51 protein-coding genes (2 of these 51 running past the window's edge) are annotated in these 57,134 nt (G+C 59.7%); 19 read left to right on the top strand and 32 right to left on the bottom strand.

What is annotated here, in order from left to right; translation table 11 throughout:
* The 3 genes from RRF64_RS06335 to RRF64_RS06325 form a co-directional block, all read right to left on the bottom strand.
* A protein-coding gene (locus RRF64_RS06335) for an MBL fold metallo-hydrolase (protein WP_323844985.1) crosses the window boundary here: on the bottom strand, nt 1-813 show its 5' portion. The gene continues 159 nt to the left of window position 1, outside the view; the window shows 813 of its 972 coding nt (coding positions 1-813); the start codon lies at nt 811-813; the stop codon falls past the left edge of the window.
* A gap of 364 nt (nt 814-1,177) precedes the next feature.
* Nucleotides 1,178-2,344: a DUF4785 domain-containing protein gene (locus RRF64_RS06330; protein ID WP_323844984.1), complete on the bottom strand. Its 1,167-nt coding sequence runs from the start codon at nt 2,342-2,344 to the stop codon at nt 1,178-1,180.
* 9 nt (nt 2,345-2,353) lie between these two features.
* Nucleotides 2,354-3,214, bottom strand: coding sequence for a hypothetical protein (locus RRF64_RS06325; protein ID WP_323844983.1), 861 nt, complete (start codon nt 3,212-3,214; stop codon nt 2,354-2,356).
* A 609-nt stretch (nt 3,215-3,823) separates the two neighbouring features.
* Between RRF64_RS06325 and RRF64_RS06320 the strand changes: the two genes are divergently transcribed.
* Nucleotides 3,824-4,576 (top strand): SDR family oxidoreductase, encoded by a 753-nt coding sequence (locus RRF64_RS06320; RefSeq protein WP_323844982.1) that lies wholly within the window; start codon nt 3,824-3,826, stop codon nt 4,574-4,576.
* Nucleotides 4,577-4,648: 72 nt separating this feature from the next.
* Here RRF64_RS06320 and RRF64_RS06315 read toward each other — a convergent pair whose 3' ends face one another.
* The 3 genes from RRF64_RS06315 to RRF64_RS06305 all read right to left on the bottom strand — a co-directional run bounded on the left by RRF64_RS06315 (nt 4,649) and on the right by RRF64_RS06305 (nt 7,255).
* A complete protein-coding gene (locus RRF64_RS06315; RefSeq protein ID WP_323844981.1) occupies nt 4,649-5,176 on the bottom strand; it encodes a GNAT family N-acetyltransferase in 528 nt (175 codons plus the stop codon).
* A gap of 157 nt (nt 5,177-5,333) precedes the next feature.
* Nucleotides 5,334-6,248, bottom strand: a complete 915-nt coding sequence (locus RRF64_RS06310; RefSeq protein ID WP_323844980.1) for an alpha/beta hydrolase — start codon at nt 6,246-6,248, stop codon at nt 5,334-5,336.
* 59 nt (nt 6,249-6,307) lie between these two features.
* Nucleotides 6,308-7,255 (bottom strand): polysaccharide deacetylase family protein, encoded by a 948-nt coding sequence (locus RRF64_RS06305; protein ID WP_323844979.1) that lies wholly within the window; start codon nt 7,253-7,255, stop codon nt 6,308-6,310.
* Nucleotides 7,256-7,541: 286 nt separating this feature from the next.
* Between RRF64_RS06305 and RRF64_RS06300 the strand changes: the two genes are divergently transcribed.
* A complete protein-coding gene (locus tag RRF64_RS06300; RefSeq protein WP_323844978.1) occupies nt 7,542-8,504 on the top strand; it encodes a DUF4862 family protein in 963 nt (320 codons plus the stop codon).
* A 78-nt stretch (nt 8,505-8,582) separates the two neighbouring features.
* Here the strand turns inward: RRF64_RS06300 and RRF64_RS06295 are convergent, their stop codons facing one another.
* Nucleotides 8,583-10,613 carry a tetratricopeptide repeat-containing sulfotransferase family protein gene (locus RRF64_RS06295; protein WP_323844977.1) on the bottom strand — a complete coding sequence of 677 codons (2,031 nt, stop codon included), beginning with the start codon at nt 10,611-10,613 and terminating at the stop codon, nt 8,583-8,585.
* A gap of 100 nt (nt 10,614-10,713) precedes the next feature.
* Nucleotides 10,714-13,017, bottom strand: a complete 2,304-nt coding sequence (locus RRF64_RS06290; protein ID WP_323844975.1) for a TonB-dependent receptor — start codon at nt 13,015-13,017, stop codon at nt 10,714-10,716.
* Nucleotides 13,018-13,647: 630 nt separating this feature from the next.
* Between RRF64_RS06290 and RRF64_RS06285 the strand changes: the two genes are divergently transcribed.
* Nucleotides 13,648-14,922: an ATP-grasp domain-containing protein gene (locus RRF64_RS06285; protein WP_323844974.1), complete on the top strand. Its 1,275-nt coding sequence runs from the start codon at nt 13,648-13,650 to the stop codon at nt 14,920-14,922.
* 74 nt (nt 14,923-14,996) lie between these two features.
* Here RRF64_RS06285 and RRF64_RS06280 read toward each other — a convergent pair whose 3' ends face one another.
* Nucleotides 14,997-16,976 carry an acyltransferase family protein gene (locus RRF64_RS06280; RefSeq protein ID WP_323844973.1) on the bottom strand — a complete coding sequence of 660 codons (1,980 nt, stop codon included), beginning with the start codon at nt 16,974-16,976 and terminating at the stop codon, nt 14,997-14,999.
* Between the two features lie 235 nt (nt 16,977-17,211).
* Here RRF64_RS06280 and RRF64_RS06275 point away from each other — a divergent pair, with 235 nt between their 5' ends.
* A complete protein-coding gene (locus RRF64_RS06275; protein ID WP_323844972.1) occupies nt 17,212-17,454 on the top strand; it encodes a hypothetical protein in 243 nt (80 codons plus the stop codon).
* Between the two features lie 8 nt (nt 17,455-17,462).
* Entirely contained in the window at nt 17,463-17,612 is a 150-nt protein-coding gene (locus RRF64_RS06270) for a hypothetical protein (protein ID WP_323844971.1), read from the top strand.
* A 32-nt stretch (nt 17,613-17,644) separates the two neighbouring features.
* Here RRF64_RS06270 and RRF64_RS06265 read toward each other — a convergent pair whose 3' ends face one another.
* Nucleotides 17,645-18,133 carry a tRNA-uridine aminocarboxypropyltransferase gene (locus RRF64_RS06265; RefSeq protein WP_323844970.1) on the bottom strand — a complete coding sequence of 163 codons (489 nt, stop codon included), beginning with the start codon at nt 18,131-18,133 and terminating at the stop codon, nt 17,645-17,647.
* Nucleotides 18,134-18,143: 10 nt separating this feature from the next.
* Entirely contained in the window at nt 18,144-19,055 is a 912-nt protein-coding gene (locus RRF64_RS06260) for a LytR/AlgR family response regulator transcription factor (protein WP_323844969.1), read from the bottom strand.
* Nucleotides 19,056-19,206: 151 nt separating this feature from the next.
* On the opposite strand from RRF64_RS06260, the gene RRF64_RS06255 reads away from it, so the two are divergent.
* The gene (locus tag RRF64_RS06255) at nt 19,207-20,418 is read left to right on the top strand and encodes an acyltransferase family protein (RefSeq protein ID WP_323844968.1); all 1,212 of its coding nucleotides are present in this window, start codon (nt 19,207-19,209) and stop codon (nt 20,416-20,418) included.
* Between the two features lie 76 nt (nt 20,419-20,494).
* Here RRF64_RS06255 and RRF64_RS06250 read toward each other — a convergent pair whose 3' ends face one another.
* From RRF64_RS06250 to RRF64_RS06220, 7 genes are all read right to left on the bottom strand, one after another.
* Nucleotides 20,495-21,250 (bottom strand): NYN domain-containing protein, encoded by a 756-nt coding sequence (locus RRF64_RS06250; RefSeq protein ID WP_323844967.1) that lies wholly within the window; start codon nt 21,248-21,250, stop codon nt 20,495-20,497.
* A 38-nt stretch (nt 21,251-21,288) separates the two neighbouring features.
* Nucleotides 21,289-21,672, bottom strand: a complete 384-nt coding sequence (locus RRF64_RS06245; RefSeq protein WP_323844966.1) for a DUF2750 domain-containing protein — start codon at nt 21,670-21,672, stop codon at nt 21,289-21,291.
* Nucleotides 21,673-21,745: 73 nt separating this feature from the next.
* A complete protein-coding gene (locus tag RRF64_RS06240; RefSeq protein WP_323844965.1) occupies nt 21,746-22,279 on the bottom strand; it encodes an NlpC/P60 family protein in 534 nt (177 codons plus the stop codon).
* Between the two features lie 239 nt (nt 22,280-22,518).
* Nucleotides 22,519-22,965 carry a beta-eliminating lyase-related protein gene (locus tag RRF64_RS06235; protein WP_323844964.1) on the bottom strand — a complete coding sequence of 149 codons (447 nt, stop codon included), beginning with the start codon at nt 22,963-22,965 and terminating at the stop codon, nt 22,519-22,521.
* A 42-nt stretch (nt 22,966-23,007) separates the two neighbouring features.
* Entirely contained in the window at nt 23,008-24,486 is a 1,479-nt protein-coding gene (locus tag RRF64_RS06230) for an amidohydrolase family protein (protein WP_323844963.1), read from the bottom strand.
* A gap of 234 nt (nt 24,487-24,720) precedes the next feature.
* The gene (locus tag RRF64_RS06225; protein WP_323844962.1) at nt 24,721-26,109 is read right to left on the bottom strand and encodes a glutamine synthetase family protein; all 1,389 of its coding nucleotides are present in this window, start codon (nt 26,107-26,109) and stop codon (nt 24,721-24,723) included.
* Between the two features lie 162 nt (nt 26,110-26,271).
* Nucleotides 26,272-27,069, bottom strand: coding sequence for an alpha/beta fold hydrolase (locus RRF64_RS06220; RefSeq protein WP_323844961.1), 798 nt, complete (start codon nt 27,067-27,069; stop codon nt 26,272-26,274).
* 154 nt (nt 27,070-27,223) lie between these two features.
* On the opposite strand from RRF64_RS06220, the gene RRF64_RS06215 reads away from it, so the two are divergent.
* Nucleotides 27,224-29,080 (top strand): cation:proton antiporter, encoded by a 1,857-nt coding sequence (locus RRF64_RS06215; RefSeq protein ID WP_323844960.1) that lies wholly within the window; start codon nt 27,224-27,226, stop codon nt 29,078-29,080.
* Between the two features lie 29 nt (nt 29,081-29,109).
* Here RRF64_RS06215 and RRF64_RS06210 read toward each other — a convergent pair whose 3' ends face one another.
* A complete protein-coding gene (locus tag RRF64_RS06210) occupies nt 29,110-29,676 on the bottom strand; it encodes an SOUL family heme-binding protein (protein WP_323844959.1) in 567 nt (188 codons plus the stop codon).
* Nucleotides 29,677-29,920: 244 nt separating this feature from the next.
* Between RRF64_RS06210 and RRF64_RS06205 the strand changes: the two genes are divergently transcribed.
* Nucleotides 29,921-30,439 (top strand): BLUF domain-containing protein, encoded by a 519-nt coding sequence (locus RRF64_RS06205; protein ID WP_323844958.1) that lies wholly within the window; start codon nt 29,921-29,923, stop codon nt 30,437-30,439.
* 120 nt (nt 30,440-30,559) lie between these two features.
* On the opposite strand, the gene RRF64_RS06200 is transcribed toward RRF64_RS06205, so the two are convergent.
* A complete protein-coding gene (locus RRF64_RS06200) occupies nt 30,560-30,736 on the bottom strand; it encodes a PLDc N-terminal domain-containing protein (RefSeq protein ID WP_323844956.1) in 177 nt (58 codons plus the stop codon).
* Between the two features lie 323 nt (nt 30,737-31,059).
* Between RRF64_RS06200 and RRF64_RS06195 the strand changes: the two genes are divergently transcribed.
* Nucleotides 31,060-31,743, top strand: coding sequence for a spermine/spermidine synthase domain-containing protein (locus RRF64_RS06195; protein ID WP_323844955.1), 684 nt, complete (start codon nt 31,060-31,062; stop codon nt 31,741-31,743).
* Between the two features lie 82 nt (nt 31,744-31,825).
* On the opposite strand, the gene RRF64_RS06190 is transcribed toward RRF64_RS06195, so the two are convergent.
* From RRF64_RS06190 to RRF64_RS06160, 7 genes are all read right to left on the bottom strand, one after another.
* A complete protein-coding gene (locus tag RRF64_RS06190; RefSeq protein WP_323844954.1) occupies nt 31,826-32,320 on the bottom strand; it encodes a TIR domain-containing protein in 495 nt (164 codons plus the stop codon).
* An 11-nt stretch (nt 32,321-32,331) separates the two neighbouring features.
* Nucleotides 32,332-33,777 carry an SIR2 family protein gene (locus RRF64_RS06185; RefSeq protein WP_323844953.1) on the bottom strand — a complete coding sequence of 482 codons (1,446 nt, stop codon included), beginning with the start codon at nt 33,775-33,777 and terminating at the stop codon, nt 32,332-32,334.
* A gap of 35 nt (nt 33,778-33,812) precedes the next feature.
* Nucleotides 33,813-34,346: a toll/interleukin-1 receptor domain-containing protein gene (locus RRF64_RS06180; protein WP_323844952.1), complete on the bottom strand. Its 534-nt coding sequence runs from the start codon at nt 34,344-34,346 to the stop codon at nt 33,813-33,815.
* A 202-nt stretch (nt 34,347-34,548) separates the two neighbouring features.
* Complete coding sequence (locus tag RRF64_RS06175) at nt 34,549-35,817, bottom strand: ribonucleotide-diphosphate reductase subunit beta (RefSeq protein ID WP_323844951.1); 1,269 nt, start codon at nt 35,815-35,817, stop codon at nt 34,549-34,551.
* A gap of 587 nt (nt 35,818-36,404) precedes the next feature.
* On the bottom strand, nt 36,405-39,350 hold the full coding sequence (locus RRF64_RS06170; protein ID WP_323844950.1) for a ribonucleoside-diphosphate reductase subunit alpha: 2,946 nt from the start codon (nt 39,348-39,350) through the stop codon (nt 36,405-36,407).
* An 891-nt stretch (nt 39,351-40,241) separates the two neighbouring features.
* Nucleotides 40,242-41,156 carry an ornithine carbamoyltransferase gene (gene argF, locus RRF64_RS06165; protein WP_323844949.1) on the bottom strand — a complete coding sequence of 305 codons (915 nt, stop codon included), beginning with the start codon at nt 41,154-41,156 and terminating at the stop codon, nt 40,242-40,244.
* A gap of 20 nt (nt 41,157-41,176) precedes the next feature.
* Entirely contained in the window at nt 41,177-42,364 is a 1,188-nt protein-coding gene (locus RRF64_RS06160) for an aspartate aminotransferase family protein (RefSeq protein ID WP_323844948.1), read from the bottom strand.
* A gap of 477 nt (nt 42,365-42,841) precedes the next feature.
* Here RRF64_RS06160 and grxD point away from each other — a divergent pair, with 477 nt between their 5' ends.
* Nucleotides 42,842-43,174 (top strand): Grx4 family monothiol glutaredoxin, encoded by a 333-nt coding sequence (gene grxD / locus RRF64_RS06155; RefSeq protein ID WP_323844947.1) that lies wholly within the window; start codon nt 42,842-42,844, stop codon nt 43,172-43,174.
* Nucleotides 43,175-43,395: 221 nt separating this feature from the next.
* On the opposite strand, the gene bfr is transcribed toward grxD, so the two are convergent.
* From bfr to RRF64_RS06140, 3 genes are all read right to left on the bottom strand, one after another.
* A complete protein-coding gene (gene bfr / locus RRF64_RS06150; RefSeq protein WP_323844946.1) occupies nt 43,396-43,875 on the bottom strand; it encodes a bacterioferritin in 480 nt (159 codons plus the stop codon).
* 256 nt (nt 43,876-44,131) lie between these two features.
* Entirely contained in the window at nt 44,132-45,445 is a 1,314-nt protein-coding gene (locus RRF64_RS06145) for a DUF2254 domain-containing protein (RefSeq protein ID WP_323844945.1), read from the bottom strand.
* Nucleotides 45,446-45,582: 137 nt separating this feature from the next.
* Nucleotides 45,583-45,795 carry a bacterioferritin-associated ferredoxin gene (locus tag RRF64_RS06140; protein WP_323844944.1) on the bottom strand — a complete coding sequence of 71 codons (213 nt, stop codon included), beginning with the start codon at nt 45,793-45,795 and terminating at the stop codon, nt 45,583-45,585.
* 339 nt (nt 45,796-46,134) lie between these two features.
* Here RRF64_RS06140 and RRF64_RS06135 point away from each other — a divergent pair, with 339 nt between their 5' ends.
* From RRF64_RS06135 to RRF64_RS06105, 7 genes are all read left to right on the top strand, one after another.
* Entirely contained in the window at nt 46,135-46,737 is a 603-nt protein-coding gene (locus RRF64_RS06135; RefSeq protein WP_323844943.1) for a peroxiredoxin, read from the top strand.
* A gap of 303 nt (nt 46,738-47,040) precedes the next feature.
* On the top strand, nt 47,041-48,240 hold the full coding sequence (locus tag RRF64_RS06130; protein ID WP_323844942.1) for a serine hydrolase domain-containing protein: 1,200 nt from the start codon (nt 47,041-47,043) through the stop codon (nt 48,238-48,240).
* Nucleotides 48,241-48,633: 393 nt separating this feature from the next.
* Nucleotides 48,634-50,541 (top strand): molecular chaperone HtpG, encoded by a 1,908-nt coding sequence (gene htpG, locus RRF64_RS06125; RefSeq protein WP_323844941.1) that lies wholly within the window; start codon nt 48,634-48,636, stop codon nt 50,539-50,541.
* A gap of 198 nt (nt 50,542-50,739) precedes the next feature.
* Nucleotides 50,740-51,792: an NAD(P)H-dependent glycerol-3-phosphate dehydrogenase gene (locus RRF64_RS06120; protein ID WP_323844940.1), complete on the top strand. Its 1,053-nt coding sequence runs from the start codon at nt 50,740-50,742 to the stop codon at nt 51,790-51,792.
* Between the two features lie 66 nt (nt 51,793-51,858).
* Entirely contained in the window at nt 51,859-52,410 is a 552-nt protein-coding gene (locus tag RRF64_RS06115; protein ID WP_323844939.1) for a DUF4389 domain-containing protein, read from the top strand.
* Between the two features lie 27 nt (nt 52,411-52,437).
* Nucleotides 52,438-52,899: a phosphohistidine phosphatase SixA gene (sixA, locus tag RRF64_RS06110; protein ID WP_323844938.1), complete on the top strand. Its 462-nt coding sequence runs from the start codon at nt 52,438-52,440 to the stop codon at nt 52,897-52,899.
* A 327-nt stretch (nt 52,900-53,226) separates the two neighbouring features.
* The gene (locus tag RRF64_RS06105; RefSeq protein ID WP_323844936.1) at nt 53,227-54,114 is read left to right on the top strand and encodes an alpha/beta fold hydrolase; all 888 of its coding nucleotides are present in this window, start codon (nt 53,227-53,229) and stop codon (nt 54,112-54,114) included.
* Between the two features lie 126 nt (nt 54,115-54,240).
* Here the strand turns inward: RRF64_RS06105 and RRF64_RS06100 are convergent, their stop codons facing one another.
* A complete protein-coding gene (locus tag RRF64_RS06100) occupies nt 54,241-54,597 on the bottom strand; it encodes a 5-carboxymethyl-2-hydroxymuconate Delta-isomerase (protein WP_323844935.1) in 357 nt (118 codons plus the stop codon).
* A gap of 47 nt (nt 54,598-54,644) precedes the next feature.
* On the bottom strand, nt 54,645-55,184 hold the full coding sequence (gene folE, locus RRF64_RS06095) for a GTP cyclohydrolase I FolE (protein ID WP_323844934.1): 540 nt from the start codon (nt 55,182-55,184) through the stop codon (nt 54,645-54,647).
* Nucleotides 55,185-55,308: 124 nt separating this feature from the next.
* Between folE and prmB the strand changes: the two genes are divergently transcribed.
* Nucleotides 55,309-56,253, top strand: coding sequence for a 50S ribosomal protein L3 N(5)-glutamine methyltransferase (prmB, locus tag RRF64_RS06090; RefSeq protein WP_323844933.1), 945 nt, complete (start codon nt 55,309-55,311; stop codon nt 56,251-56,253).
* A gap of 285 nt (nt 56,254-56,538) precedes the next feature.
* A protein-coding gene (gene aroC, locus RRF64_RS06085) for a chorismate synthase (RefSeq protein ID WP_323844932.1) crosses the window boundary here: on the top strand, nt 56,539-57,134 show its 5' portion. Its footprint extends 496 nt past the window's final position; only the first 596 of its 1,092 coding nucleotides appear in the window; its start codon is at nt 56,539-56,541; its stop codon lies off the right edge, out of view.

Raw genomic sequence — 57,134 nt, 5'->3', positions numbered from 1 at the left:
GGATTTTTTCAATTCGATTGCGGTCCATCTGAGCTGATCATCATCGGAGTTCAGGAGGTGAAACCCGCCGATCGCAGCTCTGAGTTTTTTGTCCTTCGTAACTGTCTCAGAGTGACTGGCAATGTTGATCAGTCCGGCGTGACCACAACCGGAAATCACAACGGTACCTTTATCGGTCTCGATAAATAGAGATAGACTGTCGGGCACTGTATCTGCGACCCACTCGTTATCCACCTTTACCTTTAGCTGGCCGTCACCGGACCAGTTTTTCTCGCTGGTTACTCTCGGAACCGGTCCACTTATCCATACTCCCGGGAAGATCTCACTGGCCGAATCGTGGATCAATATCTTTGCACCTGTCTTCTCATATAGTGAGCGCTCTGCGATCATTGGATTGAGTTCTTCTGTTCCATTTTTATGGCGTCGTTGGCCAAAAAAGCCCTTATTGACGTGCAATCTCGAAAGCGCATGGGGGTTACTTGCGGTAAGATTTTGCCGAAGCGTTAACAGGCCGCCAGTGTGGTCGCCGTGAAAATGGCTTAGGATGACATCTTCGACTTGTGATAAGTCGATTCCGAGTGCTGTGGCATTCTTCAAAACGACGTCTTTTGTCCTTCCCGTATCGAATAACAGCTTTCTACCGTCAACTTCTACTAAAGCCGAGAACCCCCACTCCCCAAGCGTGGCATGTTCGCTGGTGCCATAGTCGGTAATCATGGTCGAAAGAATGGTAATTTTTACATCGTCAACGCTTCCCGCTTTGGCGATTGTGGAAAAACATAGAGTTGCGACTAGTGCTAACCATCGTTTCATTATGATTTCCTTAAAAATGGCCCAGATTCGTGGATGGGCATATGGTCGACGATGGGGCCAAGACTAACATTTCAGTGTTATATGTCTGATGAATTTTGCGCCTGAATGTCGATCTGAAGTTCTATATTATTTTACTGCATGATTGCAGTAGTTAGAGGAATCTGCCAGCGGCATAATCTGTGCTTTGAAACCTTATTGTTATGTCGATGGCGTTCGATAATTACGCTGTAGCCGCATGAGAAGTGACCGCGCTTGGCGATCTTTCAGGAGTTTGCGCTCCCGGGAGGGGAAAGGGTGAAAATTTGCTGCGGTTATTGCTGTAAATGAGAACCAAATATTCACCCTGTCTGCAGCGGTTGATGGGTTACTGCAGTATCCAGCTCCCGTCCAGATATTCCAGCACAGACATGCGCCCCTGGTCCAGAAACTGGATATTGCGCACCTGGTAGGGGCCCCGCAGGCCGGATGCCGCGAGTCTGGCCTGGTCGATCGGTATCTGCATTTCGCGCAGGCCGGCGTCCAGCCAATCGGCCTGATAGGCCAGCAATACCGGCTTGTACGCGCCGGCAGTGTCCCGGCCAAATACCAGGACCCGGGCTTCGTAGCGCCCCGCCTGCTGCACGTCTACCGAGAGCTTCAGGTCCTGGGCGCTGCTGCCAATCTGCGAGACCTGGGCCGTCTTCGCAAAGATATCCGCAGCAATGACGGCGACACGCTCGATCGGTTCCTTGCGCGCATTGCGCAGGGTAGAGCGCACCTCGACTCGCCACAGTTCGCCGGGCACGGAAGGGGAGGCGACTTTGATGGGCCAGTTCACCCTGTAGCCGTTAGTGGTCATCTGGCCAGCGACCGCGTAGCGCTTGCCGTCGGGGGCGATCAGCGTGGTCGAGACGGATTCCAGGCTGACGGCGGCGTTGCCGCGGGGCCTGGCATCCAGCACCAGATTGCCGGAGCGGGCGAAGCGTCTGGCGGGCGTCTGGACTTCCAGGGCGATATCGCTGTGTTTATCCAGCACATAGACGATATATTCGGCATCCGCCTTTGCGTTGCCACTGGCCTGCAGTGTGAACTTGCCGCGCCCCATATTCTCCGGAACCCGCATCACGTGCGCACGGCCGTAAAGGTCGGGAAAGTTCTCTCTGAGGCCCTGGGACTTCCGATGCAGCGCGATGCTGTCGTCGTCCACGCGGCGGCGCTCGATGCCGTTGGACAGCGTCATGCCGCGCGGGATCTCGGCATTGACCAGGCGCCTGCCGTTCTCGCTGCGGTCGAGTGGTGATATCTGGATCACGGCTTTTTCCGCGTCGATTACCAGCTCGGCGCCGCGATTCAGTTCGGCACCGCTGACTTTGCGGAAGAATACCCGGCTCTGCTCGTTGCTGCCGGTGTCCTTGAGGTGCTGGTCGGCGTCCGGTGCTACGTACTGGGAGAAGTACATCTGCTCGCGGCTTTTGTTGAGTATCTCCTGGGCAAGCGCGGAGTTGGTGAGGGCACAGAGGACCAGCAGGAATTTCAGGATTATGGATTTCATGGTCTCACCTTATATGTCGTTTCTCAGGATGACGTCGAGATTGAAGCACTTGCGCCGGCTCTGGTTGTGGCTCAACGGCTCGCTGCCATTTGTGCGGTTATGGTCATAGAACCAGAGGCTGCCGGCGGCGTTCTGTGACGAGCAGTTCAGGAAGCCGTCGGAGCAGCCGTCCAGCCACTCCTGGGTGATCTCCAGGCCGAGGTTTTCGGCATATCCGCCGCAGTAGCTGTCGGAGTCCCAGACCGCGGTCTCCACGTCGGTGCCGACAATATTCCAGAAGCCCACCGGCAATGACGGACGCCCGGAGGTGCCCAGCAGCCAGTTATCGTTGTAGTAGGTCATCCAGCTGGTCTGCTGCATGCGTACCGCATCATTCTGGTAGCCGAGCAGCCATCCCACCGAGGCCTCAAAGACATTGCCCGCCATCACCGCATCCGCCAGTGGCGTGCCGGCGCTGGAGGCGGCGACGACATTCACCCAGCGGGTACTGTCGATGATGGTCGGGTAGCGGTTGTCCCAGGTGGGATTGGACAGTATCCAGCGCATGACATTGCCGCCGTTGGAATGGGTGATGACAACCAGGTCGTCGATATTCATCGATGTCACGAAGTTGTACAGCTGCGTCGCCAGGCAGCCGGCGGCAGCGTCGTCCCACATGTATTTCTCAAAGTTGCAGTTGACGACCAGCAGGTTGCTGCTCGCGGGCAATCCCTGGCGAATGGATTCAACCATCTCCGATGTCCAGTAGTCGTTATAGGCGTTCGATTGCTGGCCGGTACCGTGCACCAGTGCGACGCCGGTGGCGGCCATTGCGGGCAAGGGGGCGCTCAGTAGCAGCATCACAATCAAGGTAAATGCTCTCGTTTTCATCACTTGTTGACCTGTTTGTTAATATTATTTTTGAAATAGAAATGAAATAAGAAGAAGTGCTTAAATGGACTGTCCTTATTTTTTTTTCGACCATGGATAGGCACTGCGGTACAGATTTGTCTGACGCCTTTCCAATTGCGGTATTGAAACATCCCGGCTGCGTATCCTTCGCATTCACCCTCGATTCTATAGAGTCCTTATTTGTGGAACAGCGGTCTGATGGCGATGGAACCAGATTGATCCGAAATTTGTGCGGCAGCGCAAATAAAGGAATGATAAAAAATCCGGCATGGCCAAAACGGTGGTGCGGTGCAAAGCGACCGATTAGTTTTGACTGGTGCGTCCGAACCCACTCGCAACGCGGGAGTGAATCACGATCTGACTGGGTTTTCCGCCCTGGCGCTCTAAGTGGCGGCGCAACCGCGGGTACTTGGCGGCCCTTACCACTGCGTCAGCTGGCAAAAGTTTTTCATTTGTCCATATATACCTCGCGAATCTCTGCTATGAATGGGACTGGCCATGGAGCGGCACCCTTCGATCGCGAGCGGATCAATTGAGAGCGGGGCAACTCCAAACAGGTCAACGGCAAACAGGCGTGGAGTTATTCTTATGGGCAAGGGATACGACATAACGGGCAAGGTCGCGCTGGTAACGGGGGCCAATCGGGGTATTGGCAGGCAGATCGTCGAGACCTTTATCGACAAAGGCGCCGCAAAAGTCTACGCGGCCGTGCGCGCGCCGGCATCGGCCGACGCTTTGACGCAGGCATACGGCGATAAGGTGGTGCCGGTTCATATCGACCTGGTTGATACGGAATCCATCTGGGAGGCGGCGCAGTCAGCGAGTGATGTACAGGTGGTGGTTAACAATGCCGGGGTGCTGAAAATGTCGCGGCCGCTGGATCCGCAGGCGATAGACTCCATCAAATACGAGATGAAAATCAATGTTTACGGCCTCATCTATATGGCGCAGGCATTTGCCGGGTTGCTGGCCCGCAATGGCGGCGGTGCCTTCGTGCAGCTCAATTCCGTGGCTTCGCTGAAGTGCTTTGAGGATTTTTCCACCTACTCGGCTTCCAAGGCGGCAGCCTATTCCATCACCCAGGCGCTGCGCGAGTTGCTGCGTGAGCAGGGCACCGCCGTGTTGAGCGTGCATCCCGGCCCCATCGACACGGATATGGGCGAGGCAGCGGGGACGACCGAGGTTGCCGAATCGCCGGTGCTGGTGGCGGAGGGCATAGTCTCCGCCCTCAAGGCCGGCGACTTCCACCTGTTCCCGGACAGCTTCGCCAAACAGATAGGCGCCGCCTACCGGGATTTTGCGCAGCAGGTGGTAGAGGCGGAACTGATGGGTGGCGGGTAAATCGGACTAAATATCCCGCGGCGCGAACATTGAGAGGGCACAAGCAATTCAGCGGCGGCGGTGCGTCGCCGGTCAGAGTTCTGTCACCTGCAGCGACACCAGCTTGGCCCCGCCGGCAACCCGCTGCCGGCCCTGCTCGCGGAAGCCGAGTCGGTTGTGAAACGCCGCGGAGGCGGGGTTGGGCGGTTCGAGGTTGTACTCGCAGGCGACGATGTGCACGCCCTGATCGCGGGCGCAGCGGAACAGGTCCCGGTAGAGCGCGCGGCCAATGCCCCGGCCCGCGCAATCGGCATCGACCACTATGCGGTCGATATACAGGAAACGCGGGTAGCGCGCGGCAAACCAGCGGTAATTGTCGCTCGTGTAGGGCCGGCCCTCGCGGAGCGCGATGATAAATGCCGCTACTTTTTCCCCAGCTGTATCCTCAACGGTCGCCACGCGACTGTAACTGGCCATGTCGAGCAACTGCTCTAGCTGCGGCCGGTCCAGCGGACTGGTGTTCTGCACCTCGGCATCATTGAGTTCGAGGATGCGCACCAGGTCCGCGCCGGTGGCTGTGCGGAGCCCGATTTTGCCGTTGTTCGGATCCAGACTGGTCATTGTGATTCACTGCTTCTGCGCAGCCGTTGCCTTTATCAGGCTGCTACTGACTGTTCGAGGAGCCGGCAGGAGTTGGCTCCGCCGAGGCATGGTTGCAAAATCTTACGCTGACTCCGGTATTTCTGTCTCTAAAGTACTTGTGCGAAGTTTCGTACCGCTAGTGTGTGGCCGCCGAACGCGCTTCTGCCAGTTTTTGCCGCATCGCCCGGATCTCCCGCTCGAATATCCGGTTCATGCCAAAGCGGTAACTGTCCACGCTGCTGGCCGCATGGGTGCCACCGGGAATGGAGCTGAACGCGATTGACCAGGGCGCGTCGCCGCGCTCCTTCCAGCGCTCGTGCCAGGCCAGGGCATCTTCGCGCAACTGCGGGTAGTGGTCGTCGGAACCACTGGTCACTACCAGTGTCAGGTCCTCCCGATCTGTGCGGGCCGGCGCCGCGTGAAACTGTTCTTTGTTCGGCAGGAAGGTCGGGTTACTGGCGATGCGTCCCCGGAACAGGTCGGGCTGTGCGAATGCCGAATAGAGCACCAGATGACCGCCGCGGCTTTGGCCGAAGAGGATGCGCTGTTGCGAATCCGCCAGATAGCTGCTCTCAACCCTCGGCAGCAGTTCCCGCTCGAGGAAGGCGAGGAAATCCGCCGCCCCTCCTTGCTCCGGGTCGCCGTCGGCGGCCGCGGTCGAGAAGTCGTAACTGCGCATGTTCACGCCGGGCTCGAAGGAACCGTAGGCAATGCCGACCACAATGGCCTCGGGGATCTGGTCGTCGTAGTGCAGGAACAGGTGATTGGCGGCGAGTATCGGGAACAGCGAATCCCCGTCGAGCAGGTAGACCACCGGGTAGCGCCGGTCCGCGGTCTCGTCATAGCCTTCGGGAAAGCGGACATAGATATGGTAGGGGCGGCCGACGATCTCGGAATCCAGTTTAAAGTAGTCCCCGTACAATGCCGGCAGAAAGTCCAGTGGAATCCGCGCGGCGGTGTCCGTTGTGGAATTCTTTTCGCTCTTCTGGCAGCCAGCCAGGTTGCCGGCGAGGAGCAGCGTGAAGATCAATAGCCAGACGTGGTTTTTCAATGGTGGCCTCGCTCGGAATTTCTAATGATGTTCGATCATGAAGCAAAATAAATTGGCAACTAATTCTGCTCCGCCCCCAATGAACTAACAGATTCGGCGGTTTTAGGCCCCAAGACCTGGGTCGCAAACTGCTCTCTTAGGTAGGTCTCATTCAGGGTCCTGTGCCAGAGATCGGAAGCCTGGCCCCGGTCGCGGGCGATTTCACCCACTCTACCCGGGTTGTACTTCAGCACGCCTTGCGTCTGGTAGCCGGCGATGTCGTCCGTGTATGCCTCTGCCGGTGAGATGATCTTCCAGCCTTTCTCCCTCAGGGCATCTGCCAGATCGCCGACAAACAGCGCCGTGATATCCATTTCATGCAGCAGCAGCACGTGCTTGGGCGAGCGCCCGGTGTGCGTCAGCGCCAGTTGGTCATAGTACTCTATGCCTTCGATCAGGGTATTGATGTAGAAGCTCTTGAGCCTTTCCAGATCGACATCGATACCCTCGCTGACGGCCTCCTGGAACAGCGTCTCGATGTACCAGTCATAATTGTTGAGGGTGATATAGGCGTTGATGTAGCCGTTCTCCCGCAGATATGCCCGCATGCCGTCCCTTTTGGCTGCAGTATCGCCCTCTCTCAGGTAGGGAAAGCGGAACCATTTCTTGAAGGTCGGGAAGTCACGCAACAGGCGGTCGGCTGTGCCGACATCTTCGGTGTATTCCTGCAGGCTCAGCCGATTGAAGTCCGGGTGAGAATGGGTATGGTTGGCAATAATATGGCCGGCATCGCCGTAGGCCTTGAGCCGCTGCACCCCCTCCGGGTCCAGGTTCCGGCTCACGGAGAAAAAGGCCACCTGCCGTATACCGTGCCTATCCAGCTCCGCCAGCAGCGCCTTCGCCCGAGTTGGGCCGTCAAAATAGCCGTCTGCCCGCCTGGGGGCGTCGTCGAAGGTAAAAGCCACTTCTTTGCCGTGGGCGATCGACGAGGCGGCGAGTAACAGTATGAGGGCTATCTTGTATCGCATATTGCGGCCGGTTTCTTATGGGTGCGCGGTCATTGTACAGGGTGTGGTGTCCAGGGGAATTCCGGTGTTTCCAGCCGCTAACTGAGTCGCATCGAAACATTGTGCAGGCTTTTGTTCAGGGTGCGGGGCCGGGAAAGGCCGCGGACGGTTTGGTGCAACCGCATAGAGATTGGCGGTGCCGATGGTAGACTCCCACTCTTCGCCCGGCTCCCGGGCGTGTCATTCCCGCGGGCCCTGCAGGGCCGCCAGGCAGCGGCCTGAATCAACTGGAACTGGAAAGAGAACTATGGGCTATTTCGTTGGGGCCTATGCCACTGCCCCGGTCACAGAAAGCTGGGACCCCGCCGTGCAAGCGGAATACCTGGACGGCCTGAAGGCCATGTCGAATGCCCGCGGACTGGAGCACCCGTTTACCGGTTCGCTGCATCCCGTCGATGACGACTGGTTCCTGTCTGCCATAGACCCGGCGTGGGACTTTGTCTTCACCGGCATGCCGGGCGTCATGCAGCGGCTGGGCAGCGATGCCAGTTTCGGCATCGCGTCCGGCGTCGAAGCCGGGCGGCAGGCGGCGCTGGAGTTCTACGAGCAGGCGCGGCAGGCGATTCACAAGCTCAACCGCCACCTCGGCCGGCAGGCCGTCAAGGCGTTGTTGATCCACGCCGCCCCGCGCGTGACCGCGGACAGCGGGCCGGGGGCCGCGGCCCTGGCCACTTCGCTGCAGACGCTGGCGTCCTGGGACTGGGACGGCGCCGCGCTGGTGCTCGAACACTGCGATGCGTTCGTGCCGGGGCAGAGTGCCGACAAGGGTTTCCTGCCGATCGAGACGGAAATCGAGGCCGTGGTTAGCGCCAACCGCGGCGCCGCCAGCCCGGTCGGCCTGTGTATCAACTGGGGCCGCTCGGCGCTGGAAGCGCGCGGTGTGAACGGGCCGGTGGCGCACCTGGAAGCGGCGCGGGCCGCGGGCCTGCTGCAAGGCCTGATGTTTTCCGGTGTTTCCGGGCGGGAGAGCCCCTACGGTGTCTGGCGCGACACCCATATGCCGCCGGCGCAGGCGTTTGATATCCCGGCCTTCGAGCCCTGCTCGCTGCTGACCGAAACGGAGTTCCGGCGCTGCCTCGAGGTCGCCGACCCCGACAAGCTCGACTTTATGGGCATCAAGATCTCGGTGCGCCCGGAGAGCCTGGGTGTTGCCGAGCGGCTGGCCTATATCGCCGGGGCGCTGCATATCCTGGAGCGGATTGCCGGGTAGTCCCAGGCCGGGCCGGCGCCGGGGAAAATCTGCGCGCGGGTCAGATTGGCGGTCGGCACTCGTCTGAAGTGCCGAACGTCAATCTCCAAAACGTGCAAGCGTCGACTCTCCCAGCGCTTCGACAAGCGGTGCCAGCTCGGTTTCGAAATTTTTCCAATGCGCCAGCGCGGACTGGTAGATCGGCTGGCGCACCTGTTCGCTGCTCGCGGTGCGCACCGAGCGGCGGTTTTCGAAAAAGCGCAGGCAGTCTTCCTCGAACGGCAGGCCGCAGTGCTGCAGCAGCCTGGACACCATCGCCTCGGTATCGCGGATCAGGTGCTCGTAGCGCACGCACAGCACCTTGCCCGGCAGTACCCTGTCCCAGTGATCCATCAGGTAGAGGTAGGCGTTGTAGTAGTCGGCGATATTCCGCAGCGAATAACTGAAGGCGTGGCCGGCGGCGAAGTGCTGCTTGAAGCAGCTGAAGCCGCAGTCCAGCGGATGGCGCCGCGCATCGATGACGATGGCCTGGGGCAGTATCTGGTGAATCAGGCCCACCTTGTCGAAGTTGGTCGGCAGCTTGTCGATAAAGAAGCGCCGCCCGCTGCGGTAGATGGCGGTATCGTCCAGGTAGGTCTGGCCGTAGGCGGCCAGTTCGGCCTCGCTGAACAGCGCCATCGATTGCGGGTAGGGCGCGCCTTTTTCCCCGCGTTTTTCCCCGCCTTTTCTCCCGCCATTGCGCCCGCCGTCGATAGTGATGCGCCGCACCAGGTTGGGCAGGGTGGCCAGTTCCATGGTGCCCTCGATTTGCGAGTGGCTGGCGAGTATCTGTTCTATCAGGGTGGAGCCGGAGCGCGGCAGGCCGACGATAAAAATCGGCACCGGGCCGGAGGCGGCAGGGTCGGCACGTCGGGCCAGCAGTCTTTCATCGAAAACTTCGGCAATCGTCCTGATGCCTGCCCAATGCTTTTGCGCATCAAAATCCGTATTGGTGCGCAGCGCATTTCCCTCGCTGTACCAGTGAAATGCCTGCGGGTACTCGCCGCTGTCCTCGTGTGCCTTGCCGAGCGCAAAGGCGCCCTGAGAGCGCTGTTCCGGCCGCGCGCCGTCGCTCGACAGCAGTTCACGCAGGGCCGCCATCTCCTCGTCGCCGAAGCGGTAGGTTTTCATGTCGGCGAGGCCCCACCAGCCAGCGCCATTGTGCGGTACCTGTTCAATGCTACTGCGGTAGGCGGAGACGGCTTCGTCGTGGCGGCCGAGAATCTTGAGCACATGGCCGCGCAGCAACTGTGCATTGCCTTTCTCGAGGCCGCTCTCCGCCAGTGCCAGCGCGCGCTCGTAGGCGTTGAGGCATTCCTCATAACTGCCGCAGTGACCGAGCACCCGGCCGAGTATCAGCCAGGGCGCAGCGGTGTCGGATTTGATTTTGACAATGGTGCGCGCCTCTGCTGCCGCTTCCGGATATCGGCCCGCTTCCTCGTAACTCACCACCAGCGCGGTGCGCAGGCTCACGTCCACCGGGTAGCGGCTGAGCGCCAGCGTCAGGATGCGGCTCGCCTCTTCGAAAGCGCCTACCTGGGAGGCCAGTTGCGCGAGGGTATAGGCGGCGCGCGGATAGCCCGGCTGTCGCTCGAGCAGACTCATGCACAGCCGCTCTGCCTCGGCAAAGCGCTGCTGCTGCATGGCGGCTTGGATCTGTGCGAAATGGGCGCCGTGCGGATCGCAGCGCTCGGCGGCGGCGAAGGCAGTGCGCGCCCGATCCAGTTGATCTATGCGGAAATAGAGCGAATGCAGATGGCACCAGCCCGGGTAGAAGTTCACGTTCAGCTGCACCGCGCGCTCGAAAGCGGCAATGGCTGCTGCATTGTCACCGAGGCCGAAATGCGCGAAGCCGAGATCGCCGAAGGCCGCGAAGGATTGCGGGTGATCTTCGCTGGCCTGTGCGAAGACGGCGAGAGCCGCCTCTGTATCGCCGCAGCGCATCAGCGCGGAACCCAGCAGGCTCTTGCCGATCTCATCGGCGGGCTGTGCCCGCAGCCAGTCGCGCAGCGCGGCCGCGGCCTCTTGCGGCTGACCGTCGCGGATCTGTTGCGATACGCGGCGATAAAAATCCTGTTGTTGACCGATCATCTCTCTCTCACAAAAAACGGGCCTGCGGCCCGTCTTTTTTTTTCCAGATTGTGCGGGCCGTTCGCGGCCCGCATGTCGCGCCTCAGACTCGCCGCGTCTGTTACCAGAAATCCACGTCCATACGCAGCGAATAGGTTCTCTCGGGGCCGTAGTAGTGGTACTGATCACCCAGCGCCCAATCTCCGCGGTAGCGGCTGCGTTTGTATTCGATAATCTCCTCGTTCAGCAGGTTATCGATATAGAAACCGAGCCGCACCTTCTCGCTGAAGTCCAGGCTGCCGGACAGATTCACTACTTCGTAGGCCGGGGAAATATCCTCGTCCTGAGTGTTGAAGTGCGATTTGTACTCGCCGTAGCCGGCGTAATCGAGGCGCACCGAGGCCTCCCTGTCCCACAGGCTCAGCCGCTGGTCCAGCGCAATGTAGTAGTTGTACTTGGGCACCATGGTCATGCTGTCCCCGGATTCCGCACCCAGCGTGGGGACATCGGAGGTCATGCGCGCATCCGTATAGGCGGCATTGACCAGCAGTTGCAGCCCGTCGGTGAGCTGCGTGGTGCTCTCGAACTCCAGGCCCTCGGATTCCGCGGAGGCCGCGTTGGCGGTGTAGCTGAATCCGCAGCTGGGCATGTAGACGCTCGCCTGCACGCCGGTCCAGTCGATGTGGTAGATGGCGGACGAGAACTGGAAGCGCCGGTCGAACGCCAGCCCCTTGATACCGATCTCGTAGTTGTCGATCTGGTCGGACTCGTAGCGGTCCACATAGCCGCCGATGTTGGGATCCGCCGCGCAGTCGTTGGGGGAGTTGGGCCCGTTGTTGCCGCCGGGGCGGTAGCCCTCCGCGTAGAGCGCGTAGACCGACAGCGAATCCGTCGGCATATAGGACGCCGAGAACTTGAAGCGGTTGCCGTCCTCGCCGTCCTTGGTGATGGTCTCCTGGGCTTCCGGCCCGATCCAGATGCCCGACACTTCGGTGTGAATGTTGTCTTTCAGGCTGTAGTTGCGCACACCGGCGGTCAGCTCCAGATCCCGGCCGCCGAGATCGAAGGTGTAGCCCACCTCGCCGAAGAAGGCGGTTTCCCTGGTGTTGTAGCGATACTGGCTGTAGTTGTAGTTCTTGGTCGCATCGCCGTAGAGATCGAGGCCAATCTGGGTCGGATCGCCCAGCCCCCAGTAGTAGCCCCACAGATACTCCGCGATGGCGCGGCTGCGGTTGTCACTGGCGTGGTATTGCCATTGACCATTGGGTGTGCTCTTCCAGTCCTTTTCATCGTAGAAGGCGCCGAGGGTCCACTGCAGCTGGCCGTCCGTATTGGATTGCAGGCGCATCTCGTGCGAAAAGCGGTCGTAGCCGTCATCGTTGATGATCCAGGTGCGGAAGAGGTCGTTGGCGTCGTTGCGCGACCAGTTGTCGAGGGAACCGTAGGCGTATTCCTGCACCGAGCCCGCATACACAAAATCGGCAAAGGGCAGCAGATTGTTTTTTTCCACGCGCAGGGAGAAGACTTCGTACTCTTCTTCCTCCCAGGGGTCGAGGGATTCCCACACCGCAAACTTCGGATCGTGTCCGGAAACAGACTTGCCCGTGCGGCAGGCCGGCCGCTCGTCGGTCTCATTGGCACAGCCGGGGAAGCTGAGCTCGACATCGTAGCCGTAAGTGGCCGCGGGGTTCTCGGTCAGGATCGCCTCGTAGTAGTAGCCGGGCTGCGACCGGTCGGCGTAGTCGTAACCGGAGGAATCCTCCTTGTCATTGATGTAGGTCAGGTTGATGTTCCAGTCCTCCGAGGGCTGGAACATCAGCTGGGCGCGCAGAAAGCGATCCGTCTCCTCGCCGTTCTTGCCGGTATTGGTGTTGAGGATCTTGCCCTCTCTGTTGCCGAAGCTGCCGATCACCCGCGCGGCCATGGTATCGGAAATCGGCAGGTTGACGCCCGCGTAAACGCGCTTGCTCGTCCCCGGTCGATTGTCCTCCTGCTCGACTGCCGTGGCCCCGAATGCCGAGAAGGCATTCAGCTCCGGCTTGTTGGTGACCACGCGCACGGTGCCGCCGATGGCGTTAGAGCCGTAGAGGGTGCCCTGCGGGCCGCGCAGCACCTCCACGCGCGCCACGTCGAACAGGTCGCTGGAATCGAAAGGAATATCGTCGGTCCAGGCGCTGGTGGTTCCCGGCATGGACTCGTTGCCGCCGGAGAGGCCGCGCAGTATCAGCTCGCCGCGCGGGTTGGCCGCGCCCGCCACAGTGCGGTAGATGTCCTCTTTCTTGAACAGATTGCGCGCGACAATTTCCTGTTCGCCCACCGCGGCGATATTCATCGGAACCTCGACCAGGGATTCCTCGCGTTTGCGCGCCGTGACGACCACTTCCTCGAGGGATGATGCCGACTCTCTTTCCTGCGCAAATCCCACTTGGGCCGAACCGAACAGGGCTATTTGTACCGCAAGACTGACAGGACTCCTGTACCACCTCACTGGCTTACCGGGCATGAATGTCACCTTTGTCTGATTATTTATCTTGTTTTGCAAAAGAGGCCGGGCGGCCCCGGGGTACAACGCGGTCTTTCGTTACTTATGCCTGAGTTGTTGCGAGCTGTCTACCGATTTAACGGCGAATATGTGCCCGTACAATCGCGGCAGACAAAGCGCGCCGGATTTATCGGCGCTGGCCGAAGAATGAAATTTCCATTCTGGCTGAAGCTGTTCTTTTTTGTTCGGTAATCGAACCCGGTTTGTGCGGTAATCGAACGCAAATCGCTCTGGATTTTACGGCAGCCGCAACGGCAAAGAGCGCGCGTCCGTGAGAATATTCTGCAAGTTTTGCGCGCGAGTTGGCAGCTGCGCCGGGTGCGCTGTAGCGAAAATTCCCCCTGTTATTTTTGCCCGCCGGGCCCTGCGGTTTAGCGCGGGGGCGCCGACGGAGACGACCGTGTTGTGCGATAGACCGGAGCAGTGGACTGCCCCACAGGGTCCTTGCCGCCCGCACTTGAATCCGGTGGCGGTGGCCCTATAAAGGTGCAGTAAACCACCCGGAACTCCGCCATGCCCGCTGCCGAACTGAACCGCTACTGCCGCTGTGTCACCCTGGACCGGGATGTCCTGCAGGCACAGCTGCAGCGGTCCCTGCGCCGGCAGAGCCTGCCCGCCGACCCACTTTCTCCCGACCCCATGCAAGGGCGCGAGCGCCTGTTTGCACCCTACAGCGTGTTTATCAACGGAGCCCAGCAGCGGGCGATGGAGGCGTGTGTCCACGCGGTGGAAAGGGTGCTGCGCCTGCCGGCATTCGCGGAGCAGATAGCGGGTCTGGAGCAGTTTCCCGATCAGGGCACGCGCGGCGTGTTTATGGGCTTCGATTTCCATCCCACCGCACGGGGCGCGAGCCTGATCGAGATCAACACCAATGCCGGCGGCGCTTTCCTGAGCGCGCTGATGACCCACAGCCAGCATGTGTGCTGCGACGCGGTGCGCGACTGCCTCGGCGACTGGCGCCTGGACAAGGTGCTCGCCCGCTTCGAGGCCATGTTCCGCAACGAGTGGCGGCTCGCCCGCGGTGAGCGGCCACTCGCCAGTGTGCTGATCGTCGACGAGCGGCCCGAGCAGCAGTACCTGTACCCGGAGTTCCTGCTGTTTCGCAACTGGTTTCGCGAACTGGGCCTGGAGTGCGAGATAGCCGCGCCCGCGCAGCTGGAATTCGACGGCAGCGGCCTGCGCCTGCACGGCCGGGCCTTCGACCTCGTCTACAACCGGCTCACGGATTTCTCCCTGAGCGAGCCGCAAAGCCGTGCGCTGCGCGACGCTTATCTGGCGGATGCGGCGGTGGTCACGCCCAGTCCCCGCCACCACCTGCTCTACGCCAACAAGCGCAACCTGATCCGCCTCGGTGACGACCAGTGGCTGGCCGGCATAGGGGTGGACGCGCAGACCCGCGCGGCCCTGCGGGAATCGGTGCCGGCCGCGCAACCGCTCAGCGCTGACAATGCCGAACAGCTGTGGGCGCAGCGCAAGCAGTACTTCTTCAAGCCGTTCAGCGGCTACGGCAGCAAGGCCACCTACCGCGGTGACAAGATCACCCGCGGTGTGTGGCAGCAGCTGCTGGCGCGGGGCGACTATCTGGCACAGGCCTATGTGCCCGCGGCGCAGCGTTATCTGGAGTTGGAGGGTGCACCGCTGAAGTTCGATGTGCGCGCCTATGTGTATGACGGCGAGCGGCTGCTGACCAGTGCCCGCCTGTATCAGGGGCAGACCACCAATTTCCGCACGGCCGGCGGCGGCTTCGCCGCGGTCTTTGCACCCCGCGAAGACATTGCCGCGACCTGAGCTTCAGATGGATTGGAACATGGCCGCTGCAGGCGTGTCGGAATGAAGCCGGAAGATGGCGGAGGCCGTGGATTCTACAGCTTTCCGGAAAGCTGATTCTCAATCACATTGGCCCAGTAATCACTCCATGAATAGGCCAGGTGATCGCCATCGGAGTAGGCGGGCAAATTGTTTATCGTTACGTGACAAACTTCGCCGTCACTGCAAAGCTCCTTGGAAGGATTGATAATCCCGGATATCTTGCTCTTGCTGAGTTCTAATGCGTCGTAGAAAAACGCATATCTTTCCAGATATTCGCTGAAGGTGAACGCCAGATCTTTTGCTTCCACTGCAGGATTTGTAGCTTTCGCCAGGCGCAGTGGGACATTGTCTTTCGCCCCCGGAACCGGTCCCCATATGTAGATATGCTTTCCCCTGTTGTGGAGGTTGTCAATCGACTGGGTAAAGGCGCGAGAAAAAATGGCCAGAGACTCTCCCGGTTCTGATCTTCTGTCGGAATCCAGGGTCAATGAGCGCCTCGCCTGTATCCAGGTTGAAGCCAGAACAACGTTTCGTATTGATTGGTCGTTGTAGATATATTCATAAGCTCTTTCATTGAAAAGCCGGCATTGACCCCTGGCCTTGAACAGCGCCAGGCCTACCAAAGGGGGGCACGAGTGCCTGAAGATGAATAACCCGGATTCTCCCCGGCGCTTCAGCCAGATATCAAATGCTCTCTTCAGGGCCCAGGCATGAGAGTCGCCAATCATGACCCAGGTCGGTGCCTGTGATATTTCACCCACTTGACAGAAATCAGCTTTGTCAAATTTTCTGGTGGTCTCAGGTTGGCACTTAGGCGTGTCCGGCGGGATATCTGTACTGTAGTTGGCAAGCAGTTGGGCTGCATCGCTGAACCTGGACGGCAAACCATTTCCTGTCACGACGGCAGTGCTGAATATCACGGTGCCGGCCAGTCCGGTGACATAGCCCCAGGCGATACGCTTGGGGTGAGCCTCTATGGAGATTTTTCTCGTTGGATTCTCCACTAGGTGGAACATCGCAATGGCGATCAGGAATGTCAGCAGGAAAAATAGAATACGCCACTCTATCGTGTAGCTTTCGCCGAGTTGGTAGGCGGCAAAAATATTGATTGGCCAGTGAATCAGATACAGGGAGTAGGATAGTTTGCCAATATAGACGGGAAGGCGCCCACTGAGCAATTTGGTGATCGATGAGTTTCGGAATGTGCCCGCATGGATTATCAGTGCTGCCCCGACGGTTGGTAACAGGGCATAGTAACCGGGAAACTGTATTTCGTCGGAGTAGAATACAATGGCGGCGGCAATGGCGCAGGTGCCGATTGCGGCGCAAGCTTCACTTGAGGCTGCTCTTGAGAAAGGTGAGGTGGCCTTTCTGGTTTTGGAAAAAATGACCATCATTCCTCCCAGGATGAACTCCCAGGCGCGCGTCGGCATTAGGTAGAAGGTCGCTTCAGGCTTTATGTTGACGAAGTAAATGTTCAGCAGAAAAGAGAAAATGCCGGCAAGTAAAAAAAGTAGCCAGAAATACTTTCTGGAGAACAGGAATATCGTAAAGATAAACAGCGGAAATACCAGGTAAAAGTGCTCCTCTAATGCGAGGGACCAGGTGTGCAGTAGTGTGGTCGAGTCGGCGTGCAATCCAAAGTAATTTATGTTTTGCCAGTAATAGATATTTGACGCATAGATTTGCGCATAAATAACTTCTTTGGCCAGGTCGGAAAAATGCTCTGGAAGAAGAAAGATATGTCCGGCGATCAGTGTAAGGGCAAGGGTGACGAATAGCGCTGGGGCAAGTCGGCGAATTCTGGCCAAATAGAATTTTCTGAAGTCGATTCTGCCATTGTTGTTTTGGATCTGTTTGTAAAGTATCTGCGTAATCAGGTAGCCGGAAATAACAAAAAAAATGTCAACACCAAGAAAGCCAGCCTTGCCCAGATCGAGAATCTTAAAGTGAAAAACTAACACGAGTAGTACGGCTACAGAGCGTAATCCGTCGATGTCAGGCCGGTACCGCATGGGTAGTTCAGTTTTCATTGGCTGGCTACTTCTGTGGTGATAGTTACCTATTCCAAGACCTTGATTCCTCTGGCTCTCTGGCGGAGAACCTCTCGTTGCTTCGTTTGACCGGTCGTGCCTGGGGTAATCGACCAGCTCCTCATGGCACCAGATTTTTGCCCGGCATCTATTTGAGTCTGTTAGGAAATCAGACTGATTGTTTTTTAATCAGGCAGGAGAAGTGTAGGTTAGCTCCGATACGAAGAATGGCTGTATGGCGTACGTATTATGTTCTTTCTTTAATTTTTTGAATTATGAAGCGATCGGGAAATGGTGGACGCAGGAAAAGCTTTCGACATTCGTTTTCCTCTGGCCACTGCCTGGCGGCAAGACCAGCTACCGCGGCGACAAGATCGCCCGCAGCATATGGCGGGAGCTGCTGCCGCGGCGCGACTATCTGGCGCAGGCCCACGTCCCCGCGGCGCAGCGCTATCTGGAGATGGGGGTGCACCGCTGAAGTTCGATATGCGCGCCTATGTGTACGACGGCGAGCGGCTGCCGACCAGTGCCCGTCTGTTTCCGGGGCGGCGCACCAAATTCCGTACCGCCGGCGGCGGCTTCGCAGCGGTCTTCGCGTCCGGCGAAAATGTTGTCGCGATCGAAGCTTCAGTTTGATGGGAAAATGGTGGCAATCAGAATGCGCTGCGTCATCTTGGCTCCTTTTCAACGTGCGCATGTGGCGTCTGGTTGAAGTGCACATACGCGGCTGCCAGCCGATCGGCCGCAGTATGCTCGCCGTGTCGGTGCAGTATCTCAGTCACGCACTCGGCGGTGCAGAGGCCGCCCTGCGGCTGGTTGCGCCGCAGGCGGTAGCTGGATTCGGCATGTGTTGCGATGGCTACTCGTGGCGCCGCCTGTAAGTAGGGGCTGTGGTTGTAGATCTTGCGCGCTTCCTGCCAGGTGGCATCGATCAGTATCACATGCGCGAAATCCTCCAGCCGCTCGGGCGTCGCATCCCCGCCGGGGTAAACCAGTGCCGCCTCGCCGCGCTCGATGCTTTCCAGCAGTGCCGGGTCCGGCTCGCGGCGCGCCCAGACCAGGCGCTTCACCATATCCCCGCAGTACTCCAGGGCCAGCGCGCCGGTGTTGGTCTTGCGCTGGAGTTCGCGCTCGTGGGTCAGCAGGGTGATTCTCATCGCCTGCCTTTCAGGCCAGGGCCTGCTTGAAGGCGTCCCGGTATCTGCGCGAGAGATTCAGCTGCTTGCCGCACTGCAGCTGCACCTCGCCGTCGCCACTGGGCTGGATGCTGATATGTTCAATGGCGTTGTGGTTGACCACCAGGCCGCGGTGGATGCGGCTGAAGCCGGCCGGGGCGAGGCGTTCGGCAATCGTCGTCAGGGTGCCCCGCATTGGGTAGATACGCCCGCGGCTGTGCAGGTTGACATAGTTGCCGGCGGATTCGATCCACTCGATATCCGCCACGCGCACCAGAAACTCCTTGTCGAGTTTCTTGACCAGGAAGTGCTCCGGCACCTTCTGTTGTCCAACCTGTTCCGCGGCCGCATTGGCCGCCGGCTCATTCTCCGCGATCAGGCTGGCCTCGCCTTTCAGGCGGCTGTAGGCGAGCCGAAATGCGAGGTACAGACAGAAGAAGACCGCATAGCCCCAGGCGTCCTTGCGGTATTCATACCAGAATTCCCTCAGCCAGGGACCGAAGCTGTAGTTGCCGCCGCCGAGCGCGTACAGCAGCTCGCGCATCAGCACCATCAGCGACACATGGGCCGCGGCAAAGAGCAGGGTTGCGAGCAGGTGCCAGCCGAGCTGCCGGCCGAAGCCGGTCAGGCGGGGCGGGTTGTGACGGAACGCGAACAGCAGGAAGGGGAACAGCAGCAGGGTGCTGAGGGCGCTGGTGTACTCCCAGGCGAAGGGTTCCCACAGCTGGATATCGGCCACACCGTCGCGGTTGTGCTCCGTCCACACGGACGCTGCATTGATCGTGTTGTTGGCGAAAAGATAAGCGGCCAGCGCCAGGTAGATGTACAGGGTCCGGCGGCGGTCAAACCGCTCGACCCATGTTGCCGCCCGGGTATTCGCCTGATACTGTCGCTCGATGTTCATCCCGCCAGGTCCACAGCTTCGAGTTTTCTGAGTATTTTCATCCCTGCCAACCACCGTTTGTCCCCCGGCGCGGTCGGGATGGCCTTATCTGCACCCCGTCGGCAGAGGATTTGCCAGAATGCCGGCCAACGACAACCGACGGAGTAAAATCATGACACAAGCCGGCACGGAGCGTCGATACGACATCGACTGGCTGCGCACTCTCGCATTTGCGGTACTGATCCTGTACCACCTGGGCATGTACTATGTCGCCGACTGGGGCTGGCATATCAAGAGCGACCAGACCTGGGTGTGGCTGCAGAACCTGATGATGCTCACGTCGCCCTGGCGCATGTCGCTGCTGTTCTTTATTTCGGCGATGGCGCTGGCCCTGGTGCAGCGGCGGGGCGGTGGTGTCCAAAATAGCCTGCACCTGGCGCGGCTGCGCAGCCGGCGATTACTGGTGCCACTGCTGTTCGGCATGTTCGTCATCGTGGTGCCGCAGGTCTATATCGAGGCGCTCAGCCAGGACCTGATAGAGTCGGGCTACTTCCGCTTCTGGAGCCAGTACATCAACCCGCGCACCGAGCTGCTGACCGAGCACCACACGCCCATCGGCCTGCTGACCTGGAACCACCTCTGGTTCCTGCCCTACCTGTGGCTGTACAGCCTGCTGCTGTTGCTGTTCGCCGGACCGCTGAACCGGCTGGGGCGGGGCAGTGCCTTCCAGCGGGTGCCGCCGCCGGTGGCCATTGGTGCGGCGGTTGTAGCGCTGATGCTGGTGTGGCTGTTCCTGCGCGGGCGCTTCCCGGTGACCCACGCGCTGCTGGACGACTGGTACAACCACGGGCGCTACCTGCTGGTGTTCGTGTTCGGCTACCTGTTCGCCCTGCAGCCGCGCTGGTGGCAGTTCGTGATCGACCGGCGCCGGCTGTTCCTGTGCCTCGCCATCGCCAGCTACCTGCTGATACTGGCCGATCGCAACGGCGCCTTTCCGGCACTCGAGGCCGGTTTCGGGGCGCACCTGGGCGTGCGGCTGCTGGTCGGCGCGGTGGTGGCGCTGAATCACTGGGCGTGGATCTTCTGTGTGGTGGGTTTTGCCGGCTTCTACCTCAACCGCCCGAGCCCGGTGCTCCGCTACGCCAACCCGGCCATACTGCCGTGGTACATGCTGCACCAGACACTGATCATCGTCTTCGCCTGGTGGCTGAAGCCCGTCGCACTGCCTACGGGGCTCGAGGCGGCGCTGTTGCTGGGGCTGACCGTGCTGGGCTGTGCCGGTGGCTACGAGGTAATCCGGCGGGTAAATGGCTTGCGCTGGCTGTGTGGTTTGTCGGTTGGCGCTGGCGCAAATGTGGTGCCCCGTCAGGCGCTTGCCCGCTAGTCTGTGGCGCCCCCAGTCGCGGGGCGCCCCTGCGAAGGGGCAGGCGGGAGTAAAGATCCCGGCTAGCGGTACTCTGCTAGCGGTCTTTGACGCGATAGGCGATAAGGTTGCCCCTGCCTTTCTCCTTGCTCTTCTTGATTTCGAATGCGTTTTTCAGTTTGTCGAAAAGCTGGGAAAACTTGGCCGAGCCGTAGGATCGCGGGTCGAAGTCGGGCATGGAGCGCTTCACGAAGCTGCCCGCCACGGAGACGTCCGCCCAGCCGTCGTCGTTCTGGTACTGCTCCCAGGCCTTGGTGAGCAGTGGCGTCAATTCGGCGGGATCGTTGAGCGGCTTCTTGGCCTCGGTCTTTTTAGCGCCGCTGGCGGCCTTGCTGACGATTGCCTCGTCGCCGCCCAGGTTCTCGGTAAAGATAAAGTCGTCGCACGAGTTGCGGAAGGAGATCGGCGTCTTGCGCTCGCCGACGCCGAACACAAACATCTCGGACTCGCGCAGACGGGAGGCCAGCTTGGTGAAGTCGCTGTCACTGGAGACCAGGGCGAAGGCATCGAAGCGCTTGGAATAGAGCAGGTCCATCGCATCGATAATCATCGACGCATCGGTGGAGTTCTTGCCGGTGGTATAGGCGAACTGCTGCACCGGCTGGATGGCCAGCTCGTTCAGCGACTTTTTCCAGTTCTTCAGGTTGTCGCTGGACCAGTCGCCGTAGGCGCGCTTGATGACGATATGCCCGTGCGCGGAGATCTCATCCAGGATCGCCTTGACCTTGGAGTACTGGGCGTTGTCGGCGTCAATCAGGACGGCGACTTTCTTGTGGTCATCGAGGTCTTTCATCAGGTTTTGTTTTTGGTAAATAAGGGGGCATTTTGCCCTCAGAAGCGGGACAGCTCATCGCGGAGGTCCTGTTCCAGCTCTGCGGGCTCGGTGATCCAGACGCTCTTGTCCGCACCGGGGAATACGCCGACCTCGATACCGTCCTTGTCCAGTCCCGGAAGCCATTTCTTCAGGAACTGGGGCAGGGGGATGCCCCTGGGCTTGAGGTCGGTGTCGCCACCGGCATAGGCCGCGGCGAAATCCGCAGCCGGCCAGACCGGCAGGTACTCGAAGTCGTCTTCTTCTGAATGGAGTTTCAGGAAGTGCTCCTGGCTGTTGACCAGTATCCAGACCTCCCGCTCCTCGCCGACCAGGTCCAGGAAGTATTCAAAGCGCTCTTCGGTGCTCAGGCCGAGTATGGCCTCCAGGTCTTCGTTGTTCATCGTTTGTGTTGTTCTTTAACTTGCGGATAAGGCCGGGGCACGGGTCCAGACGGTATGCCTTGGAATTTTAGAGCTATTTCCCCAGCGGATCAGGATAGGCATCCAGGTCCAGTCTGCGCGCATGCCAGTATTTGTCTCGCCAATAGTAATCGGTCAGCCTCGAAATTGTTACGCCGTTTGAGGTTGAGGCATGGAAAAACTTGTTGTCCTCCAGGTAGATGCCGACGTGCCTGACTTTGCGCCCGGTCCTGAAGAACACCAGATCACCGGCGCGCAGCTCGCTGCGCTTGATGCCGTTGCCGATTTGCGCCTGGTACTCGGTGGTGCGGGGCAGCTCTATGCCGAGCCGATCGCGGTAGGTGGCGTAGACCAGCCCGGAGCAGTCGATGCCGCGCTTGCTCAGGCCGCCCAGCCGGTAGCGGGTGCCTTTCCACTCCCGGTACTGGGCGTAGATCTCGTCCTTCACCTGCTTTGTGTCTGGCCGGACTGGGGCGTAGGCGCCTGGCGGAGCGGGTTCTTGGGGTGGCTGCTGGTAGGGAGCGAGACTGCAACCCGCCGTGGTGGCGGTCAGGAAGAGAATTGGCAGCAACAGCGGTTTCTTATTCATGCGATCTTCCCGCGGAAAAACCCACCGGCCCACACGGTCGGGCAGGTCTGAGCCCGGTATCGGCCCCGCCGCAGCGGGCGTGGGGCTGGCACGGGGGAGGGCAAGGGCCCGTGCCCGTAGGGCGTGATTCCCGTGAATTCGGCAACCATCAACTGGAACCAGAGTACAGTTTAGAACTGAATATCAGCTGAACGGCACATTGCCCGGATATCGGCCCGGCGCCGATATGCCCGGCCGAGCTAATCAGGCAGCGCGCGGCAGGTGACGGTTACCTGTTGCCGGATTGCCGCAGGGCCGCGACGGGGTCGGTATGCGGCGCCAGCCCCGCCACCGCCGCGCTGCTTGATATGAAAGGCAAATTCATGGGCCAGCTGCCCGTCGGGGATCACGATCGCCTCGCCGAGCAGTGCGCCCGCCTTGGTGCCGCCGATCCAGAAGATATCCGTGAGCTCGGCGATGTCATTGAGCGTCAGATCGCTGATGGCGGCCGTCAGTGCGACGCCCAAACGTGCACCGTCGAGCATCAGCAGCAGGTCGTTGGCCGTGCAGATATCCGACAGGCCCTGCAGCTCTGCCCTGGTATAAACGGTGCCCAATTCCGTAGCGTGGGATATATACACCAGGCGCGGCTTGGCCATATGCGGGTAGTGGGCATTGTTCGCCAGTGCCGCCTCAGTTCTTCCCAAATCTATTTAATGGCGTTGGGGAGTTTGCTATGGAAAATGGAGTCAAAGTTTTGCTCTGATCCCGGTATTTTCATTTGCGACAAAACGTTCCGCCTGGCTGAGCAGCTGATCCAGCTTCTGCCGCCCGTAGACCCGGCCACTGAACAGGACGGAATGGATCTTGCGGGTATTCCTGATGTCCTCAAGCGGATTCGCATCGAGAAGCACGAGGTCAGCGTACTTGCCTGCGCCTACGGTGCCGAGTTCATCTGCGCGGCCGAAGTAGATGGCCGGGTTGAGGGTGGCGCTACGCAGCGCCTCTGCTGGTGAGAGGCCCGCACGTGTCAACAATTCCAGCTCCTCATGCAAGCTGGATCCAGGGTAAATCCCCCACCAGTTGGCGTCAGTTCCGGCCAGTATCCCCACGCCAGCGGCCTGCATCTCGTCAGTGATCCTGGCGAGCGCAGTTCTGAGCCATGAGGAATCCGGGGATGCGCCGAAGAATTCCAGTTCCCATTGCTGCCAGTCCTTCCACTTTGTGCGAAGTGGCTCGGCGATGTAGCGATTGTTCGGGTTGTCTGGCCAGGAGTGGGCCCGCTCATGATTGAAGATAACCAGCGTCGGGACCTGCCAGGTTTCACTTTCGACAAAGGTAGTGAATAGCGAGTGACACTGCTCGGAATCATAGAGGCGGGCCATTTCCTTTACGGCTTGATAGGCCGTATCTGTGTCGCCGGCCATCTGTTTGCGGAGTCGGGCGCGTTCCGCGGTTGAGCTTCCTGCACACTCTTCCAGCACGCCGAACAGGTGTTCAATGGATTTCTGGCCCGCACGGGCCGCTTCGGAGGCAGTGACAGATTGGGGCACATGGCCCACAAGGTCCAGGCGGTGCGCCTCCGCAGCCTCGGCCAACGCGAAATACACCGGTCGGGAGACAAGGTTGTGGACCTTGATCATATCGACACCACGAGACGCCTCCATCTCCACAAACGATCTGGCCTCTTCCGGCGTACTGGGTCGCCAGGGATCCGTCTTTTCCGTATCGGGGTGCGCTGAGCCGACCGTAAAGCTCGCAGCTGACAGTCTGGGGCCGACCTGCGAGTTGGCTGCAATATCTGTTTGCCACTGGCGAATGGTCTCGATGGGAGCATCGTACTGTGCGCAGGGTGCCGGACAATCGCCGAGCATGATGCGAATGCCGGTGACACCATGGGCGATAAAGACGGGCAGAACAGACTTTCTGCTGATGGTGTCCGAGGCAATATGCGTATGCATATCCCAAAGTCCGGGTATCAGATATTTACCGGTCCCGTCGACGACCCTTAACTCAGCCGGGGTATCAGGAAGGGCAGCCCCCACATCCGTGACAGAATGGATTCTGTCGCCATCTACGTAGACATTTTTATCGGTTTCTATTTTGCCTTTCTCAATATTAACGACCGCGACATTGCGAATTATCAGTGGGGATGAATCAGCGGAAGCGGGAATATGGACGGCGAGAACTACCAGACAGCAGATTAATTTTCGGAATTGGGTTGTCATTGTTCTCTCCTGGTTTCGAAGCCGGAAATCGCTGCCAATATACCTGCTCAGTTTGCCGATCACCATGTGAATTCCCCGCTGCTGATTCGCCGACCATCCAATTCAACGGTGCCAAAAGCGTGTGCCGGCCAGCCTATGGTGGACCTGCCCGGATGGCGGAGGAAGGGAGGTAGATTTTTTGATGATTAATGCGTCAAAACCTTTACCCGATCCCATTATTTACACATTCAGTATTTACACATTCAGCAACAGGTGCTCGCGCTCCCACGGCGAGATCTCGCGGTGGAACTGGCGCAGCTCTTCCTTTTTGACTTCCGCGTACAGCCGGCAGAAGTCCCTGCCGATCGCCTGCTGAATCTCCTCCGCACGGGCAAAGAGACGCAGCGCCTGATCGAAGGTAGTGGGAATATCTGATTCGGCCTGCTGCTCGTCATCCAGCTCACCTTCCGCCGGTGGGCCCGGCTCAATTTGATTCACCATCCCCAGGTAACCGCACACCAGGCTCGCGGCGATCGACAGGTACGGATTGGTGTCCACACCGATCACGCGGTTCTCCAGGCGGCGGTCCTGGGCCCCGGAGTGGGGTACCCGCAGACCGGTGGCGCGGTTGTCGTAGCCCCAGGCGAGGTTGGTCGGCGCACTGGAATTGGCCTCCGATTCGAAGCGCCGGTAGGAATTGACGTTCGGTGCGATAAACGGCATCACTTCGCTCAGGTGTTTCTGTGTGCCGCCGATAAAGTACCGGAACAGGTCGGTGGCATTGCCCTGCGCATCGGAGAAGATATTCTGCCCACTGGCGATGTCCACCACGCTCTGGTGCACATGCATGGCGCTGCCGGGCTGGTCGCGCATCGGCTTGGCCATAAAGGTGGCGAACATGCCGTTGTTCAGGGCCGCCTCCTTGATGATGCGTTTGAAGTAGAAGACCTGGTCTGCAAGCAGCAGGGGATCGCCGTGGGTGAGGTTGAACTCGACCTGGCCCGCGCCATCCTCCTGGATCACCGAGTCGATATACAGGCCGGCGGCCTCGGCATAGTCGTAAATGGTATCGATCACCGGGCCGTATTCATCGACGGCCGACATCGAATAGGACTGCAGCGCCGTACCGGAGCGTCCGTTGCGGCCGACGGGCGGCTGTATCGGTTCATTGGGGTCGATATTTGGCTTGGTCAGGTAGAACTCCAGCTCGGGCGCGACAACGGGCCTCCAGCCGCGCTGCGCATACAGGCCGATCACGTGCTTGAGGATATTCCGGGGTGCACAGAAAATCGGCTTGCCTTCGAGGTCCTGCAGGTCGTGAATGATCTGCAGCGTGGCCTGCTTGGCCCAGGGCACCGCCATCGCCGTCGACATATCCGGCACCAGCACCATGTCGCTCTCGGCCCACTGGTTGACGATGTCCATCTCCACATCCTGGCCGGTGATGGTCTGGTAGAAAATGGAAATCGGCAGGAAGATCGGCGTGTCCGGTGAAAACTTCTTCAGCGGCATCGCCTTGCCGCGGGACATGCCGTTCAGGTCGGGAACGATACATTCCACTTCATCCAGCCTGCGGCCATTGCGATAGGCCTGGAAGGCCGCGGGTAATGTGTCCAGCCAGTTGCGACTATCAGACTGATTCATGGTGACTCCGACAACGGGAATGATTGACGCCCGAAGTGTAAACGAAATAGTGACGGGAAGGGCGATTTAGATTGCTGCAGGATTAGCCAGGCGGGTCAATATTTTGCGAGGATATTCGTTCCAATGACACGAGTTACTTGTGTCCTTTGCCCTCATTTGCCCTCATTTTTTGTCCAGGAACTGCAAGACACAATCCGTGAACGCCCTGGGGTTTTCCATATGTATGGTATGGGCCGCATCCTCGACAAGACAGACACTGGTACTCGGGATCGCCTGCAGAACCGCAATGCTATCGCCTGGGGGAAATATCAGGTCCTCTGTGCCGTTGATTATCAAGGTCTTTGCCCGAATGCCCGACAGCATTGCCTGGCAATTAAACGCACTGATGGCAGTGACTTGTTTTTCGAACGCCGTTTCGCTTTGCGGGTAGGGGTACTCGATGGCAAGGCGCACTGCACTCTCTAATGTTTCTCTATTCTCAAAGAAGCGCTTGGAATATATCCAGTAAAACAGGTTGCGAAACCAAAGTTCAGCATCCATTCCCGATTTCAGATAGGAAACCCAATCGCGAAATAAGATGTTGTTCCTGTCTGAATTAGACGCAGACGTCCCCACGAGGATCAATTTGGAAACACGTGCTGGATAACGGATGGCACAATCCAGTGCCACAAAGCCGCCCATCGAATGCCCGAGCAGGCTGGCGGATGGCAGCTCTAAATAGTCGAGCAGCGCCATGCAGTCGCCGGCAATCTGCTCAATGCTTGTGTCGATATCCTGCGGCGTTGTTCTACCCGAACCTCTGTTGTCCGGAAGGATGACAAGGTAATGCTGAGAGAGTTCTTCCACTACCGGCTGCCAGCTCAGGGAGTCGCTGGCAAGGCCGGCGATCAACATCAGTGGCTGGCCTTTTCCGTGACATTCGTAGTAGAGATCAACGCCATTGACTCGCGTGTTCGGCATGTCGCAGTAACCTCCGTGAACAACAGGCTAACGTTGTGAGAGGGCGGTCAGCAGGTGTCGCATGGCATTGTGTCCGGGTCATTGAATTATGCGCGCGGTTCACTAGTTTATACTGTCGCGCCCAGATACGGTTTGCAGTCGGCTAATCCGCACTATGGAAGAAATCCTCTCGAACCCAATGGCCCTGCTGGTGATGGTGGGCATCGTCTCGATTGCTTGTCAGTACCTGGCCTTTATGCTCAAGCTGCCGGCGATCCTGCCCCTGCTGCTGGCCGGGCTGGCGCTCGGGCCTATGACCGGCGTTCTCGATCCGGATGCCTTGTTCGGCGACCTGCTGTTCCCGCTCGTGTCACTGGCGGTCGCGATCATCCTGTTTGAGGGGGCGCTGACACTCAAGTTTTCCGACCTCGCCGGGCACGGCGTCATGGTGCGCAATCTGTGTACACTGGGTGCCCTGGTGACCTGGCTGATTGCCACGCCTGCCGCCTACTATGTGCTCGGCATGCCCATGCAGCTGGCCGCGCTTTTCGGTGCCATTGTCACGGTTACCGGGCCCACGGTCATCGTACCGATGTTGCGTTCGGTGCGCCCCAATACGCGCATCTCCAACATCCTGCGCTGGGAGGGTATCGTTATAGATCCCATCGGCGCCCTGCTGGCGGTACTGGTATACGAATACGTTGTTGCCGCGCAGGATGCCGTTGAGCACACCCTGGTGATTTTCCTGAAGGTAGTGGCGATCGGTTTCGGGCTTGGCTCACTGATGGGCTTTTTCCTCGGCACGCTGCTCAGGAACAACTGGGTACCGCACTACCTGCGCAATACCGCGGTGCTCACCCTGATGCTCGGTGCCTACGCCGCCTCCGATCTGATGACCCATGAATCCGGCCTCCTCACGGTGACCGTGATGGGCATCTGGATGGCCAACATGAAGGACCTGGATGTCGACGATATCCTCGAGTTCAAGGAAACCCTCAGCGTGCTGCTGATTTCGGCGCTGTTCATCCTGCTGGCGGCGCGGGTGGAGTTGTTCACGCTGGCACAGCTGGGCTGGGGGGCGCTAGTGGTGCTGGCGGCGATCATGTTCGTCGCCCGGCCGCTGTCCGTGTTCCTGTCATCACCCGGGTCGGGGCTGAACTGGCGCGAGCTGGCCATGTTGAGCTGGATCGCGCCACGCGGCATCGTCGCCGCCGCAGTGTCCGCGCTGTTTGCCCTGAAACTGGATGCGCTCGGGCTGGCAAAATCCGAACTGCTGGTGCCGATGGTGTTCCTGGTGATCATCGTCACCGTCGTGCTGCAGAGCCTGACCTCCAAGACCATCGCCAAACTGCTGGACGTGCGCGCCCCCTATCCCAACGGTTACCTGCTGTTCGGCGGCGGCAGGTTCGCGCGGTTGCTGGCCAAGGACCTGATGGACAAGGAGGTTCCCGTCATCGTTGCGGATACCAACTGGGATGCAATACGCGAGGCGCGCATGGAAGGTATCCCCACTTACTACGGCAATCCGATCTCGGAGCATGCAAGCCTGACCATGGACCTTTCCACGGTGGGCAAGGTGCTGGTGCTGTCGCCCTACAAGCAGCTCAATCCACTGGTGACCTATCACTTCGAGCACCTGCTGGGCAAAGGCTCGGTGCTCGGACTGAGCCAGGGTGCCCAGGAGGAGCGGGCCAGCCACCAAGTATCGGAAGAATACGCCAGGAAACTGGAGCTGTTTTCCGAGAGCGCCACCTACAGCCGCCTCGCCAGTCTGGTGGCGAAAGGTGCGACTATCAGGACCACGCGCCTCACGGAGACCTTCACCATCGAGGATTACCGGGAAACCTACGGCAACCGCGCCACGCGACTCTATGCGCTGGACCCGCAGGGTAAGATCCACATCTATACGGTCTCACACGAATTTGCGCTCAAGGCCGACTGGCAGATCGTCAGCCTGATCGCGCCGGAGGAGAGCGCGGAAAAGTCTGCAGATGCCATGCCGCTGCCACAAGGCAGGCTGCCGACGGGCTAGGGTGGCAACTGCTTAGGGGGAACTCAGCACTACCAGTACTCCACCATGATCTCGTTTCTGCGCAGGAACGGCAGCGTCCAGGGTGGGTTATAGCGCGCCAGTTCCGGCGCCCCGGTGGCACGCAAGCCTTTCTCAGTGAGCCAGGCCTGCAAATCCGATGTTTTTTGTGCGACCTGCTGCGCACCGGCAAGCCCGGAGAAGCGGATCACCGCATAGCGGGTTTCGGGAATCTGGCGCAGCGTCACAGCGGCGTTATTGGGGCGGGGCAGGGTTTCCATGCTGTAACTGCTCGGCATCACGAAGGAGACGCGCCACCGCCCGCCGATCTCCTGCAGGCTGACCGGCGCCGTCATGCTGATCTTTTCCGAGCGGGGCGCCATGCTGACCGGGGCGGTCATCTGGATTTTCTCCCTGCCGCCGCTGCCCGAGGTATTGTTGCCAAAAATGTAGTTGGCCAGTAATCGAAACCCCGTGCCCGACGCCTCCTCCATCGAGCCCGCCACCACCACTTCGGCCACGATCTTGGGCTGGTAGGTACGCAACTCGAAAGGCCCGGATTGTTCCGTCACTGTGTACGCCGGTTCTTCGATTGCCATCGCATATCCCGCCAGTATCGCCAAGACCATTCCCAGGAAAAGTCGAGCCATTGGGCCATTCCACCATTCAGCGCCAGGTTCACCTGCAGGAGTATAGGAGGCGTCACAGCCGGATCAGCATGACGAGCGTCCCTCTCCCTGCGATTCAGGCGGTCATTTCAATCTTCCGCCTGGCACACTGATCCACAGATGCGATCCCTGCGTATCAGACACCATTGAATCCGGGATCCTGCAGGACAATACGATGAGCGAATTGATAAGACTGGTCTACGCCAGCCGGGCGGCGTTTCGGCCTGCGCCGGTAGAGCAGGGGGTTGAACCGTCGGTAGCCCGAATACTGATGCAGAGCCGCCGCAATAACAGCCATGAAAATATTGGCGGCGTGCTGTACTTTGGCGATGGCTATTTTTTCCAGGCGCTCGAAGGGGATCGCCGGGCGGTCAACCAGACCTACCAGCGTATCGCGGCCGATTCCCGGCACCGCGAGGTGACCATTCTGTCGCTGAAAACCGTACCGAATCGCCTGTTTGCCGACTGGTCCATGAAGTATGTTCCGGTGGAGCAGGCTGTGCGCGCGTTTGTCCGCAGCCGGGGCTACCAACATTTTGCGCCATTACAGTTCCAGGAAGAGGAAGCCGAGGCACTGATCAAGCTGTTTCATCAGCAGCGCAATGGCGATGCAGTGGATGTCAAAAGGAAACGCGGCTGGTTCGGTCTGCGCAGGCTGTTTGCCTTCACGGATGGTGGTTCGGCAGGCAAGTAGCTGCATCCCGTTGAATTTCAAAAAAGCCAGGCGGGGCGCACTAATGAATCTGGCTGCCCATGCCGGATGCAGTGGGCACCGATCAGACGAATTTCAGTTGAGGCCTGCTCCGCCGGAGGGTCAGCGTCCCTTGACTCCGGGGCCGGCAAAGAACCAGACGATCAGGCCGATGACCGGCAGCAGCAGCACGATGAGTACCCAGATCAGCTTTTTGAGCCCAGAGGCCGAGCTTTGCAGGATCTTGATGATGGCGTAGATATCTGCAATGAAGATCAGTATCCCGAGGATGCCTTCCATGATGAGATCGCTCTCCAAAAAATTGGCCTGATACAAGTGGGCAATTATAGACGTTGGGGCTGGCCCAAGCCGGTATGCCGGTGTGATGATTCACACAGCGACAGAGCCCGGATAAATACAACTGGGCTCTCGTTAGCTACCACGCATCTTGCGCCGCGCGGTGAACTGCTAAAGACGCAGCAGTTGCGGCTTTCTGTTGGCTCTGAAGTCAGAAAGTTGATCTGACCCTATTTACTCACTGCACTCGCGCTGCCAACCAATATGGCGAGGCTCTATGTTACATTGCTCGCCCTCTCTCCACCGCCACACTGCGAGCACACGCTATGAAACCCTGGATCGAACTCGGTACCGCCCAGATTCCCAATGGCGGCGGCATACTCACGCTGCGCCAGCGCGACCAGGAGTTCTCCATCGCCCTGAGCGGCCCCCGCGGCGAATTGATGAACAGTCGCCGCTTCAACAGTGAGCGGGAGCTATCGCTGCTGGGCTGCGCCCACCTGAAGCAGCATAAGAACGCCCGCGTGGTCGTGGGCGGCATGGGCATGGGCTACACGCTCGCCGCCGCCCTCGAGGTACTGCCGCACGATGCAGAGGTCATCGTCGCCGACCTGATCCCCGAGGTGGTGGAGTGGAACCGCGGGGCACTGGGCGCCTGCGCCGGCCGGCCCCTGGACGACAGCCGCGTCGTGGTCCATATCGGCGACGTACGCGAACTACTGCAAAGGCACGACGATGCCTACGACGCCGTGCTGCTGGATGTCGACAACGGTCCCGAGGGGCTGACCCACAGCGACAACAACTGGCTCTACTCCCTCGATGGCACCAGCTGTATCTACAACAGCCTGACGCCAGGCGGCGTGTTGGCGGTGTGGTCGGCGGGGCCCGACAGCATGTATGTGCACCGGCTGCAGAAGACCGGCTTTGAAGTCGAGGTCAAGACCGTGCGCGAGCGCCCCGGCAAGGGTGCACGACATACGATATTTCTGGCAAAGAAAACGTCTGCCTGACACCCAAGGTACTGAGTAATCAAGTCAACAGGGTCAAAATCAATGACTCTGACCCCTTTGATTCCTAGCTCTTTCAATTGGCTTACCCCATTACTTTTTGCCTTTGAAGGATAGCCTTGTCTACCCATGATTCTATGTTGTTGGCGATGTCGTTATATGCGTCATTTGGGTTTGGATCGTAGCAGTTCACTACGCTTGACAGTTTTGTGCCATCTTTGAAATTAAGTTTCGTAAATGGATTTATTCCTTTTCGACTTTTTCCAAATCTGGGACATTTTAAATTGTGGATATATATCCCAAATATAGGCTTTCCATCATTCCATGCTTTCTCAATTTCATATCTTACCCAAGGGCGATCATGTGTTTCCTCTCCTATGAGAACAATTATGCACCGCTTATATTTAAAGCTGTCATCTATCCAGTTTTTTATCGCGCGATCTCCCCCACGTTTAACTGTTTCCCAGTCGTTCGCATTGACCGGAGTGTTGCCCTCTAGTGCTCCGATATTTCGGATTTGCTGGACGCGCATTGCATCTTTTGCATAGTGGAAACTGAAAAATATTGGTTTTTTAGCCATGATTTATCCCTTTATTTCCTAAGTATTTTTAATAGCTTTATCGTCTTTTCAAGTATTTCATCAAGTGAAATGCTGTTATCTCCCAGATCTGAGAATAGTAACTTAATTTCTTGAGGGTGAATTCCATTTATTGCTTCGAAGTCTTTATTTACTTCGTTCCATAGTTCAAGCGCCATATACCCTGTAGCTCCGATGGGCAGTAGAAACTGACCATTTTTCTTGGCAATTTCATATTCTTCACGCATGCCGTTGGAGTGGATGATTTTTCCGTTTTCAAATTTATTGCCGAATAAAAATAAAGCGATTCCAGAAAATGAAAGCATATCTTTGCGATATTCAGTCCATAAGGTTTTTAAATCTTTAGTTCCGGATTGATGTTGAGGGAAAGGGCGTAAAAGCAATCGCTCGTCGCGAATTGTATCGCCTTTCATGTATATGTTTTCCAGAGCACCTGTAATAACTGAACTTCCAATTCCAAGTCCAAATCCGGAAACAATGTTGAAATCGTTTTCTATAACTAATTTACTTAAATTGAAGACAAATCTATTTGATTCTTCTGGGCCTCTTGGGTGATATTCATGAGCGGCTCCAGAAATGAATATGGTATTGCGGCGATAATGGCCTTCAAGTTCTTCAAGTATTTTCGTAATTTCCGCGTATTCATCAATTAAGAATGTCTTTATTCCAAATCTTAGCAGATCGCGAATAAAAAATGCCTGTTTTCTCTTTTGGTATTCGAAATCTACATTGTCTTCACAGTCTGATTCTTGTATGTGTCTCAAAATGCAATAGTGTTGTCTTTGATTGCTATCGTAAGCAACGCGGACCCTGCTCAGAATGTAGTCCAGATTTGGATCGGTAAAGCTAAACCCTAAGAATAAAAAAGTCTTTGAAACTAGATCTCCACTTAGTGCATTTATAAAAGGTTGCATTTTTACGTGATAGCGCTCGTAATCATCCTTTGTTAATACGGCGTCACTTGGGTGCTCAACATCCCCATGCATTTTGTACACGATTGCGTCGCGCTTAGGTTTTGTATGAGCTAATTGTGAAGTTTTATATTTTATGTCCGGCACTTTGCCTGTCTCGGAAATAGCTTTTTCAATTAGTCTGTCATAGTTTGTTGTCCAGAAAGTGTCTATAGGTAGTCGTGCAAGAATTTTATGGTTTATTGTTACTTCTTTGTCATTGCAAAAATTACTTATTAGCAGTTGGTTTAGTCGACTTCGGTTTGCGGCATTTTCATTACAATGATACTGAGCGAGAGAAACAAGATTATCTTTTTCTCTGTTAATATCTAGTTCGAGATCATCGGCAATAGGCTTTAGAAGTTCTGACCAGTTTACAAAGCCGGCAGCCGCTGAAAGTCCTGCCCCAGCAAATATCGCTAAATTTCTTTCTTGAAGCTCTTCTGATAAAGTTCTTATCAGTCGTTTCTTTTGCTCTTCTGTTGCCAAAATTATTTCCTTGATCTCAGTAAATTCAGTTGTCTTTACGGTGTTATGTTCTCAATCCAGGTGCCTGATCCGGAGGAGCGATCAAAAACAGCGTAGCCGGATTTTCCTGTAATCTTGTTGGAGCCTTCATCAATTTTTTTATACAGTTGAAGGTATTCGTTGCCATACCAATTTCCGTAGTCATCTGCCGTAGGCACAATCAAAATTTTTTCGTGATTCTTTACCGCATCTGCATAGCCAATTTCCCATGGGCACCAACGTGAATTGACAGAGTTGCTTGTGGCAAGAAGCAAAAACCAGTCGGTGGCTTGAATTTTAGACTTGATTTTTCTTGCTGTTTCGTCGTTGGGTGTAGCTGGCATTTCATTGTCTTCCCAGTCGATATAGAGGTCCCAGCCATTTTCTTTTAAAAGTACTTGAAGGCCCTTGGCTAGTTCATAATCTTTGTGGCTATGGCAGAGAAATGCTGTTTGCTTATTTTTGGCTAGTGCTTCATTGAGCGATTTTGCTACAGAGATACGATTTGACCTGGCCGCGGCGGCCCTCAAGTTCCTTGTCTTTATCGCCAATGTGTTCTCCTTTCTTGATTTATGCTTTTCGCAAATGACTGACTATGCGGGGTAGAAAATGTGAAAAGTTTTTATATTTTGGAGCGCGGGCTTCTAAGTCCAAAAAAAAAGCGGATGTATAAAGCTATACATCCGCTTTCAATACCTCTCTTCCTGTGAGCGTCTACTTTTGTAGTTGTCCCTGCTTATTGCTTCTTGGTTGTTACCACTGAAGCGCACCACCGGTCTGGTATTCGATAACCCGCGTCTCGAAGAAGTTCTTCTCCTTGCGCAGGTCCATGATCTCGGACATCCAGGGGAAGGGGTTCTGGGCGCCCGGGAACTGTTCTTTCAGGCCCAGCTGGCTCAGACGACGGTTGGCGATGAAGTGCAGGTATTCTTCCATCATGTTGGCGTTCATGCCGAGCACGCCGCGGGGCATGGTGTCGCGGGCGTAGGCCACTTCCAGCTCCATGCCTTCCAGGATCATCTGCGTCACTTCCTGCTTGAACGCGTCGGTCCACAGGTGCGGGTTTTCCAGCTTGATCTGGTTGATGACGTCGATGCCGAAATTGAGGTGCATGGACTCGTCGCGCAGGATGTACTGGAACTGCTCGGCGACGCCGGTCATCTTGTTGCGGCGGCCCATGGACAGGATCTGGGTGAAGCCGCAGTAGAAGAAGATGCCCTCGGTGACGGCGTAGAAGGCGATCAGGTTGCGCAGCAGTTCCTGGTCGGATTCCGGGGTGCCGGTCTTGAAAGTCGGGTCGCCGATGGACTGGGTGTGCGACAGGCTCCAGGCGGCTTTCTTGGCTACTGAAGGAACCTCGCGGTACATGTTGAACACTTCGCCTTCGTCCATGCCCAGGGACTCCACGCAGTACTGGTAGGCGTGGGTGTGGATGGCTTCCTCGAAGGACTGGCGCAGGATGTACTGGCGGCACTCCGGGTTGGTGATGTGGCGGTAGATGGCCAGCACCAGGTTGTTCGCCACCAGCGAGTCGGCGGTGGAGAAGTAGCCCAGGGAGTATTCCACGATGCGACGCTCGTCCTCGGTCAGACCCTCGGGGTCTTTCCACATGGACACGTCCTTGTTCATGTTGACTTCTTGCGGCATCCAGTGGTTGGCGCAGCCGTCCAGGTATTTCTGCCAGGCCCAGTCGTATTTGAAGGGCACCAGCTGGTTCAGGTCGGCGCGGCAGTTGATGATGCGCTTTTCGTCCACCTGGATACGGGCGGCACCCATTTCCAGTTCTTCCAGACCCGGGGCCGGGTCCAGGTCGGCTACTGCGGCCCGCGCCGCTTCAACCGCGGAAGTGGTTTCCGCAGGAGCAGCTTTGGATTGGGCCGCGGGCGACGCCGGTGCGCTGTGCGCCTCGTAGGAGGCAGCGGATTCGGATACTTCTTGGTGCAGCGATTCCGGCGCCGGTCGCGGTTCGGCGGCTTTGGTTGTTTTTTTGGGCTGTGTTTCGAAGTCGTCCCAGCTCAGCATATTAGGCCCTTTTGATCCGTTTTCTCTTTCTGTGTCGAATAATTACGCTGTTTTTATCCTCTGCGTGATTCCGGGTTGGGAATCGCGGCAGGGAAGGGCGCAGTGCCCTTGTTTCTGGATGCCGGGCTGTGCCGGTATGACGATTTTTTTTTGGCGTTTGCCATTCTTCGTCATGCCGGGGTTGGTCCGGGGTCCAGGGGCGGCTTTGCCGCCTTTGCCGAGCTGGAGCCTTCAGCGCTCCGAGGTAGTAGCTCGGCGGTCCCAGGGGCGGCTTTGCCGCCTTTGCCGAGCTGGAGCTCGGCGTGCCCAGGGGGGGCGGCACTGTTGCCTTTGCCGAGCGCCTTCCAAGGTGATAGCTCGGCGCTCACTGTAGGTGGCAGGCGACGCCCGGTCCTTTGTTTGTGTTCCTGTCTTTCCCCCAAGAAAGCCAGGGTGGACCGGGGTCGCTGCGCATGGTCTTGGCCGCTTGCGCGGTTGCGACGCTCTCCCCCGAGAGTTCTTTTGTCCGTTCAGTGGGCCTTGCGGCCCGGGCCCTCTCCCCCGGCCCCTCTCCCATAAATACGAGAGGGGAGCTAGGGAATAAGGCCTTACTGGCAGGCCTCACAGTCCGGGTCGTCCAGGGAGCAGGCCTTGGGCACTGCGGCCGGGGCCGGTTCCGGTTGGGCTGAGGCTTTGGCTGCCGGGGCCGCCGCTGCCGGGGCGCTGGCACCGGAGCTGACCGCGTTCAGGGTGCCGCTGTTCACGGTGGATTTCTCCGTGGTGGTGGCAGCCAGGGCGCGCAGATAGTAGGTGGTCTTCAGACCGCGGTACCAGGCCATGCGGTAGGTCAGGTCCAGCTTCTTGCCGTCGGCGCCGGCGATGTACAGGTTCAGTGACTGCGCCTGGTCGATCCACTTCTGGCGGCGGCTGGCGGCGTCGACGATCCAGCGCGGTTCCACTTCGAACGCGGTGGCGTACTTGGCTTTCAGGTCCGCCGGGATGCGGTCGATCTTCTGCACTGAGCCCTCGTAGTACTTGAGGTCGTTGACCATCACCTTGTCCCACAGGCCGCGGGCCTTCAGGTCGTGCACCAGGTAGGGGTTCACGACGGTGAATTCGCCGGACAGGTTCGATTTCACGTACAGGTTCTGGTACGTCGGCTCGATGGACTGGGAAACCCCGGTGATGTTGGCGATGGTCGCGGTCGGTGCGATCGCCATCACGTTGGAGTTGCGCATGCCCTGCTTTTTCACTTTCGCGCGCAGGCTGTCCCAGTCCAGGGTGGAGCTGGTGTCCTGTTCGATAAACTGCTCGCCGCGGTTCTGCGCCAGTATCTGGATGGAGTCCAGCGGCAGTATGCCCTGGCTCCACAGGGAGCCCTTGTAGCTCTGGTACTGGCCGCGCTCCGCCGCCAGGTCGCTGGACGCGGAGATCGCCTGGTAGCTGATCGCCTCCATGGAGGTATCGGCGAAGGCGACGGCCTCGTCGCTGGCGTAGGAGATGCCGGCCTTGTAGAGCGCATCCTGGAAGCCCATCAGGCCCAGGCCGACCGGACGGTGGCGCATGTTGGACTGGCGCGCGGTCTCCACCGAGTAGTAGTTGATGTCGATGACGTTATCGAGCATGCGCACGGCGGTCTTGACGGTGCGGGCCAGTTTTTCCTGGTCCAGCTTGCCGTCCTCACCGATGTGCTGCGCCAGGTTCACGGAACCCAGGTTGCACACGGCGATCTCGTCGTTGGCCTTGGTGTTCAGCGTGATCTCGGTGCACAGGTTCGAGCTGTGCACCACGCCCACGTGCTGCTGCGGGCTGCGCAGGTTGCAGCTGTCCTTGAAGGTGATCCAGGGGTGGCCGGTCTCGAACAGCATGCCCAGCATCTTGCGCCACAGGTCCAGCGCGCGGATTTTCTTGTGCAGCTTCAGCTTGCCTTCGGCGACCAGTTTTTCGTAGTGCTCGTAGCGCTCTTCAAACGCGGTGCCGTACAGGTCGTGCAGATCCGGGCAGTCCGCCGGGGAGAACAGGGTCCACTGCTTGTCTTCGAAGACGCGCTTCATGAACAGGTCCGGCACCCAGTTGGCGGTGTTCATGTCGTGGGTGCGGCGGCGGTCGTCGCCGGTGTTCTTGCGCAGCTCGAGGAACTCCTCGATGTCCAGGTGCCAGGTTTCCAGGTAGGCACAGACGGCGCCCTTGCGCTTGCCGCCCTGGTTCACCGCCACGGCGGTGTCGTTGGCCACTTTCAGGAAGGGCACGACGCCCTGGGACTTGCCGTTGGTGCCCTTGATGTAGGAACCGAGGCTGCGCACCGGCGTCCAGTCGTTACCCAGGCCGCCGGCCCACTTGGACAGCATGGCGTTGTCCTGGATGGCGCCGTAGATGCCGTGCAGGTCGTCCGGCACCGTGGTCAGGTAGCAGGAGGACAGCTGCGGGCGCAGGGTGCCGGCGTTGAACAGGGTCGGCGTGGAGCTCATGTAGTCGAAGGAGCTCAGCAGGTTGTAGAACTCGATCGCGCGCTCGTTCTTGTTTTCCTCGTTGATGGCGAGGCCCATGGCGACGCGCATGAAGAAGATCTGCGGCAGCTCGAAACGGGTGTCGTTGCTGTGCAGGAAGTAGCGGTCGTACAGGGTCTGCAGGCCCAGGTAGCTGAACTGGTGATCGCGCTCGCCCTTGATGGCGAAGCCGAGCTTTTCCAGGTCGAAGGTGGCCAGCGCCGGGTCCAGCAGTTCCAGCTCGATGCCTTTTTCCACGTAGGCGGGCAGGGCGGCCGCGTAGAGATCTTCCATCTCGTGGGCGGTCGCGCGCTCGGCCACGCCGAGGAAGCGCAGGGCTTCGCTGCGCAGCTTGTCTAACAGCAGGCTGGCGGTGGCGTAGGTGTAGTTGGGCTCCTGCTCGACCATGGTGCGCGCGGTGATCACCAGCGCGGTGTTGATGTCGGTTTCGGAAACGCCGTCGTAGAGGTTCTTCAGCGCTTCCTTGAGGATCGCCTCGCCGTCTACGTCCTTCAGACCCTCGCAGGCCTCGCTGACGATGGTGCGCAGGCGCTCCATGTCCAGCGGTACCAGAGTGCCGTCTTCCATTTTGACGCGGATGCTCGGGTGCGCTTCGGCGGGCTGGGCGGCGGCTTTCTGCTGTTTTTCCTTTTCGGCGCGCAGGCGGGCGTGCTCCTCGCGGTAGAGCACGTAGTCGCGGGCGATCTTCTGTTCGCCGGCGCGCATCAGGGCCAGTTCCACCTGGTCCTGGATTTCCTCGATGTGGATGGTGCCGCCGGAGGGCATGCGGCGCTTGAAGGTGGCGCTGATCTGGCCCACCAGATCCTGCACCTTCTCGTGGATGCGGCTGGATGCGGCGGCGGTGCCGCCCTCGACGGCGAGGAACGCCTTGGTGACGGCGACGGAGATCTTGCTGTCGTCGTAGGGCACTACGGTGCCGTTGCGCTTGATCACGCGAATCTGTCCCGGCGCGGTGGCGGCGAGGGTGGTGCTGCCGTTGGCCTGATCCTTGAAAGTGCCGTTGTTTTCCGTGGGCACGGATTGAGAGCGCCCTGTCTCTGTGTGCATGAAGATCTCCGCAAGATTTGTACTGTTGTTTTTTACCGCTTCTGTCCGCTTGAACAGCAACCACTCGACCGAGTGGCCCCCCGATTGACGGGCATGGTGCGGAACGGGTCCATCGTTTTACCAGCGGCGCCGCGGCATTGCCGGTTACCACTGAATGACAGGCCGCTGAATCGCCGGTGTTCCCCCCGAAGGTCTGCCGGCGTGTGCCTGCGGCGGACTATCCTTTCCGCCTGTTTACCTCTGAATTCGCTTGGAAAAGCTGTGCCTGACTGTCGTGCCGCGATGGCGGCGATGCGTCGGATTCGCCCCGTCGGCTAGGGGCTCTTTTGGGCCTGTACCCCAATATATAGGGGTGGCGCCTCGACTGCGCTACAAGATAATGCGGTAGCAGGGTCAATTCAAGGCGAATAACTTTGTGTTTATTTGTGGATAAATTGTGGGTAGGCGGTGAAGGTCAGTGGCCACTTTCGCGCCAGCGCCCGCCGTTACTGGGGGTGGTTAAAGGCTGTACAGGGGGTTTTTGCCCCCTGGGGTTTTTAAGAATTTTTTTTAATAGTAATGGGCTTTTAAATTAACCACAGCAATAACAATTTCGAATTGCTCAGTCGTTGCGCAAACTGGTACTCGGACGTGCAGTTCTGGTGGCGTTTATTTAATCGCTGGTTGTTGTTTGATCAGGTGTCGCTGATGCGCGCCATCCATGGCGCTCACCCGCCGCGCGGGCGTCTTCGACGTCCCAATTCGCTCCCGGCGAATTGGTCGCGGCCATGGGCCGCTCCTACGGGGAGAAGTTTTTTTTTGTATTTTTTGTAGGAGCGGCGGGGCGGCCATCCGCCCATGGCCGCGATCGTTTTTTGTTCAGCAAAGAAATGCTGGTGGAAATGTGAGCAGCTACCTGCTGTTCTCCAACAGGAATTCCATCAGCGCCTTCTGTGCGTGCAGGCGGTTCTCCGCCTCGTCCCAGACCACGGAGATGTTCTCGTCTTCCAGCAGCTCGCCGCTGACTTCCTCGCCGCGGTGGGCCGGCAGGCAGTGCATGAAGATGGCGTCGCGGTTGGCGCAGCTCATCAGTTCGTGATCGACCAGGAAGCCGTCGAATGCCTTGAGGCGCGCCTGCTGTTCGGTCTCCTGGCCCATGGAGGCCCAGACGTCGGTGGCGACCCAGTCTGCGCCGCGCACCGCGTCCGCCGGTTTGCGCACGATCTGTACCCGGTTGCCGGCGGCGGCGACGAGCGCCGCGTCCGGCTCGTAGCCCTCCGGGCAGGCGATGCGCAGTTCGAAGTCGCACTGGCGCGCGGCGTTGATGTAGGAGTTGCACATATTGTTGCCGTCGCCGACCCAGGCCACCACCTTGCCCGCGGGGCTGCCGCGGTGCTCGACGTAGGTCTGGATATCGGCCAGCAGCTGGCAGGGGTGGAAGCTGTCGGACAGGGCGTTGATCACCGGCACCCGCGAGTATTCGACGAAACGCTCCAGCACGTGGTGGCCGAAGGTGCGGATCATCACCATGTCCACCATGCGCGAGATGACCCGGGCGCTGTCCTCGATCGGCTCGCCGCGGCCCAGCTGGGTGTCGCGCGGGGACAGGAACAGGGCGCTGCCGCCCAGCTGCGCCATGCCCGCCTCGAAGGACACGCGGGTGCGGGTGGAGGACTTCTCGAAGATCATGCCCAGCACCTTGTCGCGGAACGGCTCGGTGGCGATGCCCTGGGCGCGCAGCGCCTTCAGTTCGATGGCGCGCTCGATGACGCCCTTCAGTTCATCCCTCGACAGGTCCAGCAGGGTGAGAAAGTGTCTGATGGCCATAAATTGTTCCCCTTCTTATGTCAGGCTTCTTCCCGGGCAAATTGTTGAATCAGCGCACTGATGATAGTGGCTATCTGCTCGCACTCCGCGTCGGTGAGGGTGAGCGGCGGCAGCAGGCGCACCACATTGCCGGCGGTGACATTGATCAGCAGTTCCTGCGCGCGGGCCAGTTCCACCAGCTCGGAGCAGGGGCGGTCGAGTTCTATGCCGATCAGCAGGCCGAGGCCGCGAACGTCTTTGACCGCCGCACAGTCGGCCAGCTGCAGGCGCAGCTGCTGCAGCAGGCGGTTACCCAGTTGCTCCGCGCGCTCGATCAGCCAGTGGCCCTCCAGGGTCTCCAGCACCGCGAGGCCGGCGCGGCAGGCCAGCGGGTTGCCGCCGAAGGTGGAGCCGTGGCTGCCGGCGGTAAACAGCTGTGCCGCTTTGCCGCGCGCCAGGCAGGCGCCGATGGGCACGCCGTTGCCGAGCCCCTTGGCGGTGGTGACCACGTCCGGCAACAGTCCTTCACTGTGCTGGTAGGCGAACAGCTTGCCGCTGCGGCCGTTGGCAGTCTGGATCTCGTCCAGCATCAGCAGCCAGTCGTGCCGGTCGCAGAGTTCGCGCAGCTGGTTCAGGTAGTCCGGCGCCGGCACGCGGATACCGCCCTCGCCCTGTACCGGTTCCACCAGTATTGCGACGATATCGTCGTGGCTGGCGGCGAGCTTCTCGATCGCGGCGACGTCGTCAAACGGCACGCGCAGGAAACCTTCGGGCAGCGGCGCGAAGCCCTGCTGTACCTTCGGGTTGCCGGTGGCGGTCAGGGTGGCGAGGGTGCGGCCGTGGAAGGCGCCCTCCATCACCACGATACGCGGCACCGCGTAGCCGCGCTCGTTGCCGAGCCGGCGCGCCAGCTTGATTGCCGCCTCGTTGGCCTCGGCACCGGAATTGGAGAAGAACACATTGTCCATGCCGGACAGGAACACGAGTCTGTCCGCCAGCTGTTCCTGCGCGGGAATGTTGTACAGGTTGGAGACATGCAGCAGGGTGCGCGCCTGGTCGGCCAGCGCCTCGGTCACCGCCGGGTGGCAGTGGCCCAGGCCGCAGACGGCGATGCCGGAGATGGCGTCCAGGTATCGTCGGCCGGCGTCGTCCCACACATAGTTGCCCTCGCCCCGGACCAGGGTCAGGGTTCTGTTGCCGTAATTCTGCATGAGTGCGGGAGTGGCCACTTTGCTGTCTCCTCTAGGTGGCGGGCCTGGAAATCCGGGCTTTCCGCAGAAAATTCGGCAATGGTGGCGCCGATCCGCAGTTTCCCCGGTAAAGCCGGCAATACTAACACAAGAACTGTGTCGCGCCAGGGAACCTCTGAAAAACTACTGCGCGTGCGCCTGGCGGCGTCCGGCGGTGCCGGTGCGCAATACCCAGTGCACTCGCTGCGCTCGCGGGGCAGGCTCTGCTCATGTACTAAAGTACACTCGTTAGCCGCCCTGCGAAGCGGTGCTTCGGTCGCGGCTCACTCTGGCGCTCCGGCGGCCGCCACCAGCCACTCGCTCGCTACGTTTTGTCAGAGGCTCCCCAAGGTGATCGTCCGGCTTTTAGTATGCAATACGACACTAGGGTACAATGCCGGCCAGCGCGCGGCCGCCCAGCGCCGGTCTGCGCCCCGAATCATCCAACGCTTCCACAACCCGAGGTTAGTCATCCCTATGGATACACTGGAGAACATCAAGCAGCAGATCGCCGACAACGCCATCCTGCTCTACATGAAAGGCAGCCCCAACGCACCCCAGTGCGGCTTTTCCATGCGCGCGTCCCAGGCGCTGATGGCCTGCGGCAAGCGCTTCGCCTATGTGGATGTGCTGTCCAACCCGGATATCCGCACCGAGCTGCCCAAGTACGCCAACTGGCCGACCTTCCCGCAGCTGTGGGTGAAGGGCGAGCTGGTCGGCGGTTGCGACATCATCATGGAGATGTACGAGAACGGCGAGCTGAAGACGCTGGTCGACGAGGCCGCGGCCGAGAGCGAGGGCGGCGAGTAAATTCCGCCCCCCCCCCCGCAGAATAAAAAACCGCGGCAATGACCGCGGTTTTTTATTGGGCGATCACAGGGATCGCCTCAGCATTCGTCATTTCAGCACATCTTCTCAGCACATCTTCGTCATTCCGGCGCAGGCCGGAATCCAGGTGCCACGAAACTGGATACCGCTGCCGGAGCAAGTCCGGCACAGACCCGACGCCGCTCTGATGAAAAGGCGATTGCTTACTCGGAGGCCTTTTCCATCTGCGACTGCAGGTAATTCTGGATGCCCACCTTGTCGATCAGTTCCAGCTGGGTTTCCAGCCAGTCCACGTGTTCCTCTTCGGAGTCGAGAATTTTCTCCAGCAGTTCGCGGCTGCCGTAGTCGCGCACGGACTCGCAGTAGGCGATGGCGTCGCGCAGGTCCGGAATCGCCTTGGATTCCAGCTTCAGGTCGCACTTGAGCATCTCTACGGTGTCTTCGCCGATCAGCAGCTTGCCCAGGTGCTGCAGGTTGGGAATGCCCTCGAGGAAAAGAATGCGCTCGATCAGCCAGTCGGCGTGTTTCATTTCATCGATGGATTCGTGGTACTCGTGTTTGCCCAGCTCTTTCAGGCCCCAGTTGTCGTACATGCGGGCGTGCAGGAAATACTGGTTGATCGCCACCAGCTCGTTGCCCAGTACCTTGTTCAGATGTTCGATGACTTTGGGATCGCCCTTCATAGCTTTTGCTCCTGTGGCCCTGCGAGCTCGAGTGGGACCGCAGAGAATTCCTGATTGTTGGTCGCTAAAATTCGCCGCTGATGCACTGCCCTGTTTTTTATTCCTGGGCCACAGCCGCAATCGGGGTCGAGTTTGCGTTGCCGTCCCGGGCAAGTCAAGCGTGCTGTAACCGTTGCGCAAAGCGGGAAAAACAAGGGGTTTAACGCAATTTCGGCCGAAAACCGCAACGAAAATGATTCTGTTTTAGTTCGCGCCGTCAGTCGGTCAGCTTCTGCTGAATCGCTGCGATTTTTTCCTCGATAATCGCGAGGTCGGTGTGGCTGTTCAAAAAGGATGGACTGTCATTTGCTATGCGCTGCAGGTAATCGTACAGCGCCTTTCTGTCATTGTTCCTGGCACACACATCGGCAAGGTCGGACAGGGCATTGAGCAGATGGCGCATCACCACGCCGTTGCCGCGACTGTGTTCGTAGATTTCATCCAGCGATGCGTCGAGCAGATGGGTAAATTCCAGTTCGCAACTGACGAGGCGCAGTCGCCCGTTCTCGTCCTTGAAGCAATTGGGCGGTTCCGGCCGCTGCAATACAGTGCCCAGGCCTTCGATCAGGCGATCGATACAGGAGTAGGCGGTAAAGGGATCGTTGATGCCGGGTGACAGTGCGCGTTCGGCAATCTGCGCCAGCTGGCGTATCGAAAAGACGATGTCCTGTTCCGCCGTCGGCAGCGAACCGATTTCCAGCGCCGATTGCACCCGCGTAATCAGTGCGTCGGCATTTTCCCCGGCCTGAAAGATGCGGCCAATTGAGCCCCAGTGATGGATGTAGGCGCCGGCGTGGCAGGTGATCAGCAGGCAGCAGTCGAATTCCTGTGCCAGCGCAACCAGCTTCGGTCGATCGACCAGCTGTACATAACCGCCGCGCTCTGCCGGAATATTAATCCAGCCGCTACCCAGCTCCAGCCGCTCGATATCAAATTTCTCGCCGCGGGCATCTTCCAGCGAATGCGGATATTCGCGGTCAATCGCCCGGTGAAACTCCAGGTTGATCTCATGGGTGATATTGTCCACCTGGATCGACTGCGCGACATTATGAATGAAGTAGATCAGGTAACAGATGCTGATCAGTGCCAGCAGCAGGGCGGCCTGCACGGCGAGGTCGTACTTGCTCGTAACGTCGCCCAGCGTGCTGATGCTGCGCATGGTCACCAGCGAGTAGACAAAAGTCGCGAGAAAGATGCCCAGAGATATCTGGGTGCCGCGATCGCGAATGAAATTGCGCACCAGGCGCGGGCCAAACTGATTGGAGGCCAGCGTCAGGGCGACCACGGTAATGGAGAACACGGTACCGGCGACGGTGATGGTGGAGCCGGCGATGACGGAGAGCAGGGCGCGGGCGCTGTCCGGGTCGCGCAGGCGCAGCCAGTCGAAGCCGGTCAGGCTGGCCGGGTCCAGCCAGGCATCCACCAGGCGCAGGATGTTGGCCAGGGCGATGGCCGACAGGATCATCAACAGCGGTACGCCCCAGAAACTGGAGCGCAGCCTCGCACCCAGGTGCAATAAATACCGTTTCATAAGTTCACTGACGCGGCAGACACGTGCGTGCAGTCAGCTTAGTTCAGCGAGCACTTCGAACGGATAAAAAGCGGGTGTCGGGGAGGGGGGCGTTACTGCTGATCGCCGGGCGGCGACCAGCGGGGTATCGGGTGTTCTCAGCCGGCGGAGTAGAACAGGCCGTTGTTGGCCGCGGCGATCACACCGCCAGCCATGGTCTCGTCGATGATCTCCTGGGTCAGCTCGGCACAGCGGCCGCACTGGGAGGAGACGCCGAGGTGGCGGCGCAGGGCTTTGACCGAAGTGGAGCCATCGTAAACCGCTTCTTTGATCTGGCGGTCGGTAATGCCTTTACAGATACAAACGTACATCGTCGTTGGAACCCTGGCGCTCAAAACGCTCAACATTGGAGAGTGCGCAGATCGTATTGCAAGTGAGAATGAGTGTCAATAAGATTCTGTGACGCTCAATTCTCAGTCTAGCTGTATTTTTTGTGACTGCCGGGGTGTTGAGTGACCAGCGATGTTGACCGGGTCAGATCGCTGTCATTGCGCCTCTATCGACGCCATATAAAAATTTTATGGGACTGAAATAGGCGGGTGTGTATCATAGCGGCCCACTATCAATTCTTCTTCGATTTATAGCGGTTGCATATAAATTGAACACTTCACCTTTTATCAATAACCCATCATTGGATTGAGGAGGTTCTCATGGCAGTTCTGGTAGGCAAACCAGCTCCCGATTTCACCGCTGCTGCGGTACTGGGCAACGGCGAGATCGTTGATTCCTTTAACCTGAAAGAAGCGACCAAGGGCAAGAAGGCGGTAGTCTTCTTCTACCCGCTGGACTTCACCTTCGTGTGCCCGTCCGAGCTGATCGCTTTCGACCACCGCTATGCGGAGTTCCAGAAGCGCGGCGTGGAAGTGATCGGTGTGTCCATCGATTCCCAGTTCTCCCACAACGCCTGGCGCAACACGCCGGTCAACGAGGGCGGTATCGGCGCCGTTAAGTACACCCTGGTTGCCGACGTGAAGCACGAAATCTGCCAGGCCTACGACGTAGAAGCCGACGCCGGTGTCGCTTTCCGCGGTTCCTTCCTGATCGACGAAGACGGTGTGGTGCGCCACCAGGTCGTCAACGACCTGCCGCTGGGTCGCAACGTCGACGAAATGCTGCGCATGGTTGACGCCCTGGCGTTCCACCAGCAGCACGGCGAAGTGTGCCCGGCCGGCTGGCAGGAGGGTGACAAGGGTATGAACGCTTCTCCGGCAGGCGTAGCGGCTTACCTGAGCGAGAACGCCGACAAGCTGTAAGCTGTCGTTCCCGCAGGGGAGTGCCGACGCGCTCCCCGCCGCAAAAGAACCGCCGCGAGGCGGTTTTTTTTATGCCTGGGCTTTTTCCCGAGAGCGGCTCGCCGCCTCTGGCGGCGGGCCCGGCACTATGAGAGCGCCCTGACAGCGCTATTCTTTGACTCAGTAGCCACGTCGGCTGTGCGCCGGCTCCGATTTGCGATTACAATGCGCTGCATTGTTCGGCGTGAGAAGAGAATTTTTCCGCTCGCTGCTAGTCTTATAAAAAGCACCAAAACAGATTGCCGCCGCGGCCCGAAGTACGGCATGAGACCTGCACTCGTTTTACTAATCAGTTATCTGCGCCCACGGGGCGCTCTGCACCTCAGCCTGGTGCTGCTTCTCTGCAGCCTGGGACTGCCCGCGCGCGCGGCGGATATCCAGACCAGCGCCAAGGAGTTTGACCGCTACTTCCGCCAGCTGATGAAGCAGAAGGAGATTCCGGGCGGCGCCTACGTGATTGTCGACGGCGATCAGGTGGTGGCGATGGATACCTACGGCGTGCGGATCAAGGGCAAGAAGGGCAAGGTGGACCGCAACACGGTCTTCCGCCTGGCATCGGTATCCAAGACGTTTGCCGCCAGCATGGCCACGGTGCTGGAGCACGAGAAGAAGTTCCGCTGGGCGGACAAGGTGGTGCGCTATGTGCCGGAGCTCAGCTTCAAGACCCCGTCCCTGTCCCGGCAGTTGCAGGTGGAACACCTGCTCAGCCACTCCTCGGGCCTGACCCCCAACGCCTACGACGACTACCTGGAAGACAACAAGCCGCTCAGCAAGATTCTGCCGCAGTTCGCCAACATCGACCCGCGCTGTACACCGGGCAAGTGTTACGGCTACCAGAATGTGCTGTTCAGTCTGATCGAGGACGTGATCTACAAGGCCACCGGGGTCACCTATGAGCGGCAGCTGAAGGAGCGCTTCTTCGTCCCGCTGAAGATGGACAACGCCTCGGTCGGCTGGGAGAGCTTTATGGCGGCTGACAACCGCGCCGCGCCCCACGTGCAGACCGGCAGGGGCTGGCGTCCGGTGAAGGTGGAGAAGGAATACTACTTCGCGGCGCCGGCGGCGGGCGTCAATGCCAGCATCGCCGATATGGCCCAGTGGCTGAAGGCACAGATGGGCTACTTCCCGAAAGTGCTGTCGCCGGAAGTGATTCAGGATATGACCACCGAGCGGGTGGAAACCCAGCGCCATATGCGCCACCGTATCTGGCGCGACTACCTGTCCCACGCCGGCTACGGCCTCGGCTGGCGCCTCTACACCATCGGCGACGATCGCATCATCTACCACGGCGGCTGGGTGGCCGGATTCCGCGCCGCAGTCGCCTATTCCGAGAAGCGGAAGGTCGGCATAGCGATTCTGATGAACGCGGAATCCCGCGCGATCGCCGACCTTACCGCCAACTTCGTCATCGATATCACCGGCAACGGTACCCTCGCCACAGCCGCGGCCGCCGCCAACAAGTAGTTCCGATAGGCTCTGACGGGGCTCTTTAGTTCGCTTGGTGGCGGTCCCGCTGCCGGTGGCCGTCCGGTAAACAACCTCATCGGCAATCGTTTCCCGGGCGGCCCCCGGCACCAGGCCCTTCGCCGCGAACTCGGCATGTAACCGAGGTCGGGGAAGGTGGAGGTCGATGCGAAGGCCTTGCTGGGGGTGGCTATTTGCGGGACCGTCGGGGGCATGGCTGCCGACGCCGAGCCTACATGGACGTATGTAAGGGGGGCGCCTAGCCCGTGTCCCGCAAATAGCCACTGCCAGCAGGGCCGCCACGACATCACAACTCGGCTACCCCTTGAAACCCCGCCAGCCAACCCTATATCTGCTCCCTGATCCGAATGAAGTGTACGGGGAGACCTATCCATGACCGTTGAGGCCCACAAAGAGAGCCACGGCTTCCAGACCGAAGCCAAGCAACTGCTGCACCTGATGATCCACTCGCTCTACTCCAACAAGGAGATTTTCCTGCGCGAGCTGGTATCCAACGCCTCCGACGCCGCCGACAAGCTGCGCTTCGAGGCCCTGTCCAAGCCCGAGCTGCTGGCGGAAGACCCCGACCTGCGCATCCGCATCGAATTTGACAAGGACGACGGCACCCTCACCATCACCGACAACGGCATCGGCATGAGCCGCGACGAGGTGATCGAGAACCTGGGTACCATCGCCCGCTCCGGCACCGCCGCGTTCATGCAGCGATTGACCGGCGACCAGAAGAAGGATGCGCACCTGATCGGCCAGTTCGGTGTCGGCTTCTACTCGGCCTTTATCGTCGCCGACAGGGTGGAGGTGTTCACCCGCCGCGCCGGCCTGGGCGCCGACCAGGGTGTGCACTGGGAGTGCCACGGCGAAGCCGAGTACTCGGTGGAGAATGTCGAATGGCCCAACCGCGGTACCCGCGTGGTGCTGCACCTGAAAGACGAGGCGAAAGAATACGCCGACGGCTGGCGCCTGAGATCGATCATCAAGAAGTACTCCGACCATATCGCCATCCCGGTGGAGATGCTGAAAGAGGCTGCGCCGGCTGCCGAGGGCGAAGAGGAGAAAGCCGCGGAATTCGAGGCGGTCAACGCCGCCCAGGCCCTGTGGACCCGCCCGCGCTCGGAGATCAAGTCCGAGGAGTACAAGGAGTTCTACAAGCACATCTCCCACGACTTCGACGACCCGCTGACCTGGAGCCACAACCGCGTCGAGGGCAACCTGGATTACACCAGCCTGCTGTACATCCCGGCGCGCGCGCCTTTCGATCTCTATCAGCGCGATGCCGCCCGCGGCCTCAAGCTGTACGTGCAGCGCACCTTCATCATGGACGACGCCGAGCAGTTCCTGCCGCTCTACCTGCGCTTCGTCAAGGGCGTGCTGGACTCCAACGACCTGCCGCTGAACGTGTCCCGCGAGATTCTGCAGAAGGACCGCAACACCGACGCCATCAAGAGCGCGCTGAGCAAGCGCGTGCTGGACATGCTCGACAAGCTCGCGAAGAAGGACGCCGACCAGTACCAGAAGTTCTGGGATCTGTTCGGCAACGTCATGAAAGAGGGCCCGGCCGAGGACTACGCCAACCGGGACAAGGTGGCCAAGCTGCTGCGCTTCTCTTCCACCCATACCGACGAGCCCAAGCAGGACCAGTCGCTGGAGGACTATGTCGGCCGCATGCAGGACGGGCAGAAAACCATCTACTACGTCTGCGCCGACAATTTCGCCACCGCCAAGTCCAGCCCCTACCTGGAGGTGTTCCGCAAGAAGGGCATCGAGGTGCTGCTGCTGACCGACCAGGTGGACGAGTGGTTCGTCGGCCATATGCACGAGTTCGACGGCAAGCAGTTCCAGGACGTCGCCAAGGGCGCGCTGGACCTGGGTGAAACCGAGACCGACGAAGACAAGGCCGAGCGCGAAAAAGTCGAGAAGGAATCCGGCGCGCTGGTGGAGCGGGTCAAGGAGGTGCTGGAGGGCCGCGTCGAGGACGTGCGCGCCACCACCCGCCTGGTCGACTCCCCCGCCTGTCTGGTGGTCAGCGAGCAGGATATGGGACCGCAGATGCGCCGTATCCTCGAGCAGGCCGGCCAGAAACTGCCGGAGGCCAAGCCGATCTTCGAATTGAACCCGGCCCACCCGCTGGTGCAGCGCCTGGATCTGGAGCAGGACGAGGACCGCTTTGCGGACCTGACCAATATCCTGATGGACCAGGCCAACCTGGCGGCCGGCAACCAGCTGGCAGATCCGGCCGACTATGTGCGCCGCCTGAACACGCTGCTGCTGGAACTGAACGGCTAAGCCCACCCTTGCGCCCCTCTCCCGCTTGCGGGAGAGGGGACTCACTGTAGGAGCGGCCGGTGGCCGCCCCGCCGCTCCTACAAATCCTTGCCCGAATTTTGCACGAACTGACTGAATCTCACATTTTTTCCCCGCTGCCGTTGGGCTGCCACATCGGCCCCTCTATAATCCGCCAAAACTCGAAAAAGCTTTAACGGTATGACAACTCAGACGGACAACCCTTCCGCTTCGAGCGGCAAGTCTCTCGCTATTGCCGTATTGGGCGGCGGCAGTTTCGGCACCGCGATCGCCAATATCGTGGCCGGCAATGGCCACGATACGCGCCAGTGGATGCGCGACGAGGCGCGCGCGGCGGACTGCCGCAAGATGCGCGAGAATCACTACTATCTGCCCGGTGTGCCGCTGCACCCGGAGCTGCAGATCACCAGCGACCTGCGGCAGGCCATCGACGGCTGCCAGATCGTGTTCGTGGCCATCCCCAGCAAGTCCTTCCGCGACGTGGTGCAGCGGGTCGCGCCGCTACTGGCGCCGGACACCATGCTGATTTCCACCACCAAGGGCATCGAGGAAGACGGCTTCCATCTGATGAGTGACATCCTGCGCGAGGAGACCAGCGGCATGCGCGTCGGCGTGCTGAGCGGGCCCAATTTCGCCAAGGAAATCGTCGCGGGCCACTATACCGCCACGGTGATCGCCAGCGAGGACGAGGCGCTCTGCACCAGCATCCAGAGAGTGCTGCACTCGGAAACCTTCCGCGTCTACTCCAGCAAGGATGTTTTTGGCGTGGAGCTGGCCGGTGCGCTGAAAAACATCTACGCGATCGTGACCGGCATGGCCGCAGCGCTGGAGCGCGGGCAGAACACCATCAGCCTGCTGATCACCCGCGCGCTGGCGGAGATGATGCGCTTTGCCGAGGCCATGGGCGCCGATCCGATGACGTTTATCGGCCTCGCCGGTGTCGGTGACCTGATACTGACCTGTTCCTCGGACCTGAGCCGCAACTACCGCGTCGGCTACCTGGTGGGCCGGGGGCGCCCGCTGGAGGAGGCCGTCGCGGAAATCGGTCAGGTCGCCGAGGGCGTCAACACGGTGCGCCTGATCAAGCACAAAGCGGACGAAATGGGCGTCTATATGCCCTTGGTTTCCGCGATTCACGCCATATTATTTGAAGAGCGGCCGATCCCGGAGGTAATTCGCGATTTGATGTCGGGCGCGCAAACCTTTGATGTGGCCTACTCGGCGAAGCCGTAGACATAGGTAAAGAGAGCGAAGCCGTAAACCCAGTTAACGAGAGCCAAATCCTCACGGAATTTTTTTATGGATAATAAAGAACTGAAACACAACCTGACCTCCGGCAACCAGTGGCTGCGCCTCATCTACATGGTGCTGTTCGCGTTTCTGCTGGAAATCGCCGGCCTGGTGATGCTGGCGATAGTGGCGCTGCAATTCCTGTTTTCCATTATTACCGGCAGTGCCAACGACAATCTGCGCCGGCTGGGGGACCAGATTGCCTCCTACTTCTACCAGACGCTGCAGTTCCTGATTTACAACACCGAGGAAAAGCCCTTCCCGTTCGCCGAGTGGCCGGAGTCCGATGTGGACGACCTGTCCGGATACGAGAGCGCCGCAGAAGTGGATGCGGAAGTGATCGCCGAAGCGGAAGAAGTCGAGGCGGAAGAGGTCGAAGCCGAAAAGACTGAGAAAGTGATCGAACTCGGCAGCGACGAGACGGCGGAGGAAGCAGGCAAGGGCGCTGGCAAGGAAACTGCAAAAAACGCCGCGGAAAAGAAACCGGCAAGCAAGAAGTCTTCGGCGGCGAAAAAGTCCAGGGAAGATGCCGAAGCAGACGAGAGCAGCGAGAAAGAGTAACCCCCTGGCGATTCGCGGAGGTCCCCAGTGCAACTGCTGATTCTGCGCCACGGCAATGCCGAGCCGATGACCGGCGACGATGCGGCCCGCCAGCTGACCGAGCGGGGGCGCGCCGATGTGGCGCAAATCTGCGAAATGCGCGCGGACGAGCTGGCCGCGGTGCGCGCCATCTGGGCCAGTCCCTTCGCGCGCACGCAGCAGACCGCCCAGATTGTCGCCGAACGGCTGGGGCTGCCGGTCATAAGCAAGTCCCTGCTGATCGGCGACACGGCGCCGCAAACGGTGCTCGACGCCTTGCAGCAGGAGGATGGTGCGGAAAACTGGCCGCTGCTGCTGGTCAGTCACCAGCCGCTGGTTGGCAGCCTGGTCAACGGACTCTGCGGCAGCGACGGCGAGCACGCCATGGGTACGTCCAGTCTCGCCTGCCTGAGCGCGGAAGTCTGGGCCAACGGCTGTGCCGAACTGGAGTGGTTGCAGCACAGGGAGTGAATGCGGACAAATCTGCCGGGAGCAGATTTGCGCAGCCGAAGGCTGCCCGCCCGGGGCTGCCCGCCCGGGGCTGCCCACGAAGCGGGTGAGGCGCATGGGCGCGTCGCATGAATGCGGAATGCGGAATGCGGAATGCGAAATATGCGTTTCCCGGAACCCTGAAAGAGTAGCTCCCCTGTCTCGCTTGCGGGAGAGGGGTCGGGGGAGAGGGCTTCGGGTCGCGGGCCCGCCAGCGCAATCCACCATCGCCCCTGATTCATAGCGTCATTGCAGGCCTCCGCCAATCGCTGCAACATCACCCGCCTGTATTTCCGGATGTCGCCGCCCATGAACCAGTCTCCCCGCGCCTCCTCCCCCTTCCGTGAAAGGAATCTCGAATTCGACGGCAAAACCATCGCCGCGCGTCAGTGGGGCAGTGCCGACGGCGCGCCGGTACTGGCGCTGCACGGCTGGCTGGACAACTGCGCCAGTTTTGACCGGCTGGCGCCGCTGCTCGGAGACCTGAACCTGGTCGCGGTGGATATGGCCGGCCACGGCCGCAGCTATCACCGCTCCCGCGACGCCAACTACAACATCTGGGAAGAGGTGGAAGACGTGCTTGGCATAGCCCACGCGCTCGGTTGGCACGACTTCTCGCTGCTGGCCCACTCGCGCGGCGCCGTGGCGGCAATGATTACCGCCGGTACCTTCCCCGGCCGCATCAGACGCCTGGCGCTGATCGATGGCCTGGTGCCGCCGCCGGCGGAGGATGCCGAGGCGCCGGAGACCCTCGCGAGGGCGATCGCCCAGCGGGCCCGCTACGGTGCGCGCAAGCCGCGCCATTTCGAATCGTTTGACGCGGCAGTGGAGGCGCGCAAGAACGGTATGTTCCCGCTGCCGGACGGCGCCGCCCGCGCGCTCGCCGAGCGCGGCACCCGCCCGGTCGGCGACGGCTTTACCTGGAGCAACGATCCGCGCCTGATGGCCACCTCTACCGCCAAGCTGAACAATGCGCAGGTGCAGGCGTTCCTCGACCGGGCCACCATGCCGATTCGGCTGGTGCTCGCGACGGAGGGCATCGTCAACATGATCGAGCGGTTGCGGCCGGTGCTGGCCAGCCACGCCAATATCGAGGTTAAGGAAATGCCCGGCGGCCACCACCTGCACATGGAGGACGGCGCCGAGGGGATTGCCGAGTGGTTCGGTCCCTTTTTGCGCGGCGAAGCTGATCGGTAATCGGCACCGTCGCCGGTTGAAAGATCTCTATGTAGGAGCGGCCCATGGCCGCGATCGGACTTTCTGGATACCCCGGACATCGATCGCGGCCATGGGCCGCTCCTACATTAGGAAAGAAGGAGAGTTCTAAAAGGGCAAACGTTTCGAATAGCAGCTCGGGTCCATCTCCCGCACCTCCACCGTCACCGCCGGCACGCCCTCGGCAAACTGGCACAGGCAGTTGAATACGGCCGAACTGAGGGCCTCCCGCTCCCGGTCGCTGCGCCCCTCGAGCAGGCGGATTTCTGCGTGGATAAAGCTGCCGCCGGAGCCCTCAACGGAGCCGCCGGCAATAAACTGTTCGTAGGGCAGCGCGCGGGTCTTGATGGTGTGCGGGGCAAAGAGCCCGGACTTGTTCATGGCCTCCTGGGCCGAGCTCACCAGTGCGGCGATGGAGATCTTGTCTTCGAGCTTTTTCGCGTACTCGATCACCAGGTGGGGCATGAATCTCTCTCCGTGAGGTAGAACTTGTAGGGTGCGCAGGGCGCACCCTACCGGATCAGTGACAGGAATTCGTTGCGGGTGGCCTGGTTGCTGCGGAAGGTGCCGAGCATAGCGGAGGTCTTCATCACCGAGTTCTGCTTCTCCACGCCGCGCATCATCATGCACATGTGCTTGGCCTCGATGATGACACCGACGCCGGCGGCGTTGGTGATCCGCTGCAGGCTCTCGGCGATCTGCACCGTCAGCTGTTCCTGGATCTGCAGGCGGCGCGCGAACATGTCTACGATGCGCGCGACCTTGGACAGGCCCACCACCATGCCATTGGGGATATAGGCCACGTGCGCCTTGCCGATAAATGGCAGCAGGTGGTGCTCGCACAGGGAGTAGAGTTCGATATCCTTGACCAGCACCATCTCGCTGCAATCGGACGGGAAGAGGGCGCCGTTGACGACTTCGTCAACGGTCTGCTTGTAGCCGCGGGTCAGGTATTCCATGGCTTTGGCGGCGCGCTGCGGCGTGTCTTTCAGTCCGTGACGTTGCGGATCTTCGCCGATTGCTTCGATAATTCGCGCGTAGTGTTCGTTCATGCTGCTCTTTTCCAATATCTCAGCCCGGCAGCCTGCCGTGGGCGGGTGCGCTACCCTAAGCCTTTGTCACCCTAGAGTAAAGATCCGCACATACCGAGTTCCATAGCATTTAAGGATAGATTCCATGATAGAAAGGCGTGAATCCAGTCTCCATGAATTGGCGACGGTGCTCGACTATATCCGCTGGGGTGCCAGCCGTTTCAACGAGGCCGGCCTCTGGTTCGGCCACGGCACCGACAACGCCTGGGACGAGGCGGTGCTACTGGTAATGCACAGCCTGCACCTGCCGCTGGAGAGCAAGCCGGAGGTGCTGCAGGCGCGCCTGACGATGGAGGAGCGCCGCGAGGTGATGGCGATACTGGAGCGCCGCGCCGACGAGCGCCTGCCGGCCGCCTACCTGACCCACGAGGCCCATTTCTGCGGCATGTCCTTCTATGTGGACGAGCGCGTGCTGGTGCCGCGCTCACCGATCGGCGAACTGATCCGCGGCGGCTTCGAGCCCTGGCTGAAAGTGGAACCGCTGGCGATTCTGGATCTCTGCTGCGGCAGCGGCTGCATCGGCATCGCCTGTGCCGAGGCCTTCCCCGATGCGCGGGTCGACCTCAGCGACATAGACGCGGGCGCCGTCGAAGTGGCGCAGATCAATATCAACCGCCATCACCTGAATGAACAGGTGCGCGCGGTGCAGTCCGACCTGTTCGCCGGTCTGCACGGCTGCAGCTACGAGCTGATCGTGTGCAACCCGCCCTATGTCGACGCGCGCGACCTGGCGGAGATGCCGGCGGAATTCCGCGCCGAGCCGGAAATTGCGCTGGGCTCCGGGGACGACGGCCTCGACTTTACCCGCAGGCTGCTGCGCGAGGCCGCCGACCACCTGCAGCCGGACGGGCTGCTGGTGTGCGAGGTGGGCAACAGCTGGGAGGCGCTGGAGCGGGCCTTCCCGGAGGTACCCTTTATGTGGCCCGAGTTCGAGGACGGCGGCCACGGTGTCTTCGTGATCAGCCGCGAGGAGCTGCTCGCCTACCGGCAATATTGGGAACCGGGGACTGGCGACCAGGGCCAGGGATAGTACCGCTAATTCAGAAATTGGCACTCTGTGGGAGCCGGACCTGCTGGCGATCAAAAGGCTGGGCAAAACACGCACTTTTCGCCCGCAGGGCAGGCTCCCACAACTGGAGATTCCGGCAAGGGGGCTTAACTGAACAGCTTCGGTGCCTGGTAAATGATCCTAGGGATGGCGGAAAGCAGCAAAGCCGCTGCGCTTTTTGCGCCGCGCGGCGCATGGCCGGCGGGGAATCCCTTATAATGCGCCGCTTTCAACGAATACAACGCAGATAGACAGGGAAAATTGCGCATGTCGGGCAACACCTTTGGCAAGCTGTTTTGCGTCACCTCTTTCGGCGAGAGCCACGGCCCGGCGCTGGGTTGTATCGTCGATGGCTGCCCGCCCGGGCTGGAGATCAGCGAGGAGGAGATCCAGCTGGAGCTGGACCGGCGCAAGCCGGGCACTTCCCGCTACACCACCCAGCGCCGCGAGGCGGACCAGGTCAAGATTCTGTCCGGTGTGTTCGAGGGCAAGACCACCGGCACGCCGATCGGCCTCTTGATCGAGAACACCGACCAGCGCTCGAAGGACTACGCCAATATCGCCGAGCAGGTGCGCCCGGCCCACGCCGACTACACCTACTGGCAGAAATACGGCCTGCGCGACTACCGCGGCGGCGGCCGCTCGTCTGCGCGCGAGACGGCCATGCGCGTCGCTGCCGGCGCCATCGCCAAGAAATGGCTGCGCGAAAAATATGGCATAGAGGTGCGTGGCTACCTGTCGCAGCTGGGGCCGATCAAAGTGGAAAAGCTGGACTGGGACCAGGTGGGGCAGAATCCGTTTTTCTGCCCGGACGCGGACAAGGTGGCGGAGATGGAGGCCTATATGCAGGCGCTGATCAAGGA

Source organism: Microbulbifer magnicolonia (assembly GCF_035117725.1).
Classification (GTDB): Bacteria; Pseudomonadota; Gammaproteobacteria; order Pseudomonadales; family Cellvibrionaceae; genus Microbulbifer; species Microbulbifer magnicolonia.
This window is presented reverse-complemented; position numbering and strand designations above follow the sequence as displayed.

What these genes read in the sequence shown, in the direction of transcription:
- RRF64_RS06210 (WP_323844959.1), bottom strand. Translation starts at nt 29,676, where the DNA reads ATGGCAATCGAAGAACCGGCGTACACAGTGACGGAACAATCCGGGCCT.
- prmB (WP_323844933.1), top strand. Translation starts at nt 55,309, where the DNA reads ATGATAGAAAGGCGTGAATCCAGTCTCCATGAATTGGCGACGGTGCTC.
- RRF64_RS06305 (WP_323844979.1), bottom strand. Translation starts at nt 7,255, where the DNA reads ATGCGATACAAGATAGCCCTCATACTGTTACTCGCCGCCTCGTCGATC.
- folE (WP_323844934.1), bottom strand. Translation starts at nt 55,184, where the DNA reads ATGAACGAACACTACGCGCGAATTATCGAAGCAATCGGCGAAGATCCG.
- bfr (WP_323844946.1), bottom strand. Translation starts at nt 43,875, where the DNA reads ATGAAGGGCGATCCCAAAGTCATCGAACATCTGAACAAGGTACTGGGC.
- RRF64_RS06250 (WP_323844967.1), bottom strand. Translation starts at nt 21,250, where the DNA reads ATGAAAGACCTCGATGACCACAAGAAAGTCGCCGTCCTGATTGACGCC.
- RRF64_RS06140 (WP_323844944.1), bottom strand. Translation starts at nt 45,795, where the DNA reads ATGTACGTTTGTATCTGTAAAGGCATTACCGACCGCCAGATCAAAGAA.
- RRF64_RS06115 (WP_323844939.1), top strand. Translation starts at nt 51,859, where the DNA reads ATGGATAATAAAGAACTGAAACACAACCTGACCTCCGGCAACCAGTGG.
- RRF64_RS06195 (WP_323844955.1), top strand. Translation starts at nt 31,060, where the DNA reads ATGAAACCCTGGATCGAACTCGGTACCGCCCAGATTCCCAATGGCGGC.
- RRF64_RS06200 (WP_323844956.1), bottom strand. Translation starts at nt 30,736, where the DNA reads ATGGAAGGCATCCTCGGGATACTGATCTTCATTGCAGATATCTACGCC.
- RRF64_RS06280 (WP_323844973.1), bottom strand. Translation starts at nt 16,976, where the DNA reads ATGAAAACTGAACTACCCATGCGGTACCGGCCTGACATCGACGGATTA.
- RRF64_RS06275 (WP_323844972.1), top strand. Translation starts at nt 17,212, where the DNA reads ATGGCGTACGTATTATGTTCTTTCTTTAATTTTTTGAATTATGAAGCG.
- RRF64_RS06325 (WP_323844983.1), bottom strand. Translation starts at nt 3,214, where the DNA reads ATGAAAACGAGAGCATTTACCTTGATTGTGATGCTGCTACTGAGCGCC.
- RRF64_RS06320 (WP_323844982.1), top strand. Translation starts at nt 3,824, where the DNA reads ATGGGCAAGGGATACGACATAACGGGCAAGGTCGCGCTGGTAACGGGG.
- RRF64_RS06225 (WP_323844962.1), bottom strand. Translation starts at nt 26,109, where the DNA reads ATGAATCAGTCTGATAGTCGCAACTGGCTGGACACATTACCCGCGGCC.
- RRF64_RS06170 (WP_323844950.1), bottom strand. Translation starts at nt 39,350, where the DNA reads ATGCACACAGAGACAGGGCGCTCTCAATCCGTGCCCACGGAAAACAAC.
- RRF64_RS06135 (WP_323844943.1), top strand. Translation starts at nt 46,135, where the DNA reads ATGGCAGTTCTGGTAGGCAAACCAGCTCCCGATTTCACCGCTGCTGCG.
- RRF64_RS06220 (WP_323844961.1), bottom strand. Translation starts at nt 27,069, where the DNA reads ATGCCGAACACGCGAGTCAATGGCGTTGATCTCTACTACGAATGTCAC.
- RRF64_RS06145 (WP_323844945.1), bottom strand. Translation starts at nt 45,445, where the DNA reads ATGAAACGGTATTTATTGCACCTGGGTGCGAGGCTGCGCTCCAGTTTC.
- RRF64_RS06330 (WP_323844984.1), bottom strand. Translation starts at nt 2,344, where the DNA reads ATGAAATCCATAATCCTGAAATTCCTGCTGGTCCTCTGTGCCCTCACC.
- RRF64_RS06105 (WP_323844936.1), top strand. Translation starts at nt 53,227, where the DNA reads ATGAACCAGTCTCCCCGCGCCTCCTCCCCCTTCCGTGAAAGGAATCTC.
- RRF64_RS06295 (WP_323844977.1), bottom strand. Translation starts at nt 10,613, where the DNA reads ATGATCGGTCAACAACAGGATTTTTATCGCCGCGTATCGCAACAGATC.
- RRF64_RS06205 (WP_323844958.1), top strand. Translation starts at nt 29,921, where the DNA reads ATGAGCGAATTGATAAGACTGGTCTACGCCAGCCGGGCGGCGTTTCGG.
- RRF64_RS06190 (WP_323844954.1), bottom strand. Translation starts at nt 32,320, where the DNA reads ATGGCTAAAAAACCAATATTTTTCAGTTTCCACTATGCAAAAGATGCA.
- RRF64_RS06285 (WP_323844974.1), top strand. Translation starts at nt 13,648, where the DNA reads ATGCCCGCTGCCGAACTGAACCGCTACTGCCGCTGTGTCACCCTGGAC.
- RRF64_RS06240 (WP_323844965.1), bottom strand. Translation starts at nt 22,279, where the DNA reads ATGAATAAGAAACCGCTGTTGCTGCCAATTCTCTTCCTGACCGCCACC.
- RRF64_RS06230 (WP_323844963.1), bottom strand. Translation starts at nt 24,486, where the DNA reads ATGACAACCCAATTCCGAAAATTAATCTGCTGTCTGGTAGTTCTCGCC.
- RRF64_RS06175 (WP_323844951.1), bottom strand. Translation starts at nt 35,817, where the DNA reads ATGCTGAGCTGGGACGACTTCGAAACACAGCCCAAAAAAACAACCAAA.
- RRF64_RS06130 (WP_323844942.1), top strand. Translation starts at nt 47,041, where the DNA reads ATGAGACCTGCACTCGTTTTACTAATCAGTTATCTGCGCCCACGGGGC.
- grxD (WP_323844947.1), top strand. Translation starts at nt 42,842, where the DNA reads ATGGATACACTGGAGAACATCAAGCAGCAGATCGCCGACAACGCCATC.
- RRF64_RS06255 (WP_323844968.1), top strand. Translation starts at nt 19,207, where the DNA reads ATGACACAAGCCGGCACGGAGCGTCGATACGACATCGACTGGCTGCGC.
- RRF64_RS06120 (WP_323844940.1), top strand. Translation starts at nt 50,740, where the DNA reads ATGACAACTCAGACGGACAACCCTTCCGCTTCGAGCGGCAAGTCTCTC.
- RRF64_RS06215 (WP_323844960.1), top strand. Translation starts at nt 27,224, where the DNA reads ATGGAAGAAATCCTCTCGAACCCAATGGCCCTGCTGGTGATGGTGGGC.
- RRF64_RS06265 (WP_323844970.1), bottom strand. Translation starts at nt 18,133, where the DNA reads ATGAGAATCACCCTGCTGACCCACGAGCGCGAACTCCAGCGCAAGACC.
- RRF64_RS06270 (WP_323844971.1), top strand. Translation starts at nt 17,463, where the DNA reads ATGCGCGCCTATGTGTACGACGGCGAGCGGCTGCCGACCAGTGCCCGT.
- RRF64_RS06315 (WP_323844981.1), bottom strand. Translation starts at nt 5,176, where the DNA reads ATGACCAGTCTGGATCCGAACAACGGCAAAATCGGGCTCCGCACAGCC.
- RRF64_RS06100 (WP_323844935.1), bottom strand. Translation starts at nt 54,597, where the DNA reads ATGCCCCACCTGGTGATCGAGTACGCGAAAAAGCTCGAAGACAAGATC.
- RRF64_RS06260 (WP_323844969.1), bottom strand. Translation starts at nt 19,055, where the DNA reads ATGAACATCGAGCGACAGTATCAGGCGAATACCCGGGCGGCAACATGG.
- RRF64_RS06300 (WP_323844978.1), top strand. Translation starts at nt 7,542, where the DNA reads ATGGGCTATTTCGTTGGGGCCTATGCCACTGCCCCGGTCACAGAAAGC.
- htpG (WP_323844941.1), top strand. Translation starts at nt 48,634, where the DNA reads ATGACCGTTGAGGCCCACAAAGAGAGCCACGGCTTCCAGACCGAAGCC.
- RRF64_RS06245 (WP_323844966.1), bottom strand. Translation starts at nt 21,672, where the DNA reads ATGAACAACGAAGACCTGGAGGCCATACTCGGCCTGAGCACCGAAGAG.
- argF (WP_323844949.1), bottom strand. Translation starts at nt 41,156, where the DNA reads ATGGCCATCAGACACTTTCTCACCCTGCTGGACCTGTCGAGGGATGAA.